This window comes from Curtobacterium sp. YC1 (assembly GCF_016267665.1).
In the GTDB taxonomy this organism is placed as follows: domain Bacteria; phylum Actinomycetota; class Actinomycetes; order Actinomycetales; family Microbacteriaceae; genus Curtobacterium.
Map to the genome: position 1 here is coordinate 1,946,368 of NZ_CP066341.1, position 57,671 is coordinate 2,004,038.

General features: G+C 72.3%; 46 protein-coding genes and 1 other RNA gene (2 of these 47 only partly in view). 25 read left to right on the forward strand and 22 right to left on the reverse strand.

Annotation, left to right across the window (positions count from 1 at the left end):
- Nucleotides 1–932, reverse strand: partial view of an MFS transporter gene (locus tag I8920_RS09140; RefSeq protein WP_198656066.1) — the 5' portion only. Its footprint begins 334 nt before the window's first position; only the first 932 of its 1,266 coding nucleotides appear in the window; its start codon is at nt 930–932; its stop codon lies beyond the left edge, outside the window.
- 409 nt (nt 933–1,341) lie between these two features.
- Between I8920_RS09140 and I8920_RS09145 the strand changes: the two genes are divergently transcribed.
- Nucleotides 1,342–1,851: a hypothetical protein gene (locus I8920_RS09145; RefSeq protein ID WP_198656067.1), complete on the forward strand. Its 510-nt coding sequence runs from the start codon at nt 1,342–1,344 to the stop codon at nt 1,849–1,851.
- 24 nt (nt 1,852–1,875) lie between these two features.
- On the opposite strand, the gene I8920_RS09150 is transcribed toward I8920_RS09145, so the two are convergent.
- Nucleotides 1,876–2,109 (reverse strand): hypothetical protein, encoded by a 234-nt coding sequence (locus I8920_RS09150; RefSeq protein WP_198656068.1) that lies wholly within the window; start codon nt 2,107–2,109, stop codon nt 1,876–1,878.
- 77 nt (nt 2,110–2,186) lie between these two features.
- Here I8920_RS09150 and I8920_RS09155 point away from each other — a divergent pair, with 77 nt between their 5' ends.
- Nucleotides 2,187–2,375 carry a hypothetical protein gene (locus tag I8920_RS09155; protein WP_198656069.1) on the forward strand — a complete coding sequence of 63 codons (189 nt, stop codon included), beginning with the start codon at nt 2,187–2,189 and terminating at the stop codon, nt 2,373–2,375.
- 3 nt (nt 2,376–2,378) lie between these two features.
- On the opposite strand, the gene I8920_RS09160 is transcribed toward I8920_RS09155, so the two are convergent.
- Nucleotides 2,379–2,687, reverse strand: a complete 309-nt coding sequence (locus I8920_RS09160) for a thiamine-binding protein (RefSeq protein WP_198656070.1) — start codon at nt 2,685–2,687, stop codon at nt 2,379–2,381.
- Nucleotides 2,684–3,985 (reverse strand): glycosyltransferase 87 family protein, encoded by a 1,302-nt coding sequence (locus I8920_RS09165; RefSeq protein ID WP_198656071.1) that lies wholly within the window; start codon nt 3,983–3,985, stop codon nt 2,684–2,686. The genes I8920_RS09160 and I8920_RS09165 overlap by 4 nt, the downstream gene beginning before the upstream one ends.
- Before the next feature lie 81 nt (nt 3,986–4,066).
- On the opposite strand from I8920_RS09165, the gene I8920_RS09170 reads away from it, so the two are divergent.
- Nucleotides 4,067–4,777, forward strand: coding sequence for a YceI family protein (locus tag I8920_RS09170; protein WP_198656072.1), 711 nt, complete (start codon nt 4,067–4,069; stop codon nt 4,775–4,777).
- A gap of 256 nt (nt 4,778–5,033) precedes the next feature.
- Here the strand turns inward: I8920_RS09170 and I8920_RS09175 are convergent, their stop codons facing one another.
- A complete protein-coding gene (locus tag I8920_RS09175) occupies nt 5,034–5,894 on the reverse strand; it encodes an ADP-dependent NAD(P)H-hydrate dehydratase (RefSeq protein ID WP_198656073.1) in 861 nt (286 codons plus the stop codon).
- A gap of 24 nt (nt 5,895–5,918) precedes the next feature.
- On the opposite strand from I8920_RS09175, the gene I8920_RS09180 reads away from it, so the two are divergent.
- From I8920_RS09180 to I8920_RS09195, 4 genes are all read left to right on the forward strand, one after another.
- Nucleotides 5,919–6,551, forward strand: coding sequence for an HAD family hydrolase (locus I8920_RS09180; RefSeq protein ID WP_198656074.1), 633 nt, complete (start codon nt 5,919–5,921; stop codon nt 6,549–6,551).
- Nucleotides 6,552–6,560: 9 nt separating this feature from the next.
- Nucleotides 6,561–7,643 carry an NADH:flavin oxidoreductase/NADH oxidase gene (locus I8920_RS09185; RefSeq protein ID WP_198656075.1) on the forward strand — a complete coding sequence of 361 codons (1,083 nt, stop codon included), beginning with the start codon at nt 6,561–6,563 and terminating at the stop codon, nt 7,641–7,643.
- 154 nt (nt 7,644–7,797) lie between these two features.
- Nucleotides 7,798–9,195 (forward strand): hemolysin family protein, encoded by a 1,398-nt coding sequence (locus tag I8920_RS09190; RefSeq protein WP_198656076.1) that lies wholly within the window; start codon nt 7,798–7,800, stop codon nt 9,193–9,195.
- Complete coding sequence (locus I8920_RS09195; protein WP_198656077.1) at nt 9,192–10,229, forward strand: hemolysin family protein; 1,038 nt, start codon at nt 9,192–9,194, stop codon at nt 10,227–10,229. The genes I8920_RS09190 and I8920_RS09195 overlap by 4 nt, the downstream gene beginning before the upstream one ends.
- 97 nt (nt 10,230–10,326) lie before the next feature.
- On the opposite strand, the gene I8920_RS09200 is transcribed toward I8920_RS09195, so the two are convergent.
- Nucleotides 10,327–11,766: a GuaB1 family IMP dehydrogenase-related protein gene (locus I8920_RS09200; protein WP_198656078.1), complete on the reverse strand. Its 1,440-nt coding sequence runs from the start codon at nt 11,764–11,766 to the stop codon at nt 10,327–10,329.
- A gap of 165 nt (nt 11,767–11,931) precedes the next feature.
- Here I8920_RS09200 and I8920_RS09205 point away from each other — a divergent pair, with 165 nt between their 5' ends.
- Nucleotides 11,932–15,690: a multifunctional oxoglutarate decarboxylase/oxoglutarate dehydrogenase thiamine pyrophosphate-binding subunit/dihydrolipoyllysine-residue succinyltransferase subunit gene (locus I8920_RS09205; RefSeq protein ID WP_198656079.1), complete on the forward strand. Its 3,759-nt coding sequence runs from the start codon at nt 11,932–11,934 to the stop codon at nt 15,688–15,690.
- Nucleotides 15,691–15,771: 81 nt separating this feature from the next.
- On the opposite strand, the gene I8920_RS09210 is transcribed toward I8920_RS09205, so the two are convergent.
- Complete coding sequence (locus I8920_RS09210) at nt 15,772–16,212, reverse strand: GNAT family N-acetyltransferase (RefSeq protein ID WP_198656080.1); 441 nt, start codon at nt 16,210–16,212, stop codon at nt 15,772–15,774.
- Between the two features lie 114 nt (nt 16,213–16,326).
- Here I8920_RS09210 and I8920_RS09215 point away from each other — a divergent pair, with 114 nt between their 5' ends.
- Nucleotides 16,327–16,908 carry a hypothetical protein gene (locus I8920_RS09215; RefSeq protein WP_198656081.1) on the forward strand — a complete coding sequence of 194 codons (582 nt, stop codon included), beginning with the start codon at nt 16,327–16,329 and terminating at the stop codon, nt 16,906–16,908.
- 41 nt (nt 16,909–16,949) lie between these two features.
- Entirely contained in the window at nt 16,950–18,353 is a 1,404-nt protein-coding gene (locus I8920_RS09220) for a LamG-like jellyroll fold domain-containing protein (RefSeq protein WP_198656082.1), read from the forward strand.
- A 34-nt stretch (nt 18,354–18,387) separates the two neighbouring features.
- Here the strand turns inward: I8920_RS09220 and I8920_RS09225 are convergent, their stop codons facing one another.
- Together I8920_RS09225 and I8920_RS09230 are read right to left on the reverse strand one after the other, a co-directional pair.
- On the reverse strand, nt 18,388–18,630 hold the full coding sequence (locus I8920_RS09225) for a zf-HC2 domain-containing protein (RefSeq protein WP_198656083.1): 243 nt from the start codon (nt 18,628–18,630) through the stop codon (nt 18,388–18,390).
- A complete protein-coding gene (locus tag I8920_RS09230; protein ID WP_442873584.1) occupies nt 18,627–19,424 on the reverse strand; it encodes a sigma-70 family RNA polymerase sigma factor in 798 nt (265 codons plus the stop codon). Before I8920_RS09230 ends, I8920_RS09225 begins: the two co-directional genes overlap by 4 nt.
- 135 nt (nt 19,425–19,559) lie before the next feature.
- Between I8920_RS09230 and aroA the strand changes: the two genes are divergently transcribed.
- The 4 genes from aroA to I8920_RS09250 all read left to right on the forward strand — a co-directional run bounded on the left by aroA (nt 19,560) and on the right by I8920_RS09250 (nt 24,161).
- Complete coding sequence (gene aroA / locus I8920_RS09235) at nt 19,560–20,933, forward strand: 3-phosphoshikimate 1-carboxyvinyltransferase (protein WP_198656084.1); 1,374 nt, start codon at nt 19,560–19,562, stop codon at nt 20,931–20,933.
- Nucleotides 20,930–21,976, forward strand: a complete 1,047-nt coding sequence (rsgA, locus tag I8920_RS09240; RefSeq protein WP_198656085.1) for a ribosome small subunit-dependent GTPase A — start codon at nt 20,930–20,932, stop codon at nt 21,974–21,976. Before aroA ends, rsgA begins: the two co-directional genes overlap by 4 nt.
- Nucleotides 21,977–22,176: 200 nt before the next feature.
- A complete protein-coding gene (locus tag I8920_RS09245) occupies nt 22,177–23,352 on the forward strand; it encodes a hypothetical protein (protein ID WP_198656086.1) in 1,176 nt (391 codons plus the stop codon).
- A gap of 20 nt (nt 23,353–23,372) precedes the next feature.
- Nucleotides 23,373–24,161 (forward strand): inositol monophosphatase family protein, encoded by a 789-nt coding sequence (locus I8920_RS09250; RefSeq protein ID WP_198656087.1) that lies wholly within the window; start codon nt 23,373–23,375, stop codon nt 24,159–24,161.
- Here the strand turns inward: I8920_RS09250 and I8920_RS09255 are convergent.
- The gene (locus I8920_RS09255; protein WP_198656088.1) at nt 24,158–25,687 is read right to left on the reverse strand and encodes an MFS transporter; all 1,530 of its coding nucleotides are present in this window, start codon (nt 25,685–25,687) and stop codon (nt 24,158–24,160) included. The genes I8920_RS09250 and I8920_RS09255 overlap by 4 nt on opposite strands.
- A gap of 522 nt (nt 25,688–26,209) precedes the next feature.
- Here I8920_RS09255 and I8920_RS09260 point away from each other — a divergent pair.
- The 5 genes from I8920_RS09260 to I8920_RS09280 all read left to right on the forward strand — a co-directional run bounded on the left by I8920_RS09260 (nt 26,210) and on the right by I8920_RS09280 (nt 34,690).
- Nucleotides 26,210–28,909: a helix-turn-helix transcriptional regulator gene (locus I8920_RS09260; RefSeq protein ID WP_198656089.1), complete on the forward strand. Its 2,700-nt coding sequence runs from the start codon at nt 26,210–26,212 to the stop codon at nt 28,907–28,909.
- A 417-nt stretch (nt 28,910–29,326) separates the two neighbouring features.
- Entirely contained in the window at nt 29,327–31,141 is a 1,815-nt protein-coding gene (glmS, locus tag I8920_RS09265; RefSeq protein ID WP_198656090.1) for a glutamine--fructose-6-phosphate transaminase (isomerizing), read from the forward strand.
- 74 nt (nt 31,142–31,215) lie between these two features.
- The gene (locus I8920_RS09270) at nt 31,216–31,929 is read left to right on the forward strand and encodes a M50 family metallopeptidase (RefSeq protein WP_198656091.1); all 714 of its coding nucleotides are present in this window, start codon (nt 31,216–31,218) and stop codon (nt 31,927–31,929) included.
- A 113-nt stretch (nt 31,930–32,042) separates the two neighbouring features.
- Entirely contained in the window at nt 32,043–33,383 is a 1,341-nt protein-coding gene (locus I8920_RS09275; protein ID WP_198656092.1) for an O-acetylhomoserine aminocarboxypropyltransferase/cysteine synthase family protein, read from the forward strand.
- Nucleotides 33,383–34,690 carry an LLM class flavin-dependent oxidoreductase gene (locus I8920_RS09280; RefSeq protein WP_198656093.1) on the forward strand — a complete coding sequence of 436 codons (1,308 nt, stop codon included), beginning with the start codon at nt 33,383–33,385 and terminating at the stop codon, nt 34,688–34,690. Before I8920_RS09275 ends, I8920_RS09280 begins: the two co-directional genes overlap by 1 nt.
- Nucleotides 34,691–34,709: 19 nt before the next feature.
- Here the strand turns inward: I8920_RS09280 and I8920_RS09285 are convergent, their stop codons facing one another.
- From I8920_RS09285 to I8920_RS09320, 8 genes are all read right to left on the reverse strand, one after another.
- Nucleotides 34,710–35,585 (reverse strand): hypothetical protein, encoded by an 876-nt coding sequence (locus I8920_RS09285; RefSeq protein WP_198656094.1) that lies wholly within the window; start codon nt 35,583–35,585, stop codon nt 34,710–34,712.
- Between the two features lie 213 nt (nt 35,586–35,798).
- Nucleotides 35,799–36,175: a transfer-messenger RNA gene (gene ssrA, locus I8920_RS09290) on the reverse strand.
- 96 nt (nt 36,176–36,271) lie between these two features.
- Nucleotides 36,272–36,748, reverse strand: a complete 477-nt coding sequence (gene smpB / locus I8920_RS09295) for an SsrA-binding protein SmpB (RefSeq protein WP_198656095.1) — start codon at nt 36,746–36,748, stop codon at nt 36,272–36,274.
- Nucleotides 36,749–37,013: 265 nt separating this feature from the next.
- Complete coding sequence (ftsX, locus tag I8920_RS09300; RefSeq protein ID WP_198656096.1) at nt 37,014–37,928, reverse strand: permease-like cell division protein FtsX; 915 nt, start codon at nt 37,926–37,928, stop codon at nt 37,014–37,016.
- Nucleotides 37,925–38,680 (reverse strand): cell division ATP-binding protein FtsE, encoded by a 756-nt coding sequence (gene ftsE / locus I8920_RS09305; RefSeq protein ID WP_198656097.1) that lies wholly within the window; start codon nt 38,678–38,680, stop codon nt 37,925–37,927. Before ftsE ends, ftsX begins: the two co-directional genes overlap by 4 nt.
- A 61-nt stretch (nt 38,681–38,741) precedes the next feature.
- On the reverse strand, nt 38,742–39,851 hold the full coding sequence (gene prfB, locus I8920_RS09310; protein ID WP_198656098.1) for a peptide chain release factor 2: 1,110 nt from the start codon (nt 39,849–39,851) through the stop codon (nt 38,742–38,744).
- Nucleotides 39,852–40,016: 165 nt separating this feature from the next.
- On the reverse strand, nt 40,017–40,571 hold the full coding sequence (locus I8920_RS09315) for a putative immunity protein (RefSeq protein WP_198656099.1): 555 nt from the start codon (nt 40,569–40,571) through the stop codon (nt 40,017–40,019).
- Nucleotides 40,572–40,622: 51 nt separating this feature from the next.
- The gene (locus tag I8920_RS09320; protein WP_198656100.1) at nt 40,623–41,444 is read right to left on the reverse strand and encodes a formate/nitrite transporter family protein; all 822 of its coding nucleotides are present in this window, start codon (nt 41,442–41,444) and stop codon (nt 40,623–40,625) included.
- Nucleotides 41,445–41,608: 164 nt separating this feature from the next.
- Here I8920_RS09320 and I8920_RS09325 point away from each other — a divergent pair, with 164 nt between their 5' ends.
- On the forward strand, nt 41,609–43,147 hold the full coding sequence (locus tag I8920_RS09325; RefSeq protein WP_332873156.1) for an MFS transporter: 1,539 nt from the start codon (nt 41,609–41,611) through the stop codon (nt 43,145–43,147).
- Complete coding sequence (locus I8920_RS09330) at nt 43,140–44,123, forward strand: alpha/beta hydrolase (RefSeq protein ID WP_198656101.1); 984 nt, start codon at nt 43,140–43,142, stop codon at nt 44,121–44,123. The genes I8920_RS09325 and I8920_RS09330 overlap by 8 nt, the downstream gene beginning before the upstream one ends.
- Before the next feature lie 40 nt (nt 44,124–44,163).
- Here I8920_RS09330 and I8920_RS09335 read toward each other — a convergent pair whose 3' ends face one another.
- Complete coding sequence (locus I8920_RS09335) at nt 44,164–45,345, reverse strand: cysteine desulfurase family protein (protein ID WP_198656102.1); 1,182 nt, start codon at nt 45,343–45,345, stop codon at nt 44,164–44,166.
- Between the two features lie 60 nt (nt 45,346–45,405).
- Between I8920_RS09335 and I8920_RS09340 the strand changes: the two genes are divergently transcribed.
- From I8920_RS09340 to glgB, 3 genes are all read left to right on the forward strand, one after another.
- Nucleotides 45,406–47,478: a glycogen debranching protein gene (locus I8920_RS09340; RefSeq protein ID WP_198656103.1), complete on the forward strand. Its 2,073-nt coding sequence runs from the start codon at nt 45,406–45,408 to the stop codon at nt 47,476–47,478.
- Between the two features lie 257 nt (nt 47,479–47,735).
- Entirely contained in the window at nt 47,736–49,736 is a 2,001-nt protein-coding gene (locus I8920_RS09345; RefSeq protein WP_198656104.1) for an alpha-1,4-glucan--maltose-1-phosphate maltosyltransferase, read from the forward strand.
- Entirely contained in the window at nt 49,733–52,285 is a 2,553-nt protein-coding gene (gene glgB / locus I8920_RS09350; RefSeq protein ID WP_198656105.1) for a 1,4-alpha-glucan branching protein GlgB, read from the forward strand. The genes I8920_RS09345 and glgB overlap by 4 nt, the downstream gene beginning before the upstream one ends.
- Before the next feature lie 202 nt (nt 52,286–52,487).
- On the opposite strand, the gene I8920_RS09355 is transcribed toward glgB, so the two are convergent.
- On the reverse strand, nt 52,488–53,480 hold the full coding sequence (locus I8920_RS09355) for a tetratricopeptide repeat protein (RefSeq protein ID WP_198656106.1): 993 nt from the start codon (nt 53,478–53,480) through the stop codon (nt 52,488–52,490).
- A complete protein-coding gene (locus tag I8920_RS09360; RefSeq protein ID WP_198656107.1) occupies nt 53,477–55,219 on the reverse strand; it encodes a hypothetical protein in 1,743 nt (580 codons plus the stop codon). Before I8920_RS09360 ends, I8920_RS09355 begins: the two co-directional genes overlap by 4 nt.
- Nucleotides 55,220–55,404: 185 nt before the next feature.
- Here I8920_RS09360 and I8920_RS09365 point away from each other — a divergent pair, with 185 nt between their 5' ends.
- On the forward strand, nt 55,405–57,240 hold the full coding sequence (locus I8920_RS09365) for a hypothetical protein (RefSeq protein ID WP_198656108.1): 1,836 nt from the start codon (nt 55,405–55,407) through the stop codon (nt 57,238–57,240).
- Between the two features lie 83 nt (nt 57,241–57,323).
- On the opposite strand, the gene I8920_RS09370 is transcribed toward I8920_RS09365, so the two are convergent.
- Nucleotides 57,324–57,671, reverse strand: the 3' end of a protein-coding gene (locus I8920_RS09370) for an alpha/beta hydrolase (protein WP_198656109.1). The gene runs 384 nt beyond the window's last position; 348 of the gene's 732 nt are visible here — the last part of the coding sequence; its start codon lies off the right edge, out of view — the gene reads right to left on this strand; its stop codon occupies nt 57,324–57,326.

Genomic DNA, 57,671 nt, shown 5'->3' on the forward strand with positions numbered 1-57,671 from the left:
CCGAGCAGCATGCCCCAGAGCCACTGCGCCGTCAGCACCGTGACGAGCAGGGCGCCGATGAGCGCGAACATGCCGACGTAGATCGTGCGCTTGACGCTGTGGTCGGCCAGGTATCCGCCGAGCACCCCGCCGACGACCATGCCGATGCCCACGACGACGAGCACGATCGGCACGAACGACTCCGGCATGCCGGTGACGTTCTGCACCAGGGGCGAGATGTACGAGTAGACCGCGAAGAAGCCGCCGAAGCCGACGGCGCCCAGGCCCATCACGATCCAGACCTGCGGCACGCGGAAGGCGCGGAGCTCACGGCCGATCGTGGCGTGCTCGTCGCGTGCGCTCCTCGGCACGAAGGCCGCCACGGCCAGGAACGTCAGGGCGAACAGGGCGGCGACGACGCCGTACGCGACCCGCCACCCGGCGACCTGGCCGACCCACGTGATCGCCGGGACACCGACGACGTTGGCGACGGACAGGCCGAGCAGCACCATCGCGATGCCCTTGCCGCGCTTGCCCGGGCCCATCATGTCGCCGGCGACGATCGACGCGATGCCGAAGTACGCGCCGTGCGGCAGTCCCGCGACGAAGCGGGCGACGAACACCAGGCCGAACGAGGGCAGCAGCGCACTCGCGACGGTCGCCAGGACGAACCCGACCAGCAGCACGAGGATCAGGCCCTTGCGCGGGAACCGGGCGGACATCGCCGCGATGGTCGGCGCACCGACGACGACCCCGAGGGCGTAGGCGCTGACGAGCCAGCCGGCCTGCGCGATGCCGGCGTCGGGATCCGCGCCGTACTGCTGTGGCAGCAGGGCCTGCGCGATGTTCGGCAGCAGTCCCATCGCGACGAACTCGGTCGAGCCGATGGCGAACCCGCCGAGGGCGAGCGAGACGAGCGCGAGGGCGCGGCGCGCGGGCGTGAGCTGTGACATGGGGCCTGTTCTGTGCGGGAGGGAGATCGAGGTGTCCGCGGTGCGGGACCACGGCGATCGGGAACGCGGCGACGGCTGCAGCCGGATCGGCAGACCGGTCCGCGCAGCGCGTGTGACGACGGTCGACCACGCCGTCACGACCGGGGGTGCCGGTCCGGGTTCAGCGACGAACGGGACGGTCCGGGCGGAGTCGTGGGCAACTCCCGCGACGACCCGGTCCCAGCAGTGTAGACCGCTCCAAAGGACGAACGGAAGCGCGCTCCGGTACCGTGGCCGGGACGGGCGGCGCTCCCGGCGGGGGCTCCTGGCGAGCACCGGGACGCTGCGGTCGAACGATGCGCACGACACGGACGGGGGCGGTGGACCGGTGACGCGGAGGAACAGCGCGGGGTTCGTCGGAGTCCTGACCGTGAGCGCCCTGCTGCTGGCAGCCTGCTCGTGGGTGCCGGCCACGCCGAGGCCCGGAGACGTCCGGCAGGGATTCGTCGGCACGTGGGCACAGGACGACTGGTCCCAGTCGGTGCTGGTGCTGGACGAGGACGGGACGTTCCGGGCACGGGACTTCCCGGCTTCCCTGGTCTGCGACGACTCGGGGAACGGCGGGTACCAGCTCGACGCCTGCAGGTCCCGCCCGAGCACCGTGTCGGCTGACGGCACGTGGGCCCTGGCCGAAGGGCAGTTCGGCGTGGTCCGGCTCGACAGTGGCGGGAAGTCGTTCGCCACCGCGTACCGGCACTCCACGAGCTTCTTCGGCCACGGCTTCGTCCTCGGGTTCTACACCGGGTCGCTCGAACGGCCGGAGCCGGACTACGTCTTCGAGCGGGTCCAGCAGCGCGCGGAAGGCGTACACAGAGCCCGTCCTGCGGTCGGCAAGCCAGATCGCGCTCGACACCGCGTGCACGAGGCCGTCGAGCGCTGACGGCTCCGGCCCGACCCGTGACGGTCAGGCCGCGCGGCGGTCCTGCCCGGCATGACCGCTCGACGCGCCCTGCAACTCGGGCAGCTCGTCACGGTGCACCCATCCCGTGCCGCACTCCGCGCAGGTCGCCCACGCGTTGTCGCCGTGCTCGTCCGTGTCGATGACGACCGTTCGCAGGTCGCAGTCGGGGCACCAGCCGTCGTGCATCATCACGCGCTCCTCGTCGTCCTCGGGGCCACCGGACGTGGCTCGATGCACACCATGAGACACCCGACCACCGACATCCGAGCGACCCCGGCGGCGTGTCGACGGCACCGCTGATCGATGATGGTGCCGTGCACACCGCCATGACCGTCCTCGCGTCCTGTCCCGCCGGGGCGTCCGCCCGCTGCGAGGACGTGGCGAACCCGCTCGAACTCGTCACGGTCGTGGTGCTCGTGCTCACCGCGATCGCCCTGCTGACGGTCGCCGCTGTGCTCGGCACCGACCCCCGTCGCCGGGACCGTCCGCGCCGGCGCCGCTGAGGGCTACTCGCCGAGCGCCTGCTCGAGCCGCTCGAGCTTGCCGTCGATCTCACCGGTGTGCCCCGGCCGGATGTCCGCCTTCAGCACGAGCGACACCCGCGAGCCGTACGCCCCGACGGCCTCGGTGGCGCGCTTGACGACGTCCATGACCTCGTCCCACTCCCCCTCGACCTCGGTGAACATCGACGAGGTCCGGTTCGGCAACCCGCTCTCGCGCACGACCCGCACGGCGGCGGCGACCGCGTCGTGCACGGACCCGTCCGACTGCGCAGCGGGACCACCGGACGGAGCGACGGAGAAGGCGACGATCATGCGTCCATCCTGCCCCGCTCGGGCACACCGCGCACCGGTTGCGTCGCGCGCCCGGCGTCGCCGCCGAGCAGCCCCATCCGCACCAGCACGACCACGCCCCACACCATCGCAGCGACCACGAGCACGTTCCGCAGCGTCAGCACCACGAGGATCCACGGCTGCACGGCGAGCACCTGGTCGTAGTACCCGGGGTAGATCAGCTGCGTCAGCAGGGCCGTCGGCAGCGCGAGCAGGGCGACGGGGACGAACCGTCGCGCGCTCGGCGACCCGGCGGCGAGCCCCCAGACGATCGGCACCGCGAACCAGCCGATGTACTGCGGTGACCCGACCTTGTTCGTGGCGACGAGCGCGGCGACGAACAGCAGGGCGAGCACGGGGGCGAGTTCGGCCCGTCGGGCACCGCGGTGTGCGGCCCACAGTGCCAGCAGCACCCCGCCGACGACCACGGCGGCCATCAGCGGCGTGGACACCGCGGCGGCGGTCCGGGTGCCGGCACCGGACACCTCGAACGTCAGGATGTCCTGGTTGTAGAAGACCGCCGCGCCCGGGGCCCCGGCGGCCGCTGCCCACATGAAGGGGGTGGCGAGCGGCGACTCGATCTGCAGCGCCCGGCCGGTCTGCTCGCCGACGAAGGACAGCAGGTACGGCGCACCGCCCCACAGCACGTCGACGAGCACGATGAGCGCGCTGAGCACGAGCGCCCCCGCGAGCACGCCGCGGCGCTGCCCCCGCCGCAGCAGCAGCACCGCCACGAGCGCCGCCGGCCACACCTTCGTCCAGGCGCCGGCGGTGAACAGCGCCGAGGCGACCGCGGGCCGTGACGCGACGAACGCCACCCCGACGAGCGCGAGCACCGTGGCGACGGTGTCGATCCGACCGAGCGCGATCGGGCCGAGCGCCAGCAGGAACAGCAGCCACCACCAGACGACCCGCACGCCGTGCACACCGGAGCGACCGGACGACCCGACGCGCGCCCGAAACCGCCACAGGAACGCGCAGGCCACGGCGTCGAGCAGGACCATGAGCAGCAGCCACCCGGTGCCGATCGACGCGACGCCACCGAGCGCCGCGGCCGCCATCGGCACGATCGCCAGGATCGGGTAGACCCACTCCCCGTCGATGCCCACCCAGAACCCCGCGGACCGGCCGGTCTCGATCCAGCGGCTGTAGGTGATCGTCACGTCGCCCAGCGGCAGGTTGGTCGACACCGTCGTGAGCCACCACAGGAACGCGTGCACCGCGGCGAACGCCAGCACGAACCCGACGCGTTCGATCCACCGGTCCGCCGTCCTCTGCACCGGACGAGCGTAGCGGCCGCACGCACGGCTCCCCCGGGAAGTCCCAGCCTCCCCGCAACATGACGTGTCACCGTTCTGCTCGTGACCACCGAAACCCCGCGCAGGCACCGCAAGGCCGTCATCTGGATCTCCGTCGTCGTCGCCGTCGTCGTGCTGGCGGTCGTCGGCGTCGTCGTGGCGACGAACGTCTACTCGAGCAGCGAGAACGCGAAGGCATCGGCCGCACCCTCGGTGGCCGCCACCCGCGAGGCGTCGACGATCGAGACCGACGACCTCTCCGGCACGTGGACCGTCGGCGGCGACTCCGAGGCCGGGTACCGCGTGCACGAGGTCCTCAACGGCTCCGACGTCACCGTCACCGGCCGCACCGACAGCGTCTCGGGCACCGCCACCGTCGACGGCACGAGCATCACCGCGGCGACGATCACCGTGCAGGTCGCCGACATCACCACCGACTCCGACCAGCGTGACGCCTACTTCCGCGACTCCGCGATGGACGCGGCCGCCTTCCCCGAGGCCACGTTCGAGCTCACCGAGCCGATCGCCGACGCGGTCCCGAGCGGATCCGACACGACGACCGTCTCGGCCCCGGGCAAGCTCACCCTGCACGGCGTCACGAAGGACGTCACCGCGGAGCTCCAGGTCGGCCTGAGCGGCGACGGCGTCGACGTCTCCGGCTCGGTCCCGGTCACGTTCTCCGACTACGGCGTGCAGGCCCCGAACCTCGGGTTCGTCAAGGTCGACGACGCCGGCTCCGTGGAGTTCCTGGTGCACGCGACCCCCGTCGGCTGACGTCCGCGACGCGCGTCACGCCCGTCACGTGACCGCAGACGGCCTGGAGGCGCGGTGCCAGCTGGCACCGCGCCTCCCGTCCGCCGTGTCCGGGGCGCACCTGCCATCTGATGCGCGCGCATGTTGCGACCTTCCACCTGGCGAACCCGCGGTGTTCCGTCGCTGGATGCGCACGTACCCATTGCGTGCGCATCCTCCGACAGAACACGCGTCGATCACCTCGTGGATCGTCGGGAGATGCGCGCACATCGACGGACTAGCCGCGCGCGTCCCCGTCCACGACCAGGTCCCGCACGACTCCTGGCAGCTCGGCGATGAGCGTCGTCATGGGGAACGGCCCACCGCCGGACGCCCGGCGTGCCGCGAGCCCGTGCACGACCGCGGCCGACGCTGCCAGGTGCGCGAGGTCCGACGGCGTGAGCGAGGAGTCCGCGGCCTCGGCGGCCCCCTGCCGGGCGGCGACGAGGGCTCCGAGCACCCCGCCGAGCACGTCCCCGGCGCCGGCGGCGGCGAGCCACGGCGTCGCCGAGCACGCGACGAGCCGCACCGAGCCGTCCGGGGTGACCACGTGCGTGCGCTCACCCTTGAGCAGCACGACGCTGCCGGTCTGCTCGGCGGCACGGAGCGCTGCGGCGGCCGGGTCCCGCTCGATCCCGTCCCGGTCCACGCCCAGCACCGAGGCGAGCTCGCCCGCGTGCGGCGTGAGCACGGCGAGCGGCCCGAGGTCGACGAGCGGGATCGCGCCGGCATCGACCACGACGGGGACACCGTCGTCGGATGCGTGCTCGAAGCCGGTCGCCGTCGTCTCGTCGAGCTCGTCGAGGGACCCGGCCGAGATCCCGGACCCGACCAGCCAGGCCTGCACGCGGCCGAGGCCTGAGACGACCTCGGGGCGGCGGGTGAGCACGTGGTCGGTGGCCCGAGCCGGCCCGACGTAGCGGACCATCCCGACACCGGTGTGCACGGCGGCGTCCACCCCCATCACCGCGGCACCGGGGTACTGGTCGGAGCCGGTCGCGACGCCGAGCACCCCGCGGCGGTACTTGGTGGACTCCCCCGTCGGCGCGGTCACCCACGCGGCGGCATCGGACGGTCGGACGGGCACGAAGTCGTTCACCGGCCCCACGTTACGGTGGAGCGCATGAGCCTGTTCCTGCGTGATCGTGTGGTGGTCTTCGACTACGGCGAGGTGATCAGCCGGACGCCGCACGCCTCGCGGGAGGCCCTGGTCGACGCCACGGGTGTGCCGGCCGACGAGCTCTTCCCGGTCTACCAGGAGCTCCGGCACGACCTGGACCGCGGTGACCTGTCCGTCGTGGCGTACTGGCGCGCGATCGCCGAACGGACCGGACGCAGCTGGAGCGTCTCCGACATCCACCGGTTCTGGGCGATCGACTTCACCGGCTGGTTCGAGGTCGAGCCGGAGACGCTCGCGATCGTCGAGGAGCTGCACGACGCCGGCACCCGCGTGGCGCTGCTGTCGAACGCCGGCTTCGACTTCGGCGACCCGTACCGTCGGTCCCCGATGGGGTCGATGTTCGAGACCGTCGTGGTGAGCGCCGAGGAACACGTCCTCAAGCCCGACGCATCCATCTACCGCGACACCTGTGCGCGTCTGGGAATCGAGCCGGGTCAGATGGTGTTCGTGGACAACAGGGCCGAGAACGCCGCCGGTGCAGAAGCGATCGGGGCGGTCGGCCACCACTACACGTCGCCGGCGTCACTGCGGTCGTTCCTGACGGGACTGGCCGAGGCACCGGCCCCCGTCCTCTGAGGAGCCCGCGTGACGCACGCCCTGTTCGACCCGATCACCGTCCGTGACCTGACCGTCCGCAACCGCATCTGGGTCTCCCCGATGTGCCAGTACTCGGTGGACCAGCAGGACGGCGTCCCGACCCCGTGGCACCTCGTGCACCTGGGCGGGTTCGCCAAGGGCGGCGCCGGCGCGGTCGTGGTCGAGGCGACGGGCGTCGTCCCCGAGGGTCGGATCACCCCGCAGGACCTGGGGCTGTGGAACGACCAGCAGCGCGACGCGTTCGTGCCGATCGTCGACTTCCTGCACCAGCAGGGCGCCGCTGCGGGCATCCAGCTCGCACACGCCGGTCGGAAGGCCTCGACGTACCGCCCCTGGGACACCACGCACGGCACCGTCCCCGCCGACCAGGGCGGCTGGAGCACCGTCGCGCCGTCGGCCGTGGCCTTCGACGGCTACGACGTGCCGCGCGAGCTCGCCGTCGAGGACGTCCGCGTGATGGCGCTCGCCTTCGCCCAGGCCGCCCGGCGTGCGGTCGAAGCCGGCTTCGACCTGGTCGAGGTCCACGCCGCGCACGGGTACCTGCTGCACCAGTTCCTGTCCCCGCTGAGCAACCAGCGCACCGACCAGTACGGCGGGGCGCTCGAGAACCGCGCACGGGCGCTGCTCGAGGTCGTCGACGCGGTCCGCGCCGAGGTCGGCGAGGGCTTCCCCGTCGTCGTCCGGTTCTCGGCCACCGACTGGGTCGAGGGCGGGCTCACGCTCGAGGAGACCACGACCGTCGCGCGCTGGGCGGCCGAGCACGGCGCCGACCTGGCCGACGTCTCGACCGGCGGCAACGTCGCGAGCGCACCGATCCCGGTCGGCCCCGGCTACCAGGTGCCGCACGCCGCCGCGGTCAGGCGGGACGCCGGCATCGGCACGATCGCGGTGGGCATGATCTCGAACGCCTTCCAGGCCGAGCAGATCGTCGCGACCGGGCAGGCCGACGTCGTGATGATCGGACGCGAGATGCTCCGCGACCCGTCGTTCGCGCTGCGTGCCGCCGTCGAGCTCGGGGTCTCGGTCGACTACGAGCCGCAGCAGTACCACCGCGCCCGCGTCACCGGGTGACCACGCCGTCGTTCTCGACCGATTCCCGGGGAGCCGCCCCCGCAAGGAGTACGATCGACAGCACTGTGGACGATCCCCCGAATAGTTCTTCGCCTCACTCATCCGCCGCTCACTCGGTGAGCAGCACACCCCTGTGCGCGAACGGGGGTGAATCATGAGTCCGATCGACATCGTCATGCTGATCGGCGGCATCCTGCTGACGCTCGGCACGGGTGTGTTCGTCGCGTCCGAGTTCGCCCTGGTCAACCTCGACCGGGCGGACGTCGAGGCCCGTCGCGACCGCGGTGAGGCCGGGCTCGCACCGGTCATCGGTGCGTTGAAGGTCACCTCGACGCACCTGTCGAGCGCGCAGCTCGGCATCACCCTGACGACGCTCCTCACCGGCTACCTGCTCGAACCGTCGATCGCGACGCTGCTCGAGGCGCCGTTCCTGGCGATGCAGCTGCCCGAGAGCATCGTCGAGACGGTCGGCTCGATCGTGGCGCTCGTCATCGCGACCCTGCTGTCGATGATCCTCGGCGAGCTCGTGCCGAAGAACTTCGCGCTCGCGCTGCCGCTGCAGACCGCCCGGCTGGTCGTGCCGCTGCAGATCGCGTTCACGACGGTCTTCAAGCCGGCCGTCGCGCTGCTGAACGGCACCGCCAACGCGGTGCTCAGGTCGATGGGCATCGAGCCCCAGGAGGAGCTCTCGGGTGCCCGCAGCGCCGAGGAGCTCACCTCGCTGCTGCGCCGCTCGGCGTCCGAGGGGTCGCTCGAACAGGACACCGCGACGCTGCTCGAGCGCACGATCTCGTTCTCCGAGCTGAGCGCCAGTGACGTGATGACCCCGCGCCCGCGGCTGTCCACGATCCGGGTGTCCGAGTCCGCCGAGGACGTCATCGCCCTCGCCCGCAAGACCGGCTTCAGCCGCTTCCCCGTCATCGAGGAGGACGCGGACGACGTCGTCGGCATCGTGCACGTCAAGCAGGCCGTCGCCGTCCCGCGCGAGAAGCGTCCGGAGGTCCCCGTCGGGGCCCTGATGACCGACGCGGAACGCGTGCCCGAGACCATGCCGGGCGACACCCTGCTCGCCGAGGTCCGTGGCCGCGGCTACCAGATGGTCATCGTGGTGGACGAGTACGGCGGCACCGCCGGGGTCGTCACCCTCGAGGACCTCATCGAGGAGATCGTCGGCGAGGTCTCCGACGAGCACGACCGTGCGCGCATCGACGTCGTGCGCTCCCGCGACTGGCTGACCTTCCCCGGACTGCTGCGCCCCGACGAGCTCGAGGACCGCGCCGGCGTGACGGTGCCCGAGGACGGTCCGTACGAGACCGTCGGCGGGTTCGTCATGTCGACGCTCGGCCGTCTGCCCGTCGTCGGCGACGAGGTCCCGCTCGACGGCGGCGTGTTCCGCGTCGAGCGTCTGGACGGCCGGCGGATCGACCGCATCCGCTGGACCCCCACGCCACCGTCCGACGACACCGGAGCAACGGCGATCATCATCCCGTCCACCCGCAGCACCCCCAAGACCACGCCGGCGAAGGCCACGACGAAGGGCGGCACCCGATGAGCTCCGACTGGTGGGGGATCTTCTGGCTCGTCGTGCTGCTGATGGGCAACGCGTACTTCGTCGCCGCCGAGTTCGCCGTCATCTCGGCACGACGGTCGCAGATCGAACCCCGTGCAGAGGCCGGCTCCAAGGCCGCGCAGATGACGCTGTGGGCGATGGAGCACGCCACCCGCATGCTCGCGACCACCCAGCTCGGCATCACCGTGTGCTCGCTGCTCATCCTGAACGTCTCCGAGCCGGCGATCCACCACCTGCTCGAGGTCCCGCTGCACCTGACCGGCTGGAGCGCCGAGGTGATCGGCACCGTGGCCTTCGTGTTCACGCTGCTGCTCGTGTCGTTCCTGCACGTGGTGTTCGGCGAGATGGTGCCGAAGAACATCTCGTTCTCGATGCCGGACCGCGCGGCCCTGCTGCTCGTGCCGACGCTCTGGTACATCGGCCACGGCCTGCACTGGGTGATCGTCGGCCTGAACGAGGTCGCGAACGCCGTGCTGCGCCTGTTCCGCGTCGAGCCGAAGGACGAGGCGGTGAGCGCGTTCACCGTGGAAGAGGTGCAGACCATCGTCGAGCAGTCCCGCCGCGAGGGCACCCTGACCGACGACGGCAAGCTCGCCCTGGCGTTCGAGTTCACCGAGAAGAAGGTCCGTGACGTCGCGGTGCCGATGGCCGAGCTCGTCACCCTGCCCGAGGACGCCACCCCCGGCGACGTCGAGCACGCGGTGGCACAGCGCGGGTTCTCACGCTACGTGCTCGTCGGCGAGGACGGCTCCCCCACGGGCTACGTGCACGTGAAGGACGTCATCGACCTGCGCCCGGACGAGTTCGACGACCCGGTGCCGCCGAAGCGCATCCGCCAGCTCATCTCGCTCTACACCGAGATGGACCTGGAGGACGCGCTCGCAACCATGCGGGCCGCGGGTCGCCACGTCGCGCGGGCGTTCGACGCCGACGGCCAGACGATCGGCGTGCTGTTCCTCGAGGACATCCTCGAAGAACTGGTGGGCGAGGTCGAGGACGCGACCCGGCGCCGGTAGACGCGACCGAACGACGGACGGGAGGCGCGGTGCCAGCTGGCACCGCGCCTCCCGTCCGTCGGTGGTCGCGACCACGGCGTCGCGCGCCCCGTCCGCGCTACCAGCTGACGGGCAGGGGCTTGCCCTCTTCGTACCCGGCGGCGGACTGGATGCCGACCAGGGCGCGCTCGGAGAACTCGGCGAGCGAGGACGCGCCGGCGTAGGTGGCCGAGCTGCGGACACCCGTGGTGATCATGTCGAGCAGGTCCTCGACGCTCGGGCGCTCGGGGTCCAGGTAGATCGTCGACGACGAGATGCCCTCGGCGAAGAGCTCCTTGCGGGCCCGCTCGTAGGGGTCGAGCCGCTCGAAGCGCTCCCGGACGGCCTTGGCCGACGCCATGCCCCAGCTCTCCTTGTAGGCCTTGCCGGCGGCGTCGCGGCGGAGCACGCCGGGCGCCTCGAGCGTGCCGGCGAACCACGAGCCGATCATCACGGCCGAGGCACCGGCGGCCAGGGCGAGCGCGACGTCGCGCGGGTACCGCACGCCGCCGTCCGCCCAGACGTGGGCGCCGAGGGAGCGCGCGGCCGCGGCGGTCTCGAGCACGGCGGAGAACTGCGGACGGCCGACCGCGGTCATCATGCGGGTGGTGCACATCGCGCCCGGGCCGACGCCGACCTTGATGATGTCGGCACCGGCGGCCACCAGGTGGGCGACGGCGTCGGCGGTGACGACGTTGCCGGCGACCAACGGGATGCCGAGGTCGAGCGCGGCGACGGTGCGGAGTGCGCGGAGCATGCCCTCCTGGTGGCCGTGCGCGGTGTCGAGGACCAGGACGTCGACGCCGGCGGCGGCGAGGGCCTTCGCCTTGGCGGCGACGTCGCCGTTGATGCCCAGCGCGGCGGCGACGCGGAGCCGGCCGGAGGCGTCGACGGCGGGCGTGTAGATGTCGGAGCGGATGGCGCTCGTGCGGCTCGTGGTGCCGACCACTCGGCCGTGGCGGACCACCGGCGCGAAGTCGACCTCGGCGGCACTGAGCACGTCGTACACGTGCCGGGGCGTGCCGGCGTCGTCGGCGTCGATGGCGGTCGAGGCACCGTGCAGCAGGTCGCCGAGCGTGGCGTCCGGTCCGGCGTCGCCGAGCCGGCTCGCCGGGACGCACCCGAGGTACTCGCCGTCGGCGTCGCGGACGACCACACCGCGGCCGGCGACCGGGAGCAGCTGCTCGAGGGCCTCGGCGACGGTGGTGTCCGCACCCATGTCGTAGGCGGTGTCGAAGTCGACCGGCTGGTCCTTCACCCAGCGGATCGCGGCGGCGAGGTCCTGCAGGTGCATGTCCTGCGGCAGGACGCCCAGGCCGCCCCGTCGGGCCAGGGTGGCGGCGAGCCGCGGGCCGGTCACGGAGTTCATGTTGGCGCTGACGATCGGGATCGTCGCACCGCTGCCGTCGTTCGCGGCGAGGTCCACGTCGAAGCGACTCGTCACGCCCGAACGGCTCGGGACGAGGAAGACGTCGGAGTAGGTCAGGTCGTGGGTCGGCCGCGTCTCGTAGAACCTCATGCATCCCACTGTACGGCGCTCGTCCGTGCCCCCGCCGCGCGCCGACTCGCGCCACGCTGGCACGGAACGGTCGGGAGCGAACGGCTAGGCTGGGCACCTGTGCGGCGCAGGGTTGCTCCGCACGACACACACGAGCATCTATCGACGGAGAGTGGGCGATCGGCTGTGTCGAGCCATCTGACCGGAACGGACGAGACCGCGGGCGAATTCGGGGCGAACGAGTGGCTCGTCGACGAGCTGTACGAGCAGTTCGTCGCGGACAAGGAGTCGGTCGACAAGTCCTGGTGGCCGGTCCTCGAGAGCTACCACCGCACGCAGGGCGGTGACGCGCCGGCAGCGGCAGCGGGCTCCGGATCCCCCGCCGGGACGACCGGCACCGACGCACCGGCCCCGGCCTCGGCACCGGCTCCCGCGCAGCAGGGTCAGGCTCCTGCGCAGGGCGGTCCGATCCAGGCGAAGACCACGTCGCGCCAGCCGGCACCGCAGCCGATCCCGGCCGAGGCGAACGACGCCGCCGACGACCACGAGGAGACCCACGAGGACGTGGCGACCCCGCTCCGTGGGATGGCGAAGACCCTGGCGTCGAACATGGACGCCTCGCTGTCCGTGCCCGTCGCCACGAGCGTCCGCACGATCCCGGCGAAGCTGATGATCGACAACCGGATCGTCATCAACAACCACCTGCGCCGAGCGCGCGGCGGCAAGATCTCGTTCACGCACCTGATCGGCTGGGCGATGGTGCAGGCGCTCAAGGAGTTTCCGAGCCAGAACGTCTTCTACGAGGAGCGCGACGGCAAGCCGTTCCTGGTCACCCCCGCGCACGTGAACCTCGGGATCGCGATCGACGTGCCCAAGAAGGACGGCACCCGCTCGCTGCTGGTGCCGAGCATCAAGCGCGCCGAGACCCTGACCTTCGGGCAGTTCCTGTCGGCCTACGAGGACCTCGTCAAGCGGGCCCGCGACAACAAGCTCACGCCGGCCGACTTCCAGGGCACGACGATCTCGCTCACCAACCCGGGCGGCATCGGCACCGTGCACTCGGTCCCCCGCCTGACGAAGGGGCAGGGCTCGATCATCGGCGCCGGCGCCCTGGAGTACCCGGCGCAGTTCCAGGGCTCGGCGGCGAAGACCCTGGTCGAGCTCGGCATCGGCAAGACCATCACGCTGACGAGCACCTACGACCACCGCGTCATCCAGGGTGCGGGCTCGGGCGAGTACCTCAAGCACGTGCACGAGCGCCTGATCGGCGAGCACGGCTTCTACGACGGCATCTTCGCCGCGCTCCGGATCCCGTACAAGCCGATCCAGTGGGCGAACGACATCAACGTCGACCTGGCACACCGGGTGAACAAGACCTCCCGCGTGCAGGAGCTCATCAACAGCTTCCGCGTGCGCGGGCACCTGATGGCGGACATCGACCCGCTCGAGTACCGCCAGCGCACCCACCCCGACCTCGAGATCGAGAACCACGGGCTGACCTTCTGGGACCTCGACCGCGAGTTCGTCACGGGCGGCCTCGCCGGCACCACCACCGCGCCGCTGCGGGACGTCCTCGGGATCCTCCGCGACGCCTACTGCCGTACGGTGGGCATCGAGTACATGCACATCCAGGACCCGGAGCAGCGGCGCTGGGTGCAGGAGCACATCGAGGTCCCCTACTCGAAGCCCTCCAAGGAGGAGCAGCTGCGGGTCCTCGGCAAGCTCAACGAGGCCGAGGCGTTCGAGACCTTCCTGCAGACGAAGTACGTCGGACAGAAGCGCTTCTCGCTCGAGGGCGGTGAGTCGACGATCGCGTTCCTCGACACCCTGATCCAGCACGCCGCCGGTGCCGGGCTCGCCGAGGTCGCGATCGGCATGGCCCACCGCGGCCGGCTCAACGTCCTGACGAACATCGCGGGCAAGACCTACGGCCAGATCTTCCGCGAGTTCGAGGGCTCGTCGCTCCCCGGCACCGTGTCCGGCCAGGGCTCGGGCGACGTGAAGTACCACGTCGGCACCGAGGGCGTGTTCCGCACGTCCGACGGGTCGAGCATCCCGGTGACGATCGCCGCGAACCCCTCGCACCTCGAGGCCGTCGACGGCGTGCTCGAGGGCATCGTCCGCGCCAAGCAGGACCGCGAGGCGCCGGGCAGCTTCGGCGTGCTCCCCGTGCTCGTGCACGGCGACGCGGCCATGGCCGGCCAGGGCGTGGTCGTCGAGACGCTGCAGATGTCGCAGCTGCGCGGCTACCGCACCGGCGGCACGGTGCATCTGGTGATCAACAACCAGGTCGGCTTCACCACCCCGCCCGAGTCGGCGCGCAGCTCGGTGTACTCCACCGACGTCGCGAAGACGATCCAGGCACCGATCTTCCACGTGAACGGCGACGACCCCGAGGCTGTCGCCCGGGTGGCGGAGCTGGCCTTCGCCTACCGCGAGCAGTTCCACCGCGACGTCGTGATCGACCTCATCTGCTACCGCCGCCGCGGCCACAACGAGGGCGACGACCCCTCGATGACGCAGCCGCTCATGTACAACCTCATCGAGGCGAAGCGCTCCGTCCGCACCCTGTACACCGAGGCCCTCGTCGGCCGCGGCGACATCACGCAGGAGGAGTACGACGAGGCGCACCGCGACTTCCAGGACCGCCTGGAACGCGCCTTCGCCGAGACGCACGAGGCCCAGACCGGCACCATCCCGGTGATCGAGGTCGACGACGACGGCGCGGTGCAGGGGCTCGAACGCCCGGCTGCGCAGCGCGACGACTCCGAGAACGAGGTGCACGAGACCGCGGTGTCCGACGACCTCGTCCGAGCCATCGGCGACGCCCACAGCAACCCGCCCGCCGGCTTCTCGATCCACCCCAAGCTGCAGCAGCTGCTGACGAAGCGCACCGAGATGACCCGCAGCGGCGGCATCGACTGGGCCATGGCCGAGCTCATGGCCATCGGGTCGCTGCTGGTCGAGGGCAAGCCGGTCCGTCTGGCGGGACAGGACGCCCGCCGCGGCACCTTCGTGCAGCGCCAGTCGGTGTTCCACGACCGGGTCAACGGCCAGGAGTGGCTGCCGCTGTCGAACCTCACCGAGGACCAGGCCCGGTTCTACGTCTACGACTCGCTGCTGAGCGAGTACGCGGCGATGGCGTTCGAGTACGGGTACTCGGTGGAACGCCCCGAGGCGCTCGTGCTCTGGGAGGCCCAGTTCGGTGACTTCGCGAACGGCGCCCAGATCGTCATCGACGAGTTCATCTCGTCCGCCGAGCAGAAGTGGGGGCAGCGCTCCGGTCTCGTCCTGCTGCTGCCGCACGGCTACGAGGGCCAGGGGCCGGACCACTCGTCGGCACGCATCGAGCGCTACCTGCAGCTGTGCGCCGAGGACAACATGATCGTCGCCCGGCCGTCGACCCCGGCGTCGTACTTCCACCTGCTGCGCCGGCAGGCCTGGGCCAAGCCGCAGAAGCCGCTCGTCGTGTTCTCGCCGAAGGCCATGCTCCGGCTGCGCCAGGCGACGAGCTCGGTCGACGCGTTCACGAGCGGCACCTTCGACGAGGTCCTCGACGACGACCGCATCACCGACAAGGGTGCCGTGCGCCGCGTCGTGCTGCACTCCGGCAAGGTGCACCACGACCTGCGCGCCGAGGTCGACAAGCGGGGCGCCACCGACGTCGCGCTCGTCCGCCTGGAGCAGCTCGCGCCGCTCCCCCTCGAGCGCATCCTCGAGGTGCTGTCGGGCTACCCCGACGCCGACGTCGTGTGGGCACAGGAAGAGCCGGAGAACCAGGGCGCCTGGCCGTTCGTCTGCATGAACCTGACGCCGCACCTGGACGGTCGCACCCTGTCGGTGGCCGCCCGCTCGGCGAGTGCCGCCCCGGCCACGGGTTCCTCGAAGCGCTCCGCGCAGGAGGCCGCCGAGGTCATCAGCACCGCATTGAACGTGTCGGCCTAGCCGACGAGGAAGCGCCCCGTCCGGGAGTCCGCAGGGACTCCCGGACGGGGCGCTCCGTCGTTCGCGAGAGGGATGCGGGCGCTACGCGATCTTGGTGTAGCGCACCCCGGCGTCGTGGTACCCGCGCTTCTGGTAGAACCGGTGCGCGCTGTCCGTCGCGGCCGCACTCACGGCGCTCAGGCGACGCGCGCCCTGCTCGACGGCCCACGCTTCGAACGTGTCGATGAGCGCCGAACCGGTGCCGAGCCTCCTGGCCGTCTCGTCCACGACCAGCAGCAGGAGCTGCGCCGTCGGCTCGTCGCTCGCGTAGGCCCAGGTGACCTGCGCGCCCCCGACGGCGACCACGCGGCCGTCGTCGCCGCGGACCACCCAGGTGCGGTGCCCGGCCTCGGGCGTCAGGCGCTCGAGTCGGGCGCGCATCGACGGTTCGTCGACGGCGTGACCGAGCAGGCGGACGAGGGCGGCGACGTCGGCGACGTCCGTGTCGGACCAAGCGGTGATCGACTCGGCGGAGAGGGTCATGCTCGCGACCCTACCGGGCACCCGGGACGTGTTGCGACGAGGTTTCGTCGCAACTGATATTCATATATGCTGCTGGCATATCACCCGCCGGGTGGACCAACCGACAGGACAGCCATGCACATCACCTCTCGCCACGGCCGCACCGCAGCCTGGATCGCGCTCCCGCTCGCCGTCGTCGCCAGCGGCGCACTCATCGCCACCGCGTCGTACGCCGCGTTCTCGAGCAACACCGACAACGCCGGCAACAGCTGGCGGACCGGGGCCGTCGCACTGACCGACGACGACCAGGGCGTCGCGATGTTCGACGTCGACGACCTGGTCCCCGGGTCCTCCGGCACGAACTGCATCACCGTCACCGCCGAGACCACCAACGCCTCGACGGTCAAGTTCTTCGTCGACGAGCAGACCGACACCGACTCGCTCGGGACACACCTCGACGTGCAGGTGGAGCGCGGGTCCCTCGGCACCGCTGGCGACTGCGGCACCTTCACCTCGGCGGCCAGCGTCCACGACGGCAGCCTCGCCGACCTCGCGGCGCACGACTCGTTCGGCACCGGGCTCGACTCCTGGAAGCCCGCCACCGGGACCGCGACCGCCACGTACCGGATCAGCTACACCCTGTCGGAGGACGCCCCGAACACCGTGCAGTCGTCCGAGGCCGGCACGACGTTCGTCTGGGAAGCGCAGACCGACTGATCCTCCCGACCCCGACCGACCACGACCGCGAGGAGCAGCCCGTGTCGACCACCGTCACCCGACGACCCGTCCGCTGCGTCGGAGAGCTGCCCCGGCTGCTCCTCGCGGTCGTGGCGCGCACCGCGCTCTGGACGGTGCTCCTGCTCGCCGTCTGGGCCGCGCTGCCGGCGGCACTCGGCTGGCACCTCACGACCGTGGTGTCGGACTCGATGGCCCCGGGCATCCGCACCGGTGACGTCGTCGCCGCGGTGCCCACCGACGGGGACGCGGTCGAGACCGGGCGCGTCCTGCTGGTCGACGACCCGGACCACGACGACCGGCTGCGGCTGCACCGCCTGGCGCGGATCGAGCAGGACGGCGGCCTCCGGCTCCGTGGCGACGCGAACCCGAGCGCGGACCGGACCACGGTGGCACCGGACGCCGTCCTCGGTGTCGGGGTCCTCCGCTTCCCCGTCGTCGGGCTCCCCGGGGTCTGGATCCGCACCGGCGACTGGGCCGCACTCGTCTCGGTCTGCCTGGGCGTCGGCGCGGCGGTGTTGCTGAGCCGCCTCGACCGGGACCTCCGCGCCGGTCGACCCTGCCCCACCTGTGGTGTCCCGCGCTGGGAGCCGGGAGCGCCGCCGATCGGCGTGGACGTCACGGCCGCACCGCGCGCGGCGCTGCCCGCCCTCGCAGCGGTGGTGCTCATCGCGCTGGTGGGCAGCACCACCGGCGCCACGTTCAGTGGCACAACCGCATCCGGAGCGTCCTTCGGAGCGTCGCTGTTCCCGTGCTTCCACGGGTCCACGAACGGCGCCGTGCTCGCGTGGGACTTCTCCGAGAAGGCCGGCGACGTCGTCGTCGACCGCTCCGGGCACGGGCGGGACGCAGTGCTCCGGCCGAGCGTCGTGCGGGTCGACGGGTCGTGCGGCGCGAACCCCTTCGCGGACTTCCGATCGGGTTCCGCCGACACGGGGGTCGTCCACACCCGCACGGCGCAGGCGGCACCGGAGACGTTCGCCCTGGAACTGTGGTTCAAGACCGCCACGCAGGGACGACTGCTCGGGTTCAGCCAGCGGAGCACAGGTCCGTCCGGGGCGTACGACCGCAACTTCTACGTCGGGCCGGACGGACGCCTGGCGTTCGGCGTCTGGGACGGATCGGTCGCCAAGGTCACGCAGAGCGCCGCACGGGTGGACGACGGGACGTGGCACCACGCGGTCGGGCAGTTCACCAGTGGTCGTCTGGACCTGTGGCTCGACGGCACGCGTGTCGCCGCACGGACGGACGCGGCTTCCGCTGCCGCCTACAGCGGGTACTGGCGAGCCGGTTCGGGCGTCGTCGACCCGACGTGGCCGAACGCCCCGACGAGCACCGTGTTCACCGGCTCGATGGACACGGTCCGTGTCCACGACCAACTGCTCACAGCATCGACGATCCGCGAGCACCACGCAGCCGGCCGCTGACGCCGCCGACACGACGTACTGGCGGCGCTGACCGTCAGTGCGTCGCCTGCTCCACCCGGATGCGGGCGAGGATCTCGGAGCGCAGGTGCTCGGGCGCGGTCTCCTTGCAGGCGCGCTTGACCGTCTCCATGAGCACCACCCCGACCCGGTGTTCGGTCTGGCAGTCCACGCAGTCGTCCATGTGCTCCCGGATGTCCGCGGCGTCCTCACCGCGGAGCTCGTCGTGCAGGAACTCCTCGAGCTCGGCCTTCGCCTTCGAGCAGTCGCAGCCGCTCATCGTGCGTCCTTCCGTCCGGTGCGGCCCGAGGCCGCGCTTGTCGTCGTCTCAGCCGCGCCCCGTCCCCTGCCGCGCATCGTCGCCGTCGACGCTGCGTCCGGGACGATGCCGGTCTCACGGGCGTGGTCCGCCAGCAGCCCTCGCAGGAGCCGGCGGCCACGGTGGAGGCGGCTCATGACCGTCCCCACGGGGGTCTTCATGATGTCGGCGATCTCCTGGTACGAGAAGCCTTCGACATCGGCGAAGTAGACGGCCATCCGGAAGTCCTCCGGGATGGCCTGCAGGGCGTCCTTCACGGCGGAGGACGGCAGGTGGTCGATCGCGTCGGCCTCGGCGGACCGCGCGGAGATCGACTGCGTGACGCTCTCCGCGCCGCCGAGCTGCCAGTCCTCGAGCTCGTCGATGGTGCCCTGGTACGGGTTCCGCTGGTTCTTGCGGTACGTGTTGATGAACGTGTTCGTCAGGATCCGGTACAGCCAGGCCTTCAGGTTCGTGCCCTGCTTGAACTGCCGGAACGCGGCGAACGCCTTGACGAAGGTCTCCTGCACCAGATCGGACGCGTCGGCCGGGTTGCGGGTCATCCGCATCGCGGCGCCGTACAGCTGGTCCATGAACGGCAGGGCCTGGTCCTCGAACAGTGACCGCAGCTCCCCCTCGGAGACGGTCTTCTCGTCCGCGGGCTCCGGCTCGGCCTCGGCGGCGAGCGCGGCGGCCTCGTCGGACACCGCGTCGAGCTGCACCTCGGTCTCCTCGACCAGGTCGTGCGGTACTGCCTGCGGTTCGTCGGTCGTCATCGTCGGCAAGTCTAGGCCGAGCACGCCGAGCGTCGTCGGCGCGGCGGGCAGCACGGTCGCCGTGCCGGTCCGCTCCCGCGCGAGTGTTGCTGTCGCCACTGATCCTCCCGGTGCGTTCAGTACCCTGGTGAACCGATGGCAGACACGACGCATTCCCCGCACGGGACACCGGCCCCGCACGAGCCCTGGACCGCCCCGCTCGCGCACGGTCCGCTGCGCGGTGACGTGGCCCTGCCCGGCTCGAAGTCGCTCACGAACCGGGAGCTCGTGCTCGCCGCCCTCGCCGACGGCCCGTCGGTGATCCGGCTGCCCTTGCACTCCCGCGACTCCGCGCTCATGATCGCGGGACTCCGGCAGCTCGGCGTGGGGATCGAGGAGCTGCCCGGCACCAACCCCTACGGCCCGGACCTCCGGATCACGCCGGCCCCGATGCACGGCGACGTGCGGCTCGACTGCGGGCTCGCCGGCACCGTCATGCGGTTCCTCCCCCCGCTCGCCGCCCTCGCCGTCGGAGCCGTGACCGTCGACGGCGACCCCTACGCCCGCAAGCGCCCGATGCACGCCGTCGTGCAGGCGCTCGTCGACCTCGGCGTCCAGGTCAGCGACGACGGCGGCGGTTCCATGCCCTTCGCGTTCACCGGCACGGGCTCGGTCCGCGGCGGCGCCCTGACGATCGACGCGTCGGCCTCGTCGCAGTTCGTGTCCGGCCTGCTGCTGTCGGCACCGCGCTTCGACGAGGGCCTGCACCTCACCCACGTCGGCGAGCGCCTGCCGAGCATGCCGCACATCGAGATGACCGTCGCCGCGCTCCGTGCCCGCGGCGCGCGGGTCGACGAGCCGGCGGTCGGCGAGTGGGTCGTGCACCCCGGGCCGATCGCCGCGCGCGACGTCACCATCGAGCCGGACCTGTCGAACGCGGCGCCGTTCGCGGTGGCCGCGCTCGTCGCGGGCGGGACGGTGCGCATCCGCACCTGGCCGACCGAGACGACGCAGGTCGGCGCCGACCTCGAGACGCTCCTGCCCCTGTGGGGCGCGACCGTGGCCCGTGACGGCGACGACCTGGTCGTCGACGGCGGCGTCGGGGTCCGGGGTGGGGCCTCCCTGCCGGGGGTCGACCTGGACCTGAGCCGCGGCGGCGAACTCGCACCGGCGCTCGTTGCGCTCGCGGCGCTCGCGGCCGAGCCGAGCGAGATCACCGGGATCGGCCACCTGCGTGGGCACGAGACGGACCGCCTCGCCGCGCTCGCGGCGGACCTCAACCGGTCTGGAGGCACGGTGCACGAACGCGACGAGGGCCTGCGGATCGAGCCGGCCGCGCTCCACGGCAGCGCCTGGGCCGCGTACGACGACCACCGGATGGCGACGGCTGGCGCGATCGTGGGCCTGGTCGTCGACGGCGTCGCCGTCGACGACATCGGGTCGACGGCGAAGACCCTGCCGCAGTTCCCGGAGCTGTGGGCGGCGCTGGTGGCGTCGTCGGCCCAGCAGGAGGGTGAGGTCCGACCGTGAGCTGGTGGGACGACGTCGACGGGGACGACTCCGACGCGGACGAGCCGTACGGCCAGTACGACGAGTCGAGCGTGCGGGTGCGCCCGAACCCGAAGGGCAACCGGCCGCGCACGAAGACGCGGCCGACCTACGACGACGCCCCGGTGGGCTGGGTGACGAACGTCGACCGCGGGCGGTTCGGCGTGCTGGTCGACGACCGCGTCATCACCGCCACGAAGGCCCGCGAGCTCGGCAAGAAGTCCGTCGTCACGGGCGACCACGTGTCGCTCGTCGGTGACGTCTCCGGCGATCCCGGGTCCCTGGCCCGCATCGTGAAGGTCGCGGAGCGGACCACCCTGCTGCGCCGGAGCGCCGACGACTCCGACGAGGTCGAGCGCGTCATCGTGGCGAACGCCGACCAGATGCTCATCGTGGTGGCGGCCGCCGATCCCGAGCCCCGCACACGACTGATCGACCGGTACCTGGTGGCCGCGTTCGACGCCGGCCTCGACCCGATCCTGTGCATCACGAAGACCGACCTGGCCGACCCGACGCCGTTCCTGGCGCACTTCGCGTGCCTGGACCTGCGGATCGTGACGAGCAGGTCCGACGACGTGCCGTTCGACGCGCTGCACGAGCTGCTCGACGACGCGGTGACCGTGACCGTGGGGCACTCCGGCGTCGGCAAGTCCACGCTGGTGAACGCCATCACCGGCTCGAGCCGTGCCACCGGCGTCGTGAACGCGGTGACCGGTCGCGGGCGGCACACCTCGTCGTCGTCGATCGCGCTGCGCGTGCGGGACGGCGGTTGGATCATCGACACCCCGGGGGTTCGGTCGTTCGGCCTGGGGCACGTCGACCCCGCGAACGTGTTCCGGGCCTTCGCGTCGCACGCGGTGCCGGTGCTCCCCGCGCGCGACGGGATCCCCCTGGCGCAGGCGCACGACTGGGAGATCGTCGACCGGGTGCAGGCCGGGGAGCTCGGGCCGACCGGCGTCGAGCGGCTCGACTCGTTCCGGGCGCTGCTGACCGGCATGGGCGCGTCCGACCCCGGTTCCGAGTAGCGCGCGCGGCCGCGCGGCGGGCGTGCGGGCGGGCGGCCTGCCGGGCGACCGGGCTGCCGGGCGTGCGTCCGGGCGCCCGCTGGCCTCGAGGTCGCACTCCAGCCCGCATCGAGGCGAGGGACACCGGCCGGAGTGCGACCTCACCGGCCCGGGTGCTCCCGCGTCGACACGGGTGCGGGGGCGTTGTACAGTTGGGCCACGTGTCTGAAGTTGCAAAGTACAACTTTGCGCCGACCGCAGCAGCAGTCGACGCCCCGTCCACGAGCCCGACGACGACGTCGCACGCGCGCCACTCCCCCACGCACGAGTCCCCACGAGCACCGAAGCCCCAGCGCACCGACAGTGTCCTGCTCCCCGCCGGCCTCGGCCGGGTGCTGCGGACCTTCGCCACGCACATCCTCGTCCCGCTGTTCCTGGCGGCCGGCATGGGCCTGGCGTACCTCGGCGCCTTCCACGCCCCCGCGCCGCACGACCTGCCGGTCGGGGTCGTCGGCCAGAGCGCCGCGACGCAGGTGTTCGCACAGACCGTCACCGACGAGTCCGACGGCGCCCTGGTCGCCCACGTCGTCGCGTCATCCGCCGAGGCCGAACGGCAGGTGCGCGACCGTACGCTCGCGGCTGTGTACGCGCCGACCCCGACGGGCGCCACGCTCTACGTCTCGACGGCCGCGTCGGAGACCACCGCCAGTGCCGCCCAGAAGGTGTTCCTGCCGATCGCGTACGAGCAGCACGTGCCCTTCCGGGTGGTCGACGTCGTCCCGACGGGCGACCAGGACACCACCGGCCAGGGCCTGTTCTTCCTGCTGGTCGCACTGAGCGTCGGCGGGTACGCGTCCGCGATCGCCGTCGCCGCCGTGGCGACGAAGCTGCGGCCGGTGTGGACCGCCGTGGTCGGACTGGCCACCGCGGGGGTCGTCGCGGGCATCGGCACGGTCGTCGCCGGCCCCGTGTACGGCGTGCTCACCACGCACCAGTGGCAGGTGTTCCTGTTCGCCTGGCTGTACGACGCCGTCATCATCGCGCTCGGCATCGGCCTGCACCCGGTGCTCGGCCGCTGGACCACGCCGATCCTGACGATGCTCTTCGTCATGCTCAACTTCACGTCGTCCGGCGGCATCTTCCAGCCGGCGTTCCAGCCGGGCTTCTTCGCCGCGCTGCACACGTTCTGGAGCGGCGCCGCGTGGCTGCAGGCGGCGCAGGACCTGCAGTACTTCCCCGACGCATCGCTCGGGCGGCCCGCACTGGTCCTCGTGCTCTGGTTCGTCGCGGCGGTCCTGCTCGGCGTCGTCGTGCACGGACTCGTCGCCCGGCGCACCCGCATCGCCCGCGAGCGCGAGGTCGGGCCGCTCGAGGAAGAGGAGGTCGTCGCCGCCTGACGACCGGTAGGTTTGCCGACGTGGACCTCAGCGCCGACCTGGACTTCGCCCGCTCCCTCGCCGACACCGCCGACGTGATCAGCCTCGAACGCTTCCGTGCCGCCGACCTGCACGTGTCGAAGAAGGCCGACAGCACGCACGTCACCGACGCCGACCAGGCCGTCGAGCAGGCGCTTCGCCAGCGGATCGCCACCGAGCGGCCCGACGACGCGTTCCTCGGCGAGGAGACGACGGCCGACTCGGGGGCCGAGGCGACAAGTGAAGGCCACCGGCAGTGGGTCGTCGACCCGATCGACGGCACCGCGAACTACCTGCGCGGTGTCCCGGTGTGGGCCACCCTCATCGCCCTGGCGGTCGACGGCCGGCCGGTGCTCGGCGTCGTCAGCGCGCCGGCGCTCGGCAAGCGGTGGTGGGCGGCGGAAGGACTCGGCGCGCACTCGTTCGACGGCCCCCTGCGGGTGTCCGGCGTCGACGAGCTGGCGGACGCGAGCCTGAGCTACAACAGCATCCAGCAGTGGGACGAGGACGACCGGCTCGACGCACTGGTCGCCCTGTCGCGCAAGGTCTGGCGCACCCGCGCGTACGGCGACATGTGGTCGTACATGCTCGTGGCCGAGGGCGTCCTCGACGTGGCGGGCGAACCGGACCTCAAGCCGTGGGACATCGCGGCCCTCGTGCCCATCGTCGAGGAGGCCGGCGGTCGCTTCACCTCGCTCGACGGTGACCCCGGCGCCTGGCACGGCAGCGCCCTGGCCACGAACGGCCTGGTGCACGACGCCGTCGTCGAGCTCATCCGCCGGGCGGACTAGCCCTCGTGCTGCGCGGCCGGGGCTGACGACCCCTCGTGCCCGGGCGCCGATCGGTCCTCGCGCCGCGCCGCCCGTCGTCGCGCCACCAGGTCCGCACCGGCCAGCACCAGGGCGAGGGCCATCAGCGACACCGTGAAGGTCGTCCCGCTGCGGAACGCGTCGTGGTAGGCGTCGAGCTGGTCGCCGCCGCCGGCACCGGCCGCCTCGCTCCGGACGATCCCGTAGAAGATGCTCGTGGCGACGGCGGTCCCGATCGCCGTGCCGACACGCTGCCCGAGCTGCTGCATCGAGCCGGCCACTCCGGACTGTTCGACCGGGATCTCGGCGAGGGTCAGCGTCTGGTTCGGGGACACGACGAACCCACCGCCGAGTCCGCCCACCAGGAACGCGCCCGCCATCGCCCACGGGGTGACCTCCGGCGGGGTGGCGACCGCGGCGACCATGAGCAGCACGAAGCCGACGACCACCATGCCGAGGCCCGCGACGACGAGTGCGCGGCCGACCCGGTCGACGATCCGTCCGCCCACGTACGACCCGACGGCACTCGTGGCGGCGAAGGGGATGCTCACCATCCCGGCGTACAGCGGCGAGAGCCCGAGGCCCTCCTGCAGGTACAGCGTCACCATGAGGAACGAGGCCGGCAACGCCGCGAAGTAGACGGCGACGATCGACAGGCCGTTGCGGTACGACGACAGCCGGAACAGCTCGAAGTGCACCACGGGTGACTTCCCCTGCCGCGTGAAGTGCCGCTCCCACAGCACGAACAGCCCCAGGAACACGACGAAGCCGACGAGCCAGAACCACCGCGCCGGCGACCCGCCACCACCGCTGGTGAGCACGAACGGCAGCATCAGGGTGACGATCGCGGCACCGAGCAGCAGGATCCCGACGATGTCCAGCTCGCGGTCCTGCGCCTTCCCCTGCACCCCCTTGGGCAGGAGCCGGATCGCGAAGAACAACGCGGCGACACCCAGGGGCACGTTCATCCAGAACAGCAGCCGCCAACCCGACTCCTCGCCGCCGATCGCGATGAGCCCGCCGCCGATGGTCGGTCCGAGCGCCGTCGAGATGCCGATCATCGCGCCGAACAAGCCGAACGCCCGGCCGCGCTCCGGGCCGCGGAACAGCTGCTGCACGAGCCCGATGACCTGTGGCATCTGGATGCCCGCGGCGAAGCCCTGCAGGATCCGCGTGACGATGAGCACCTCGATGGTCGGCGCGACGGCGCACAGCAGACTCGATCCGGTGAACGCGGAGAGCCCGACGACGAACAGCACACGACGACTCTTGAGGTCGCCGAGCCGACCGGCCGGCACCAGGGCCAGACCGAAGGCGAGCGCGTACCCCGCCACGATGAGCTGCAGCGACGAGCTGGACGCCCCGAGCGACTGCTCGATCGACGGCAGCCCGACGTTGACCTTGGACAGGTCGAGGATGGTGAGCGCCGCGACGGCCACGCAGACGGCGAAGGCCCGCCACCGCGTGCGGTCGTCGAGGCGGGCGTCGGTCGTTTCGGCTTCGGACATCCCGTCCGTGGTACACCGATGCGCTCGGGCACGGTCCGGACCGAGGTGTACCCCGTTCCGTCCGGTCCCCGCCGGGCGACGTCTCCCGACGCGCCGGCCCCCCTCGTCCGTGGCCCCCCGTACTGGGGGCACCGTTGTGGACAGCGTGGCACTGCGGACGGTCGCGACGGCCGGTCCCTGGGTTATCGTGCTCACGACAGCAGGTCACGTGACGCCGAGGATTCCCTAGATCCGACCGCCGAGCAGACCAGCGTCGTTCGTCCGAAGACCCTAACCCGAGGGGTGATACAGACGATGACATCATCGTTCCCGAGCGGAACCGAGTGCACCCTCACTCGTCGACCGCATTCCGTCCACGACCGTCCCGGCGCGCGTCCGATCGCCGCCACCCGTCCGCACTCCGTCACGGTCACCCGCCGTGCAGCAGTCCGGACCGCCTCCCCGCGACCCGTCGCTGCGAACACCACGTTCTCCGACGACCTCGTCGCCGCATCCACCTCCGGACCCGGAGGCCGGTGAGTCATGGCACTCACCGGTCGACGTCTCGAGGTCGACCGGATCGCGACCCTCGCAGCACTCCCCAGGGAGTCCGCGATGGTCGTGGTCGGCGACCCCGGCTCCGGACGCAGCAGCGTCCTCGACGCGGTCTCGGACCGCGTCCCTCTCCCCGTCGTCCGGGTCGGGGTCAACGGGAGTGAGTCCCGCTGGCCGCTGGCCGGGGTGACCTCCCTGTTCACCGCGCTCGACGACCCCCGCGCCACGGCACACATCGCCCACCTCATCCAGGCGGGCGGCGCGACGACGGCCGAGCACACGGCGGACCTCGCCGCGGCGCACGACTTCCTCGACGCCGTGCACGCGCTGACCCTGCCGCCGACGCTCGTCCTGATCGACGACCTCGACCGGATGGACGTCGAGAGCCAGGAGCTCATCGCCTTCCTCGCCGGTCGGCTGGCCGGGACCGCACTGCGCCTCGTGGCGTCGGTGCGCACCGTCCCGTCGGACGGACCGCTCGCGGCGCTGCCGATGCTGCGCATCGAACCGCTGCCGTCGGACGAGGCACTCGCCCTCGCCCGCGCCATGGCTCCGGACGAGGCGAACGACGGCGTCCTCGCCGTCCTCGCCGAGGAGACCGGCGGCAACCCCGGCGCGCTCCGCGAACAGCTCGCGGTGCTCAGCCGCGAACAGCTCACCGGCGCGGAGCCGATCGTGCTCCCGCTCCGACCGACCCCGACGACCGAGGCCCTCGCGGCACTCGCACTCGGGCGTGCCGCAGGACGCGATCTGGACGTCCTCGCGAAGCTCGCCCTGGTGCCGGTCGCGCGGACGACCGCGTGGGACCGCGACGAACTGGACGACCTGGTCGGCGCCGGGCTCGTGACCGTGCGCGGGCAGAGCGTCACCGTGCGCGATCCGCTCGTGCGGTCGTCGCTCTACTGGCGGATGCCCGCCCGCGAGCGTCGCGCCGCCCACACCGCCCTCGCCAGCTCGAGCGCGGTGTCCGACCCGCGGGCAGCCGCGTGGCACCGCAGCTTCGTCGACGAGGTCCCCGACGTCGTCGCCCTGCTGCAGGCCGCCCGGTCGTACGTCGCCGACGGCGCCGTGCACGCGGCGACCGCCCTCACCGAACGCGCACTGCACGTCGGGAGCGGCACCGAGGACGAGCACGTCGCGCTCCTGGGCGTCGCGGAGTCGATGCTCGGCAACCGCCTGCTCGGCTTCGCGGCGCGCTACCTCGCCGCGCTCCGTCCGTTCCGGACGACGGCGCACGAGGTCCGTCGACTCCGGCTGCAGTACTCGACCGAGTACCTGAGCGGTGACGCGGTGCACGCGGACGAACTCCTCGTCCCCGTCGACACCACCGACCCCGCCGAGATCGACGCCGTCGCGGGCCTGATGGCCATGGTGGCGTGCTTCCGGGCCGAAGCGTGGGAACTCGACCAGGCGAAGGACCTGCTGCAGCGCCTCGAGCCCCTCGTGGCGTCGGCGTCCCCGCACACCCTCGAGATCGCCACGACGGCCCGTGAGCTCATCGCCGCCGTCGACGGGGTCCTGCCACCGGACACCGAGCTGCACGGTGGACTCGCCACGTCCGAACTCGTCGCGCTGTCCGACCCGGCACTGCTGCTCCTCGCGCACGCGCTGAGCATCGGGGAACGGCACCGCAGTGCGCGACGGGTGTTCGCGCTCGTCGTGGCCCGCGGGCAGGAGACGTCCCCGGTGTGGACCGAGGCGGCGCGGTACCTGACGGCGGAGAACGAGGTGCGTGCGGGGAACTTCCGGCAGGCACTCCGCGCGATCGACGTCTGGGAGGCCGGCTCGTCCGTGGTGGAGCGGCTGCGCGAACCGTCCCGCGCGATCGCCGTCGCCTGGCGGCACTTCGCCGAGGGCCGGTCGACGGACGCGCTGGACGCGGTCGACCGGTGCCTCCACCACCGGTCGACGAACCGCCTGTGGGGCGCGACGGCACGGCTGTACGCACTCCGCGGTCGGATCCTGCTGCTCGACGGCCGACTCGACGAGGCGGCGACCGCGCTGGAGGCCGCCGACGCCGTCGGACGGTCGCTGCGGAACCCCGCCGTGCTGCGGCACCTCGGCGACCTCGTCGAGGCCTACGTGCTGCTCGGCCGGGTGGACGACGCGCGGACGGTCACGGCGCGGCTCGCGGCCGACCACCACGCGCGGCCCGGCCGCTGGGGTGCGCTGGTGCTGGCACGCTGCCTGGCGCTCGTCGCGGACGACACCACGCGGGAACCCGCCCGTCGGCGTGCGATCGAGCTGTTCCAGCCGCACGACTCGCAGTTCGAACGTGCCCGGACCTTCGCGGCGCTGGCCGCCGTCGGCACCCCGGCCGAGCGTCCGCGCCTGGGAGCGGCGGCCGCTGCGGCGTACGAGGCGGCGGGGCTCCGGCGACCGCTCGCCACGCCCGCACCGACCGTCGCCATGCCCCGCTCCGGTGCCGGCGCGTCACTCCGGTCCGCTCCGGTCGTGTCGCCGTCGACCCCCGGGACGCCGCGCAGCGCCCCGGACGCGTCGGCAGTGCTCACGTCGCTGACGGCCGAGGAACGCGCCGTGGTGCAGAAGGTCACCGAGGGGTACCGCAACCGCGAGATCGCGTCGTCGCTGTTCATGTCGCAGCGCACGGTGGAGCTGCGGCTCACGCAGATCTACCGCAAGGTGGGAGCGCGGTCGCGCTCGCACCTGGTCGCGCTGCTCACCTAGTCGACGTGACCACGTGACGGACGGGAGGCCCGGTACCAGCTGGTACCGGGCCTCCCGTCCGTCGTGCCGTCGCGTTGCGGGAGTCCGCACGCACCCGCGTGCGCGGTCGGCCGCGCACGCGGGGAACCGCAAGAGCGTCGGACGGGTGTTGCCGTGCGGTCGTGGTCGGGTGAGGCTTCTCCTGCACCGACCGCCGTGCCCCTCCCCCGGGGGCCAGCCCGCAGACCCTGTCCGGTACCCGACCCTCGTGGTCACCGGGACCGACGTCCGTCCTCGCCTGATCCGTGGACGGCCCTCGCGACCGACCCGAGGACCCGGACGCGCGGCAGACCCGACGGCGGTCGGTGCAGCCCCCGCTCCACCTCCCCCGCTCCACCCCGCTCGACCGCTCCACCCGATCCACCGAAGGGACAGCCGATGTGCGGCATCATCGCAGCCCGGGTGTCCGACGACGCGACGCCCTACCTGCTCGACGGGCTCGAGCGTCTCGAGTACCGCGGCTACGACTCCGTCGGCATCGCCGTGCGGACCGCCGACGGGCGCACCGAGAGCGTCCGGTCGGTGTCCCGCGTCGGCGACCTGCGGGCGCTGGTCGCGGCGCGCACCGGTGCGGCGCTGACCGGCGTCGGCATCGGCCACACCCGGTGGGCCACGCACGGAACGGTGCGCGAGGCCAACGCACACCCGCACGGCGACTGCTCCGGCCGGATCGCCATCGTGCACAACGGCATCATCGAGAACGCCGACCGCCTGCGTGCGACGCTGACCGCACAGGGGCACCGGTTCCGGTCCGAGGTCGACTCCGAGGTCGTCGCGCACCTGGTCGAGCGTGCCCTGGCCGTCGACCCCGACCTCATGCTCGCGGTGCAGATCGCGACGGCGCAGCTCGAGGGGTCGTGGGCGATCGTCGTCCTCGACGCACGCGACGGCCGCATGGTGGCGGCGGCGGACCGTTCCCCGCTCGTCGTCGCACGGTCCGGCCGCGGTGACTTCGTGGCGAGCGACGTCGGCGCGATCGCCGAGTGGTGCGAGACCTTCGTGCCGCTCCGCGACGGCGACGTCGTCGAGCTCGGTGAGGCCTGGTCGTGGACCTCCGGCGGCATCGCGGTCCCGGTGCCCTTCCCGACCCCGGCCCCGTTCGCCGCGGCCGCCCTGGACCTCGGCGACCACACCGACCACATGGCCAAGGAGATCGCCGAGCAGGCCGACGTCGTCGCGACGATCCTGGACCGGGTGGCACGCCGGACCGCCGACGGCAGCACCTGGGTCGGCCTCGGGCTGCCCGGGTTCCACCGACTCGCCGTCGTCGCCTGCGGCACGTCGTTGAACGCGGGCCAGGTGATCGCCACCGCGGTCCGCGGGATCGGCGGTGTGCCGACCGACATCGTGGTCGCGAGCGAGGCCGACCAGGCCGTGCTCGGCCCCGGCACCCTGGTCGTCGCGATCAGCCAGTCCGGCGAGACCGCCGACGTGCTCCGTGCCCTCGACCGCTTCGAGGACCGCCACCCGGTGCTCGCCCTGACGAACAACCTGCACTCGTCGCTCGCCCGGCGCGCCGACGCCGTGCTCGACTGCCACGCCGGACCCGAGATCGGCGTCGCCGCGACGAAGACGTTCACGGCGCAGGTCGTCGTGGGGGTCGCCGCGATGATCTCGGCGATGGTGACGTCGGGACGCATCGAGCCGTCCCGCGCCCAGGTGCTCGTCGACGAGCTGCTCGACCTGCCCGCCCGGATCGAGCACGCCGCCCGGGTCTCCGCCGACCGGATGCCGCTGCTGGTGTCGAGCGTCAAGGAGGCGTCCGGGTTCCTGTTCCTCGGCCGCGGCGCCGGCCTGCCGTACGCCGCCGAGGGCGCCCTGAAGCTCAAGGAGCTCAGCTACCGCTGGGCCGAGGCCTACCCCGCCGGCGAGCTGAAGCACGGACCGCTCGCGCTGGTCGACGACGGTACCCCGGTGGTCGTCATCGACCACGGCGCGCCGAAGATCCAGTCGGCGATCGCCGAGGTCCGGGCCCGCGGGGGCTTCGTCATCACGATCGGTGGTGCGTCCGCGGACATCCCCGCACTCGGCCGCCGTGGCACCGGCGACCTGGCGTGGGGCGACGTGACCGCGCCGTGGGGGCCGCTCGAAGCGGTCGTGCCGCTGCAGCTGCTCGCCCGCGAGCTCGCCCTGCAGCTCGGCTGCGACGTGGACAAGCCCCGCAACCTGGCGAAGTCGGTCACGGTCGAGTAGTCGCACGCCCGGCCCGGGGTGCCGGAGCAGCGGTCCTCGGCGGAACGCTCGGGCGGGGGTGCGATGCTGGTGTCTTGACCACCGCAGCCCCGCCCCTCGTGTTCGTCGCCCTCCTGGTGGGCGCCCTCCTGCCGTTCGTGCCCGTCGTCGGTCGGGTCGCCCGCATCGCCGCGACGATCGCGCACGAGGTCGGCCACGCGATCGTGGTCGTCCCGTTCGGCGGCCGCATCCAGCGGATCGAACTGCACCCCGACGGCTCGGGCGAGGCCTGGATGCAGCTCGGGCGGGTGCCGGGCGGCGTGCGGTGGCTCGTCCGGATCCTGAACCTGTACGCCGGGTACAGCGCGCCGCTCTGGGCCGGGGTGCTCCTGGTCACCGGTGTGCTGCACGGGTCACGGTGGCTGCCCGTCGTCGTGCTCGCCGTCGTCGGGCTCGTGGCGCTCGCGTTCGTGCGGAACTGGTTCGGGCTGCTCGTCGTTCTGGGCTTCGACGTGCTCGCGCTCTGGGTGGCGCTCCGCCCGTCCGAGACGACCGTGCTCGTGGTCGCCGCCGTCGGGGCGTTCTTCGTCGTCGACGGCCTGCGCTCGGTGGTGCAGGTCGCACGGTGGCTGCTCACCGGGGCCCGGGTCCGGACGGACTTCCACATCGCGGCCGACGAGATGCGGGTACCGGCGACGCTGTGGTTCGTGCTGTTCGTCGTCGTGAACGGCGTCGCCGTCTGGCTGGCGCGCGGGCCGCTGCTCAAGGTCTGGGACACCGTCGCCGCCGGGGTCCGCGCCCTCGTCTGATCCCGGCGCCGACCCGGTACGGCGCGCTGCGGTCGCGTAACCGGACGCCACACGCCGCACTGCGCGGGTGCGGGCTGCGAGGCTGTCCGGCACACGATCCCCGGAGGTGCCCCATGGCGAACGACGTCCTCGGCTTCACGACCGAACAGGTGCACGGCGGCTTCCTGCCCGACGCGGCCCACGGCGCCCGGGTGCCCGCCGTGCACATGTCCTCCGGGTTCCTGTTCGACGACTTCGACCAGGCCCGCGAACGGTTCGCCGGCACCGACGACGGCTACACGTACACACGCCTCGGCAACCCCACGAACGCCGACGTCGAACGCCGGGTCGCCCTGCTCGAACACGGTGTCGAGGCGATCCTGGTCGGCAGCGGGCAGGCGGCCGCCACCGTCGCGTTCCTCGGGCTGCTGCAGGCCGGTGACCACGTCGTGAGCGCCCGGAGCATCTACGAGGGCACCCGCGGGCTGCTGGTGCAGAACCTGGGCCGGCTCGGCATCGCGGTGGACTTCGTCGCCGACGGGCGCGACCTCGACGCATGGGCCGCAGCGGTCCGCCCGGAGACGAAGGCGTTCTTCGCGGAGACGATCCCGAACCCCAAGAACGACGTGCTCGACATCACCGGGGTCGCCGAGACCGCGCACCGCGCCGGCGTCCCGCTCGTCGTCGACAACACGCTGGCGACGCCGTACTTGGTGCGCCCCGTCGAGCACGGCGCCGACATCGTCGTGCACTCGGCGTCGAAGTTCCTGTCCGGGCACGGCGCCGGTCTGGGCGGGGTGGTCGTCGACGGTGGCCGGTTCGACTGGTCCGCGGCACCCGGCCGGTGGACGCACCTGACCGGTCCGGACCGGGCGCTCGGCGGCGCGAGCTACGTCGAGCGGTTCGGCGACCGGGCCTTCGCGGCCTACGCACGCGACGTCGTCGCAGCGCGGATCGGTCCGACACCGTCGCCGTTCAACGCGTTCCTGCTCCGCCAGGGCATCGAGACGCTGTCGCTGCGGGTGGAGCGCCACAGCGCGAACGCGCTGGCGGTGGCGCAGTGGCTCGAGCACCAGCCGGAGGTGACGAGCGTCGACCACGCGGGGCTCGCCTCCAGTCCGTCCCACGACCTGGCCCAGCGGTACCTGCCGCGCGGAGCCGGGTCCGTCTTCGCCTTCACGCTCGCCGGTGGCGAAGCCGCCGCGCGGGCGTTCATCGACGGCGTCGAGCTCTTCAGTCGGATGACCCACCTGGGCGACGTGCGATCCCTGATCCTGCACCCGGCGAGCACCACGCACGCCGGCCGGACCACGCAGGAGCGCGCCGAACAGGGCATCGACGACGGGTTGATCCGGCTGTCCGTCGGCATCGAGGACGTCGCGGACCTGCTCCGCGACCTGGAGCGCGGGTTCGCCGCCGTGCGGTCCGCGGCGCCCGCCATGCGGACGGACCACGTCGTGGGCGAGGTGCGCTAGTGGCCGAGCTGCAGCACTTCGGGTACTTCTTCTCGCGCGGGTTCGGCCCGCAGGCGTGGGGTCGCTCCGACTGGGACTGGGGGTACGACTGGACGAAGCCGAACCTGTACCAGCAGTCCGTCCGGACCCTCGAGCAGGCCGGCATGGACCTGGTCGTCGCCGAGGACGCCGTGTCCCTCGGCAGCCCCGCCACCCTGGACCTGCGGATCCGACAGGCGTACGGCGGCCCGAAGCACGACCCACTGCTGCTCGCGCCGTACCTGTTCGCCGCCACCAGCCACATCGGCATCGCCCCCACCGTGAACGCCGGCATCACGCCGCCGTACCTGGCCGCACGACAGTTCGCGACCCTGGCGCACCTGTCCTCGGACCGGTTCGGCATCAACGTCGTCACCGACGTCGGCAGTGCCCGGCACGCCGGCCTGCCGCCGCTGCCGCACGACCGGGCGTACGACCGCGCCGAGGAGTGGATCACCCTGATCCGTCGGCTCTGGCACTCGTGGGGGCCTTCCGGGTACATCGGGGAGGCGTCGGACTGGAGGTTCGCCGACGGTGACGCCCTCGACGCGTTCCACCACGAGGGCGACTTCTTCACCGCCGACGGTCCGCTCAACGCGCTGCCGCTCGACTCGGACCCGGTGGTCGTCTCCCCCGGTGGTTCCGGGCGAGGACTGGCCTTCGCCGGGACCCACTCCGACGTGCAGCTCGCGCTCGCGCCGCTGTCCGCCGCAGCCGTGGCGGACCACCGAGCCGGCGTGGTCGCCGCAGCCGAGGCCGCCGGGCGGTCCGCCGCGGACATCCGGGTGCTGTTCGTGCTGAAGCCCGTGGTCGTGGCATCGACCGAGGAAGCCGACCGGCTCGTCGCCGCGTCCGAGCACCCGTCCGACGATGCCCTGCGCGCGGCCGCCGTCGCGTGCTCGAGCGACTCGGAGACCGACCTCCTCGCACTCGACCTCGATGCGCCGGTGCCGGACGGGACCTTCGGCGAGCACGTCTCCGCCGGCACGATCCGCGGGCTGCTCGGCGACACCCCGGACGCCCCTCTGCGTGAACTGCTCACCCGCAAGGCGCGGCTCGGGCGGATCGACTCGCGGTCCGGCCTGGTCGGGACCGCGGACGAGTTCGCCGACTACATCGAGGAGCTCGGCAGCGACGCGGACAACGACGGGTTCCTGTTCTCGGGCGATCTGCACCCGGCGCAGGTGCACCGGATGCTGGGCGACCTGGTGCCCGTGCTCCGGCGCCGTGGGCTCCTGCGGCGGGAGTACGGCGCCGGAGGGGTGCGGGGGAACCTGTTCGACTTCTAGGCGGGTGAGCGGCGGCGGGTCACTGCTTCTTCTTGGCCTGCTTGGCCTTCTTCTTGTCCTGCTTGTCCTGCTTGTCCTTCTTGTCGTGCTTGTCCTGCTTGTCCTTCTTGTCGTGCTTGGGCTTCTTGTCGCGCTTGTCGCCCTTGTCCTTCTTGTCGTGCTTGTCGTGCTTGTCGCGCTTGCCGTGCTTGTCCTTCTCGGGCTTGTCGTGCTTGCCCTGCTCGTCGGGCTGCTCGGTCGTCGGCAGGGGCAGGACGGGGGCAACGATGTCCGCGCCGTCATCCGGCTGCGTGCCGTCGTCCGGCCGCGTCCCGTCGTCCGGCTGTGTCACCGCGTCGGGCGCAGGGGCGCCGTCGCCCGTCCCCACGATCACGGCCGAGCCGCCGTCGAGCTCGACGTCCACCGCCTGCTCCTCGAGCACCGGGGCCAGCGCGTCAGCGACCCGCTCGACCGTGAGCACCGCATCGGCTTCGGCGAGTCGCAGCAGCGCCTGTGCCGTCCGGACCCGGGTGGTGGTCCGTCGGGCGAACACGTCGGCGCGGGCACCCTGCAGGAACGCCCGCAGCGATCGTTCGACGGCGGAGCGCCCTCGGGGTGCCGCGCGGTCCAGCCGGTCGAGCTCTCCGGCGACCCCGGACACGTCGTCGGCGACGTGCTCGTGCCGCACCGCCTCGATCAGCGACGCGATCGCTGCCGCAGCCCGCTCGACGTCGGCGGAGCGCTGGTCCATCACGACGAGCATCTCGACCACGGAGCCGTACGTCGCCGTCTCCAGCCGCACCGGCTCGGCGCCACGGCCCCGGACGACCAGACGAGCCTCGGGCGTCGGCAGCCAGGTGGCGAGGGCGGTCACGGTCGCGACGGACCCGACGAGTCGTTCGTACTCGGCGAGCACCACTCGTTCCTGTGCTCGCAGACGGACTCGGATCGCGATCTCCTGCACCACGTGGTGACCTCTCCTTCGGCTCCGACGCCGAGGGGTCCCTCGGCGCCTGCCCCGGAGCGTAGTCCTCGGACACCGTGGAACAGCGAACGCCCCGACACTGTCCAGGGACGGTGTCGGGGCGTTCGTGTGGCAGAGCGTGACAGCGGTCCGGCGTCCGGCGAATGGTGGAGATGGGGGGAATCGAACCCCCGTCCATCGCTGCAATTCGACGTCTTCTACGGGCGTATCCGGATGATTCGTTCTGCTCGGCCCCGTCCTTTGCTACCGGCTTCTAGGACGACGGGCCCAGTCTCAGTGCAAGTCCCGCACGGCCCTGAGGCGCAACCGTGCAGCAAGTCCTCTGGATGACGCCGGGATCAGGTTAGGGGACGGTCACCTGGCCGACGGACTTCATGTGCTGGGCTGCTTACGCAGCGAGAGCGAAGTCAGTGCGCTTGGAATTGGCACTTGTTGTTTTCCACGGATCGTTCACGAGATGACCGTGGGTCCTCGGCCCGCTTCCCGTCGGCACACAGGCAATGTCGAAACCGATCATCCCCATGCGGGCCGTAACGTGCGAGCCGCTGTCACGCTGTTGAATTGCCAATGCCCCGATCGGAGCAGTCCCTCAGTCTAGCCGAGGTGGTGCGTCGACGCTACTCCCCGACGCGGTTCCGCGTGCGCATGGCCCGTTCGGCCTCACGCTTGTCGGTCTTCTCGCGCAGCGCCTGGCGCTTGTCGAACTCGCGCTTGCCCTTCGCGACCGCGATCTCGATCTTCGCCCGGCCGTCGTGGAAGTAGATCTGCAGCGGCACGAGCGTGTAGCCGCCCTGTGCCGTCTTGTGCGAGATCTTGATGATCTGCTGCTTGTGGAGGAGCAGCTTGCGCTTCCGACGCGGCGAGTGGTTGTTCCAGGTGCCCTCGGTGTACTCGGGGATGTGGACCGCGTCGATCCAGGCTTCCCCGCCGTCGATGAACGCGTACCCGTCGACGAGCGACGCACGCCCCATCCGCAAGGACTTCACCTCGGTGCCGGACAGGACCATGCCGGCCTCGTACGTGTCCTCGATCAGGTAGTCGTGCCGTGCGCGACGGTTCGTCGCGACGATCTTCTCACCGCGTTCCTTCGCCATGTCGACTCCTCTCGATCGCGGGCACTGCGCTGCGCAGCCCTACAGACTACCCAACACGAGCGGCGCCCCGCACGTTCCCGGCGCGCCGGCGTCGATCGTGCACGGTGCCGGGGTCCGAGCCGGCGGGCCGTCGCGCACGGACCCACGCGCTGAGCGACACCTCACGCGTCGATCGCGCCGTGATGTGTCGCCCAGCACGAAACCAAGCCCCCGGCAATCGGCACCCGGCCCCGGCACCCGGCCGAGCGCTGGGCCGGCGGGCGCGTCAGACCTTCAGGTAGCGCCGGATGGCGATCGACGCGGACACCGCCGCCAGCAGCACCCCGATGACGATCACCGCCGGCACCACGACGGCCGCGTCCCCCATGCCGATGAACGCCGTGCCGGTGAACCGCTCGGCCAGGAAGTTCCGGACGAAGAACCACACCACGGCGGTGATCGCACCACCGGCCAGGACGGCTCCGATGGCGGCGGCGATCACCCCCTCGAGCACGAACGGTGTCTGGATGAACCGGTTCGACGCACCCACGAGTCGCATGATGCCGAGTTCGCGCCGTCGACTGAACGCCGACAAGCGGATCGTCGTCGCGATGAGCAGCACCGCCGCCACGAGCATGAGCGCCGCGATGCCGATGGCCGTGTACGACGAGGCGTTGAGCAGGTTGAAGATCGGTTGCAGGTACCCGCGCTGGTCGACGACGCTCTGCACGCCGGCCACCTTCGACAGGCTCTCGACCAGGACGTCGGCCTGCGACGGGTTCTTCAGGTTCACCCAGAAGGTCTCGTTCAGGTACTCGGGCTTGACGAACTCCGTCGCCGCGGAGTCCTTGAACTGCTCCTTGAACCGGGTGAACGCCTGGTCCTGGTTCTCGTAGTACGTCTTCTCGATGTACGGCTTGAGCGTCGACGACTCCAACTGCGCCTGGATCTGTTCGCGCTGGTCCGCGGTGGCCTTGGCGCCGGTGCAGTTGCCGGTGGTGTCGGTGTCGGTGCACAGGTAGACCGCGACCTGCGCCCGGTCGTACCAGTACCCCTTCATCTGGTTGATCTGCATCTGGAGCAGGATCGCGGTGCCGACGAAGGTGAGCGAGATGAAGGTCACGAGGACGACGGACACGACCATCGACGCGTTGCGCCGCAGGCCCGAGCCGACCTCGGACATGACGAGCCCGAGCCTCATCGGATGAGCCCCGGGATCGTCTGGATGCCGGTGGTGTTCGACACGGTGCCCCGTTGGATCGGCACGGCCTGGGTCTGGTACCCGCCGGACTGCTCGTCACGCAGGACGGCGCCGTTCGAGAGCTCGATGACCCGTCGCTGCATCTGGTTCACGATGCTGGCGTCGTGCGTCGCCATGAGCACGGTGGTGCCTCCCTGGTTGATGCGTTCGAGGAGCGCCATGATGCCGGCGGACGTGGTGGGGTCCAGGTTGCCGGTGGGCTCGTCGGCCAGCAGGATCGCCGGCTTGTTCACGACCGCGCGGGCGATGGCCACGCGCTGCTGCTCACCACCGGAGAGCTCGTGCGGCATGCGGGTCGCCTTGCCGGCGAGGCCGACCAGCTTGAGCACGTCGGTGACGGCCTCGCTGATGAAACCCTTGCTCTTGCCGATGACCTGCAGCGAGAACGCGACGTTGTCGAACACGTTCTTGTTCGGCAGCAGCCGGAAGTCCTGGAACACCACGCCGAGGTTGCGGCGGAAGTACGGCACCTTCCGCGACGCCAGCGCCCCGAGGCGCTGCCCGAGCACGTGGATCTGCCCACGCGTGGGCTTCTCCTCCTTGAGCACGAGGCGCAGGAAGCTGGACTTGCCGGAGCCGGACGCGCCCACGAGGAACACGAACTCACCCTTGAGGATCTCGAGGGTGAGGTTGTCGAGCGCCGGACTCGGGTTGCCCGAGTAGACCTTGGTGACCTGGTCGAATTTGATCATGACCGGATCAGGGTAGGTCGCCCCGCTCGGAAAACACGCCAGGCGCGCGGCTCGCGACGCCCTACTCGGCGGCGGATTGCTTGCGCCAGCGGATGCCCGCGTTGATGAACCCGTCGAGATCACCGTCGAACACGGCTGAGGGGTTGTTCACCTCGTGCTCGCTGCGGAGGTCCTTGACCATCTGGTACGGAGCCAGCACGTAGGACCGGATCTGGTCGCCCCAGCTCGCCGTGATGTTGCCGGCGAGCTCCTTCTTCTTCGCGTTCTCCTCTTCCTGCTTGAGGAGCAGGAGCCGCGACTGCAGCACGCGCATGGCGGCTGCACGGTTCTGGATCTGCGACTTCTCGTTCTGCATCGACACGACGGTGCCGGTCGGGATGTGCGTGAGGCGCACCGCGGAGTCGGTCGTGTTGACGGACTGCCCACCGGGGCCGGAGGACCGGAAGACGTCGACGCGGATGTCGTTCTCGGGGATGTCGATGACGGCGGTCTCCGGCATGAGCGGGATGACCTCGACCGCGGCGAACGACGTCTGCCGCTTGCCGGCGGCGCCGAACGGCGACATCCGGACCAGGCGGTGCGTGCCGGCCTCGACCGACAGTGTGCCGAACGCGTGCGGCGCGTCGACCTCGAAGGTGGCGGACTTGATGCCCGCCTCCTCGGCGTAGGACGTGTCCATCACGGTGGTCTTGTAGCCGTGCTGCTCGGCGTACCGCAGGTACATCCGGAGCAGCATCTCGGCGAAGTCGGCAGCGTCGACGCCACCGGCTCCCGCGCGGATCGTGATGACGGCCGGGCGGTCGTCGTACTCGCCGTCCAGGAGCGTCTGCACCTCGAGGTCGCCGATCATCTTCTGGATCGACTTCAGCTCGGCAGCGGCCTCGTCGGCGGACTCCTGGTCGTCGCCCTCGTTCGCCATCTCGACCAGGACCTCGAGGTCGTCGATGCGCTGCTCGGTGTCGGTGATCTTCTTCAGCTCCGACTGCCGGTGCGAGAGCGCGCTCGTCACCTGCTGTGCGTGGTCGACGTCGTCCCAGAGGTCCTGGGCCCCGGCCTGCTCGCTGAGGTCGGCGATCTCGCGCTCGAGACGGTCGACGTCGACCACCGAGCGGATGTTGCCGAAGGTCTCGCGAAGGGCGGAGAGCTGCTCGGTGAAGTCCAGTTCGACCATGGTCACCGATCCTACCGGCGCGACCGACCGGTCGGCGCCGCGGTCATCCGGGAGGCCCGGCGCACGCCCGCCACGTCGGTCGCGGCCGTGCGCCGCGCACCACTCCCCCCACGCCCCGTCGACCGGCCGGGTCGCGTGTCCGGTCGGGACGGTGACGCCGGGCCGTCACCGGGCCGCCGGTGGTCCTCCGTGGCCGAGCGCGTCCTGGAGGCGACGGATGTGTGCGCCGAGGGCACCCGACGCCAGCAGTCCCGGCCCCAGGGGTCCCGAGCGGTCCTGTCCGAGGGGTGGCAGGCGCCGGAGCGCAGCGCGGACCGGGTCGCTCATAGAGTCGAGCTGCCACGCGAGTTCGTCGTCGCCGTCGCCCTCCCCGCCCCCGGGGGCCAGGTCGACTGCGCGGGCGGCGTAGGCGGCCGCACCCAGGGCGTGGGCACCCATGTGCGCGACGCCGGATGCCTGCCCCGCCGCCCGGGCCGCCGCACGGCCCGCCGGGGAGCCCGCCCCACCCGCTGCCCGCCCGGCGACGAAGCGCACGCGGATCTGACCCGCCGCGTCCACCTCGCCAGCTGCGAAAGCCCGGGCGCGGTCGATCCCGTCCCGGGGACGACGGTCGTCGGGGACATCGGCCTCGAACAGGTGCAGGACGCGTTCCGCGCAGTCCGCGGCCCATCCCGCGAGGATCCGGCGGTCCTCCTCGTCGAGCGTCTGTGCCGAGGGCATGTCCGCAGCCTCCCACAGGACCGCCCGGCCGTCCGCTCGTGGTCGTCCGGGTCAGTCCGTGCGCGCCGGCCCGCTCCGTCGTCGGCCCGCGAGCAGGTCGGCCGACCGGATGAGCCGGAGCGAGGTGACGAGGACGACGCCGCCGAGCACGTTGAACAGCAGCGTGTAGCCGAACCAGCCGATCCACTGGCCGTACGTGACGGGTGCGCCGGCCAGGATCGCGCCGAAGACGAGCAGCGAGTCGAGGATCGAGTGGAACAGCTGCAGCCCGGACAGCAGGAACCCGCCGGCCACGGCGGCGACGATCTTCGCGGGGTCCGATTCGGTGCCCTGCTGCATCCGGGTGACGAGGGTGATCGTGCTGCCGCCGAGGACCGCGAGCGCGATCGTCTGCAGCCCGAACGGCGCGTCGACGTAGTGCCGCGCCGACTCCTCGAGCACCGAGTGCCACTGCGGGAACGCCTGGACGACGAACCACATGAACAGCCAGCCGCCGGCGAGGTTGCCGAGCAGGGTCCCGATCCAGAGGCGGAGGAGCTGCCCGACCGTGCCCTCCCGGGCGATCAGCGCGGTGATCGGCAGGAGGAAGTTCTCCGTGAACAGCTCGCTGTGGGCGAGGTAGAGCGCGATCAGGCCGACGCTGAAGGCCAGGCCGGCGAGCAGGTGGTCGTCGGTGGCGTGGAGGACCGCCAGGTAGGCCATGACGCCCACCCCGATCTCGAGCCCACCGGCGAACCCGGTCGTGAGCACGACCCGGGTGGAGCGCTGCAGCCGCTCGGCGCCTTCCTCGACGACGGCGGTGAAGGAGTCGGAGATCTCGTCCTCGACGGGGGCATCGGTCTCGCCGAGTTCGCGGCGCCGGTCATCACTCACCGCTCCGACCGTAGTCCGGGCAGCGTGCGGCGGCGCGGGGTCGGAGCGCGCTCCGGCGGGTGTAGCATCTGGCTCACTGAGGTAAAAGGCGTCGCCGTCCGCGACGCACACGCACGCGGCATCGAACGAGTCGCCACTTCTTCCCGCGAAGGAGTGCGTCCCCTGTGTCCCCCAGTCCCGCTCGTCCCGGCCGTGCTCCGGCCGGCGACCACGTCCCTCGTCTCTCCGACGCCTGGGTGGCCCTGACCGGGCTGTCCGCGGTGTTCCTGTTCGAGATGCTCGACAACTCGGTGCTCAACGTCGCCCTGCCGACGATCGGTCGCGGACTCGCGTCGTCGACGACGGGCCTGCAGTGGGTGTCCGGCGCCTACTCCGTCGCCTTCGGCGGCCTCATGCTGCTCTTCGGCGCCGTCGCCGACCGGTTCGGTCGTCGCCGGGTGATGCTCGCGGGTCTGGTCCTGCTGGCCGTGTCGAGCCTCGCCACCGCGGCGGTCACGTCGACCGGTCAGCTGGTCGCCGTGCGGGTCCTGATGGGTGTCGCCGCGGCCATGACCACACCCGGGTCGATGGCGCTGGCCTTCCGGCTCTTCGACGACGAGGCCGTGCGGGTCCGCGCGCTCACCGTCATCTCGACGGCGGGGCTCGTCGGCCTGGCCGTCGGTCCGACCGTCGGCGGCTTCGTGCTCGCCGTCGCGCCGTGGCAGGTGCTGCTGCTGGCCGACGTGCCCGTCGCGGTGCTCGCGATCGTGGGCATCCGACTCGGTGTCGCCCGGGACGAGCCGACCGGACTCCGCCGCGCCCCGGTCGACGTCGTCGGCGCGCTGCTCGGCACCGCGACCGTCGCCGGCACGCTCGTGACGCCGACCCTCCTGGTCACGTCCGGAGCCGCCTCGCCGTGGGGGTGGGCCGCCCTGGCACTGGCCGTCGCGTGCGCGGTCGCGTTCGTCGCCCGCGAGCGGACGGCACGGCACCCGCTGGTCGACCTGCACCTGCTCGGACGACCGCTGGTCTCGAGCGGCCTCGCGTTCAAGGCCGCCTCCGGCCTCGCCGTGGCCGGGTTGTCGTACCTCGTGACGCTGCAGCTGCAGTTCGCGTGGGGGTGGCCGCCCGCGCTCGCCGCGGTGGGGACGCTGCCGCAGGTCGTGGTGTTGCTCGCCGGGGGCCGGGTCGTCGGACCGTTCGTCCAGCGGGTCGGGCTCGGGCGAGCGGCCGGGATCAGCGCGGCCTCGGTCGTGTCGGGCCTGGTGGTCTTCGGCACCCTGAGCCGGCACGGGTACGTGTGGGTCCTCGTCGCACTCGTGCTCGTCGCGGCCGGCATGCGGGTCGTCGGGGTCGTCGCGGGCGCGTCGGTGCTCACGGGCCTGCCGGCGGACCGCACCTCCCTCGGCGCCGCCGTCGTCGACACCGCTGGCGAGCTCTCCGGCGGCGCGGCCGTCGCCGCGGCGGGGACGATCGTCGCCGCCTTCGTCACCGGCAGCATCACCACGACCACCTGGTCGACCGCGAGACTCGCGGTCCTCCAGGACGCCCTCACCGTCGCCGGCCTGGCGCTCGCGGCGCTCGCCGCGGTGCTCGTCGTGGTCGGCGTGCTCCGTTCCCGATCGGCCGGCCCCGTTCCGACTCCGCCCCAGCCCCAACCCCAGCCCCAGCCCCAGGCCCAGACTTGTTCGACCGACACCTCCGAGGAGACGACCCATGCCTGACACCGCCACCACCGCGCCCCGCCCGCCGTTCGACCCCGAGTTCGTCCCCTTCCTCACCGCGCTGGACGAACGCGGCGGCTTCCACCTGACGACCGAGATGCTGCCGAGGATGCGCGAACTCGGCATGACGGAGGCCCAGCTCGACGAGGGCCTGCGCGCCCGCGGTCTCGAGCGGCGCAGCGTCACCGTCCCGGGACACCTCGGCGACCCGATCACCCTCGCCGTGATCCAGCGCACCGGGCGGACCGGGCCGGCGGCGTGCGCGTACGCGATCCACGGCGGCGGCATGGTGTTCGGCCACCACCTCGGCAACCTCGACTCCTACGACGAGTGGCTGCTCGTGCACGACGTGGTGCTGGTGAGCCCGGACTACCGCCTCGCCCCCGAGCACCCCGACCCCTACCCGGTCGAGGACTGCTACGCCGGGCTGGTCTGGTCCGCCGCGCACGCCGACGAGCTCGGCATCGACCCGGAGCGCATCCTCCTGGTCGGGCAGAGCGCCGGCGGCGGGCTCGCGGCCGGGACCGCCCTGCTGGCCCGCGACCGTGGCGGCCCCGAGGTGATCGGACAGGTGCTCATCAGTCCCATGCTCGACGACCGCGACGTGACCTGCTCGGCGCGGCAGTTCGACGGCGTCGGCGTCGCCGACCGTGCGATGGTCGGGTTCGGCTGGGACGCCTTGCTCGGCGACCGGCGCGGTGGCGACGACGTGTCGGCCGCCGCAGCCCCGGCGCGGGCGAGCGACCTGGGCGGGCTCCCGCCCGCGTACGTCGACTGCGGCAGCGCCGAGGTGTTCCGCGACGAGACCGTCGCCTTCGCGAGCGCCCTCTGGGCGGCCGGCGTGCAGGCGGAACTGCACGTCTGGCCGGGCGCGTTCCACGGATCGTCGAGCATGCTGCCGACGGCGACGCTGTCCCGACGCGCGACACGCGCCGTGCGGGAGTGGACCGGTCGTCTGCTCGGTCCCGACGCCTGACCGGGCGGTACCGCGCTCCCCGCCCGGGCGCGGTGCCGCGCTACCGCCCCAGCAGCGGCTCGCGCGAGGCCATCCCCGCCGCACCGGCCCGTGCGACCGCGTCCGGCAGGGCCGCCAGGAACGCATCGACGTCGGCGTCCGTCGAGGAGTGCCCCAGCGTGATGCGGAGCGCGCCGCGGGCGTCCTGCTCGGACAGGCCCATCGCGAGCAGCACGTGCGAGGCCTCGGGGACGCCGGCCTGGCAGGCCGACCCGGTCGACACGGCGACCCCGGCAGCGTCGAGCAGGAACAGGAGCGAGTCCCCCTCGCACCCGGGGAACGTGAAGTGCGCGTTGCCGGGCAGCCGGTCGGTCGGGTCCCCCATCAGCACCGCCGACGGCACGGCCGCGCGCACGCCGTCGACCAACCGGTCACGCAGGGCGGCGAGCGACGGGTGCGGCAGGGGCTCGGCGACGGCCGCGGTGGCCGCGACGCCGAACGCGGCCGCCGCCGGGGCGTCCTGCGTGCCGCTCCGCACCTGCCGCTGCTGCCCACCGCCGTGGATCAGGGGCTCGACCGTGGCCCGCCGACCGAGCACGAGGGCACCGATGCCGACCGGCCCGCCGATCTTGTGCGCCGAGACGCTCAGCGCGTCGAGGCCGGACGCGGCGAACGACACGGGCACCTGCCCGTAGGCGGCGACGGCGTCGCTGTGCACGGGCACGCCGACGGCGTGCGCGAGGTCCACGATCCGTGACACGGGCTGGACGGTGCCCACCTCGTTGTTCGCCCACAGGAACGTGACCAGGGCGACGTCGTCGGCGGAGGCGAGTCGCGCCTCCAGGCCGGCCAGGTCGACGCGACCGTGCGCGTCCAACGGGACCACGTCGATCACCGCGCCCTCGTGCGTCTCCAACCAGGTGAGGGTGTCGACCGTGGCGTGGTGCTCGCCGCCCGGGACGACGATGCGCGGTCGCGCGCGGTCGCGCTGGCGCGCCCAGAACAGGCCCTTCACGGCGAGGTTGATGCTCTCGGTCCCGCCCGAGGTGAACACCACCTCGACCGGGTCGGCGTCGAGCGAGCGGGCGACGGCTGCGCGGCCGTCCTCGAGCAGCATCTTCGCGCGCTGTCCGGCGCTGTGGATCGACGAGGGGTTGCCGACGGTGCCGAGCGCCTCGGTGAAGGCGGCGAGCGCCTCCGGCAGCATCGGCGTCGTCGCGGCGTGGTCGAGGTAGACCGTCACGTGCACCCCTTCGGATCGAGCGATGTCCAGGATACGCGCCGGTCCTCGTACCCTTGACGCGTGCACGAGACAGCGATCGACCACACGCCGGGGTTCTCCCTCGGAGGGACCGTCCCGCGGTTCACCCTGCGGTCCGCCTCGGCGACGGACGTCGTGCTGGTGGTGCAGGGCGCCGGTGGTCCGCCGGTCCGCCACCCGCTCGACCGTGTCGCCGGGACCGACGTGTGGACCGCCGAGGTCCCCGGGGTCGCGCCGGGCGACCGGTACCACCTGCTCGTCGACGGGCCGTCGGGGCCCCGACACGAGTTCGACCCGGGCCGACCACTGCTCGATCCGTACGCGCGCGGCATCGCGCCGACCGGCTCCGACGAGCACGACGGCCCGCGCTGGACCAGCGTCGTCGTCGACGAGGAGTTCGACTGGGGCGGGGTCACGAAGCCGCAGGTCCCCCGCGACCGGGCCGTGGTCTACGAGGCGAACGTCCGGACCCTGACCGCGGCGAACCCGCACCTGCCGGAGCACCTGCGCGGCACGTACGCCGGGGTCGCCCACGAGAGCACGATCGCGCACCTGCACCGGATCGGCGTCACGACGCTCGAGCTGCTGCCCGTGCACGCGTTCGACACCGAGCGGTGGCTGCGCGACGCCGGTCGGGAGAACGCCTGGGGCTACAACACGCTCGGGTTCTTCGCGCCGCACGCCGCGCACGCCTCGGTACCCGCCCAGCACGAGGGCGCCGGCGCCGTCCTGCGGGAGTTCAAGGGCATGGTCCGGTTGCTGCACGAGGCCGGCATCCAGGTCGTCCTCGACGTCGTCTACAACCACACGGCAGAAGAGGGCCTGGGTGGTCCGACGACGAGCCTGCGGGGCATCGACGGTGCGGACCGCTACCGCTGGGCGCCGACCGACCCGCCACGCCGGGACGCGTACTTCGACACCACCGGGTGCGGGAACACCCTGGACACCTCGGTGGAGGCCACCGCCGACCTGGTCGTCGACAGCCTGGTGTACTGGGCGCGCGAGGTGCAGGTCGACGGGTTCCGCTTCGACCTGATGGCCGCCCTGGCCCGCGACGGCGAGCACCGGTTCGACCCGTCGCACCCGGTGCTCGAACGCATCCGGAACCACCCCGACCTGCAGGACACGCTCGTGATCGCCGAGCCGTGGGACGTCGGCCCGGACGGTTGGAAGACGGGAGCGTTCGGAGCAGCGGGACCCCGCACGAGTGAGTGGAACGACGGGTTCCGCAACACGGTCCGCCAGTTCTGGCTCACCGACATCGCCGAGGAGCGCCGCACCGGGCTGCCCCAGACCGGGATCGGTGCGCTCGCCGGAGCCCTGACCGGGTCGCGTCACGTGTTCGGCGCCGACCGCGGCCCGCTGGCGAGCGTCAACTTCGTGACCGCGCACGACGGCTTCACCCTGCTCGATCTGGTGTCGTACGACGGCAAGCACAACGAGGCCAACGGCGAGGACAACCGGGACGGGTCGAACGACAACCGGTCGTTCAACCACGGCATCGAGGGCGACACCGCCGACCGCGGGGTGCGCGCTGCGCGGGGTCGGTCGATGCGGAACCTCGTGGCGACGCTCGTGCTCTCTGCCGGGGTACCGATGCTCACCGCCGGCGACGAGCGCAGTCGCACCCAGCACGGCAACAACAACGCCTACGTGGTCTCCGACGACCTGACGCCGGTGGACTGGTCCGACGACGAGGACGCCGAGGCCATGACCGAGGCCGTTGCGGCGCTCACCCGGCTGCGGGCCGCGCACCCGGCGCTCCGCCCGACCCGGTTCGGCGTCGACGGGCAGGAGACGCCCGGTGCGTCGCGCATGTCCTGGTACGGGCCGGACGGCCACCCGATGACCGTCGAGGGCTGGGACCAGCCGGTGCACCGCGCCCTGCAGTACTTCGTCGCGTCGACGCCGGAGGACGGACCGTCCGACCGCGTGCTCGTCGTGGTGCACGGCAGCGGCCGCACGCGCGATCTGACCCTGCCGGTGCACGAGGACGTGACCGGGTACCGGCTCGCCTGGTCGAGCGAGAAGCACCGCGACCACGAGCGCCTGCGACCGGCCGGCCAGGTCTTCACGGCGTACGGGCCCGGCATCCACCTGTTCGAGGTGGCGTAGGGCGGGAGTCCGCGCGGGCGCTCGCGCGCTCGTCCTTCGCGTCGCGCCCCGCTGCCGTCGTCGCGCCCCGGAGCGTCGGGGCGCGACGACCGTAGCGGGGCGCAACACGGTCGTGACCGACGGTCGGACGGGAGGCCCGTGGCGGCCCCGTCCCGCGCCTCCCGTCCGTCCCTGCACAGGCACGGGCGGCCGGCGCGCCGTCCACACGACACGCGTTCCGGGGAACGTCCGGGCGGCTTCCGGGTAGCGTCGCCTCCGTGGCCACCGCAGACCGACCCCGCCGCCCGAAGATCGGGCGCATCCCGATCACCGAGCTCGCCCCGAGGACGCCCAACGGCTTCCCCGGCAAGGCATTCGACGGCGAGGTGATCACGTTCGGTGCGACCGTCTTCCGAGAAGGACACGGCATCATCGGCGCCGACCTCGTCCTCGAGCGCCCCGACGGTGGCACCCGCACCGTCCCCCTGACCCTCGGCACGCCCGGGACCGACCGCTACGAGGCGACCGTGCAGGTCGACCACGTCGGCGTCTGGACCTGGCACGTCGAGTCCTACTCCGACGACTGGGCCAGCTGGCTGCACGCCGCGCGCCTGAAGATCGCGGCCGGCGTGGACACCGAGGCCACCCTGCTCGACGGCGCCGTGCTGCTCGACCGCCTGGCCGACGAGACCGGCTCCCCCGCCGCCACCCGTGCGGCAGCGCGCATCCGCGACACCGACCTGGACCCGGCCGAACGGCTCGCAGCCGTCGACGACCCGCGGATCGTCGCCGAGGTCGAGGACGCCCCGCTCACCTCGCTGCGCACGCACTCCGCCACGCAGCTGCTCGACGTCGAACGCACCCGCGCCGGCGTCGGCTCCTGGTACGAGTTCTTCCCCCGGTCCGAGGGCGCGAAGAAGAACCCCGACGGCTCCTGGAAGAGCGGCGACTTCCGCACCGCTGCCCGTCGTCTGCCCGCCGTCGCCCGCATGGGCTTCGACGTGATCTACCTGCCGCCGATCCACCCCATCGGCACGACCGCGCGCAAGGGGCCGAACAACACCCTCACCCCCGGACCGCACGACCCGGGCAGCCCCTGGGCGATCGGCTCCCCCGAGGGCGGCCACGACGCCATCCACCCCGACCTCGGCACCGAGGACGACTTCCGCGACTTCGTCGAGACCGCGAAGAACACCGGCATGGAGGTGGCGCTCGACTTCGCCCTGCAGTGCTCCCCCGACCACCCCTGGGTCACCGAGCACCCGGAGTGGTTCACCCAGCGCGCCGACGGCTCCATCGCGACGGCCGAGAACCCGCCGAAGCGGTACCAGGACATCTACCCGATCCAGTTCGACACCGACCCCGAGGGGCTCGTCGCCGAGGTCGAGCGAGTCCTGCGGCACTGGATCGCGTTCGGCATCCGCATCTTCCGCGTCGACAACCCGCACACCAAGCCGCTGTGGTTCTGGGAGCGGGTCATCCGCGAGATCCGCGACGAGCACCCCGACACGGTGTTCCTCGCCGAGGCGTTCACCCGCCCGGCGATGATGCGCGCCCTCGCCGAGGCCGGGTTCCAGCAGTCGTACTCGTACTTCACCTGGCGGAACACGAAGGAGGAGATCGAGGAGTACTTCACCGAGCTCTCCCACGAGACGAGCGCGTACCTGCGTCCGAACCTCTTCGTGAACACGCCCGACATCCTCACCGAGTACCTGCAGTTCGGCGGCCGTGCCGGCTACAAGGTGCGTGCGGCGCTCGCCGCCACCGGCGCCCCGACCTGGGGCATGTACGCCGGGTACGAGCTCTTCGAGGACGTCGCCCGCCCGGGGTCGGAAGAGAACATCGACAACGAGAAGTACGAGTACAAGCCCCGCGACTTCGCGCTCGCCGAGGCCGAGGGCGCGTCCCTCGCGCCGTACGTCACGATGCTCAACCGCCTCCGCGCCGCGCACCCCGCGCTGCGGCAGCTGCGGAACCTGCACGTGCACGCCGCCGAGGACCCGGCGATCGTCGTCTACTCGAAGCACCTGCCGGGAGCGTTCATCCGGTCGGGCCGCGACGACACCGTGATCGTCGTCGCCAACGTCGACCCGCACTCCGCTCGTGAGACCACCGTGCACCTGGACCTCGCCGCCCTCGGCCTGCCCGCCGACGGCCTGTTCGACGTCCGTGACGTCGTGACCGGCCAGCGCTGGGTCTGGGGCGCGTCGAACTACGTGCGCCTGGACGCGTTCCAGGAGCCCGTGCACCTGCTCGTCGTGGAAGGACCGCACCGATGACCAACGACCCGACCGACCCCACGAAGCGCGGACCGGGCGTGCCCCCGGTGCCGCCTCCGCCGCCGGCCGTGCGCCGCACCGAGCCGCGGGTCTCCGCCCCGCACGAGGACCTGCCGGGCGCCCCGACGCCCGAGCGCGAGGCCCCCGACCGCGGTGTCGACGAGTCCGCCACGCTCGCCGGACACCCGGCCGACGCGACGCACCCGCGGGTGCCGCCCGTCGACGCCGCCCCGACCGCCGGCGCCCCCGGCGTGCAGAGCGTCCCTCCGGGAGGCGCCACCCCGGTCGTCCCGCCGGCCTCCGTCGAGACGCCGGTCGCCACGACGGCCGCGCCCCCGGCTCCTGCAGGTGCCCCCACGGCCCCCCGTCCCGCTCCGATCGAGGACTGGCTGCGCCAGCAGGTCGCCGAGGGCCGCTGGTCGCAGCCGCACGACGTGCTCGGCCCGCACCCCGTCGACGGCGGCACCAGTGTGCGCGTCGTCCGGCACCTCGCCCGCGCGGTGCGGATCGTCCGCCCCGACGGCGATGACGTCGAGCTCACCCACGAGGGCGACGGCCTCTGGGCCGGTGCGACGTCCGACGACCTCGGGCGCTACCGGGTCGAGGCAGACTACGACCGCGACGAGTCGACCGACGACGACGCCACCTGGACCACCGACGACGCGTACCGGTTCGCGCCGACGCTCGGCGAGCTCGACCTGCACCTGTTCGGCGAGGGCCGTGACGAGCAGCTCTGGCACCACCTCGGCGCCCACGTCCGCACGGTCGACGGCGTGGACGGCGTGGCCTTCGCCGTGTGGGCGCCCCGCGCCACCGCGGTCCGCGTGATCGGCGACTTCGAGGGCTGGGCGGGCCGCACGACCGCGATGCGCCGCCTGAGCGACCTGGGCGTCTGGGAGCTGTTCTGGCCCGGAGCCGTCGCCGGACAGCGCTACAAGTTCCAGATCCTCACCGACTCGGGCTGGGTCGAGCGTGCGGACCCCTTCGCCCGCGAAGCCGAGATCGCCCCCGCGACCGCGTCCGTCATCACGGAGTCCACCTACGCGTGGTCCGAGGGCGACCGGGCGTGGATGGAGCAGCGCGCCCAGAGCACCACGCACGACAAGCCCATGAGCGTCTACGAGGTCCACCTCGGCTCGTGGCGTCCCGGCCTGTCGTACCGCGAGGTCGCCGACCAGCTCATCGGCCACGTGCAGTACACCGGCTTCACCCACGTCGAGTTCCTGCCGCTCGCCGAGCACCCCTTCGGCGGCTCGTGGGGCTACCAGGTCACCGGGTACTACGCGCCGACCGCGCGGTACGGCTCCCCGGACGACCTGCGCTACCTGATCGACCGCCTGCACTCTGCCGGCATCGGCGTGATCATGGACTGGGTCCCCGGACACTTCCCCAAGGACGAGTGGGCGCTCGGTCGCTTCGACGGACACGCGCTGTTCGAGCACCCGGACCCCCGCCGCGGCGAACAGCTCGACTGGGGCACCTACGTGTTCGACTTCGGGCAGCCGCAGGTGCGGAACTTCCTGGTCGCCAACGCCCTGTACTGGCTCGAGGAGTTCCACATCGACGGCCTGCGGGTCGACGCCGTCGCCTCGATCCTGTACCTCGACTACTCCCGCACCGACTGGCTGCCGAACATCCACGGCGGCCGCGAGAACCTGGACGCCGTCGCGTTCCTGCAGGAGACCAACGCCACGGCCTACAAGCGCTACCCCGGCATCGTCATGATCGCCGAGGAGAGCACCTCGTGGCCGGGCGTCACCCAGCCGACGAGCGCGGGTGGCCTCGGGTTCGGTCAGAAGTGGAACATGGGCTGGATGCACGACACGCTCGAGTACGTGCAGCGCGACCCGGCGTACCGCAGCTACCACCACGACGAGATCACGTTCTCGTTCGTCTACGCCTTCAGCGAGCAGTTCACCCTGCCGATCAGCCACGACGAGGTCGTGCACGGCAAGGGTTCGCTGTACGGCAAGATGCCCGGCGACGAGTGGCAGAAGCTCGCGAACGTGCGCGCCTACCTGGCGTTCATGTGGGCGCACCCCGGCAAGCAGCTGCTCTTCATGGGCCAGGAGTTCGCCCAGCCCTCCGAGTGGTCCGAGGCCAAGGGGCTCGACTGGTGGCTCCTCGACCAGCCTGGGCACCGCGGCGTGCAGGACCTGGTCGCCGAGCTCAACCGCGTGTACAAGGACTCCCCCGCGCTCTGGACGCACGACGCGACGGCCGAGGGCTTCGAGTGGATCGAGGGCGGCGACGCGCCGCACTCGACGCTCGGGTTCCTGCGGAAGGACGGCGACGACCGTGTCGCGGTGTTCGTGAACTTCTCGGGGGTGCCCGTGGAGCGCCGGTTCGGTCTGCCGGCTGCCGGCGAGTGGCACGAGGTGCTCAACTCGGACGCCACGGAGTACGGCGGCTCCGGTGTCGGCAACTACGGCGTCGTCACCGCGGACGAGACCCCGTGGGCGGGCCGACCGGCCTCGGCGAACCTGGTGGTGCCGCCGCTCGGCGCCGTCTGGCTGAAGCTGGCGCAGGAGCCCGACGCGCGTTCCTGACCCGACCACCTGACGGACGGGAGGCCCGGTGCCAGCTGGCACCGGGCCTCCCGTCCGTCCACGCACGACGCGGCAGTGAGTGGCGCGTGCGCGCGACGCCGTCGTGTCATCGAGACGCCCCGGACGTGACGAGACGCCGCCGGATCCGGCGGCGTCTCGTCACGACGACGGCGTCATGTTCGCCGCGCGGTGTCCCCCGGGCCTAGTACAGGGCGCTCGCGAGCCGCCGACGAGCCGCGACCACGCGCGGGTCGTCGCTGCCGATGAGCTCGAAGTACTCGACGAGCCGGACCCGCAGAGCCTCGCGGTCCTCACCGAACACCGTCGGCACCAGGTCGAGCAGCCGCCCGAAGGCATCCTCGACGTGCCCGCCGGAGATGTCGAGGTCGGCGACCGCGAGCTGGGCCGGCACGTCCCGAGGGCCTGCCGCCGCAGCGGCACGGACCTCGTCGGCCGTCCGACCGTTCAGCCGGTCGAGCAGCGACACCTGCGCGAGTCCGGCCACGGCCATCTGGTCGTGCGGGTCCTGCGCGATGGCCGTCTTGTACTCCTGGATCGCCGTGGCGTAGTCGCCCTGCTCGATCGCGTCGTACGCGGCCTGGTGGTGCGGCGGCAGGGGCTCCGGCTCGGGCTCGCCCTGCTCGGCGGCCTCGACCGGGGCGGCCCCGTCGACGGTGACCCGACCGGAGACGCCGTTCTGCTCGGCCGCCTGGAGCACCTGCTCGTAGACGTCGCGGACCTGCGCCTCGGGGAGCGCCCCGACGAAGAGCCCGAGGGGACGTCCGCCGATGAGCGCGGCCACGGTCGGGATCGACTGCGCCTGGAACGCCTGGACGAGCTGCGGGTTCGTGTCGGCGTCGACCTTGGCGAGCACCACACGGCCGTCGTACTCGGCGGTGAGCTGCTCCAGGATCGGCGACAGCTGCTTGCACGGACCGCACCACTCGGCCCAGATGTCCACGATGACCGGCACGACGGTCGACAGCTGCAGGACGTCCTGGAACGACTGGTCGGTGACGTCCATCACGAGCGACGGAACGGTCAGGTCACCGCCGGCATCGGGGCCGGGTGCCACCGCACCGTCCGGAGCGGGGGCTCCGGTGGGCGGCTGCGGCGGACGCTGTGCGCGGTCGACCAGGGACGACAGGTCGACGGCGCCACGGAGTCCGGACGGGGTCGGGGGGATGTTGCTCATTGCACCTCACTCGCTGCGGTCAGGCCCTGCGTGAACCCGAGCAGGACCACTTTGTCATCCGAGGCGACCGGCGGCACGTAGAACAGCAGCTGGACGCTGTACGTGGCGCTGATCCCCTTCTTGCTGGTGTCGACACCGGACAGGGCCTTGACGGCGCCCTCGGTGTTCACCTCGGCACCCGAGGCGGTCGGGGTCACCTTCTCGACCTCGTTGAGGTCGGCGGACACGAGCGCACCGGCGTCGTCGGTCGCGATGGCGACGGCGGAGTCGGCCGGCACCTCGGACGAGTACTCGATCTCCGCCGTGTCCGGCAGCGCCTTCGCCTTCTTGTCCTTGTAGGCCTTGCCGATGGTCGTGCGCAGGCCGTCGCCCTCGGTGGCGAACAGGTCGGCGTACTCGCTGCCGGTGTCCTTCGACAGGACGTCGCCGTAGGCGGTGGCCACCTGGTCCGGTGCGATCGTCAGCAACTTCGACTGCGGCGCGAGCAGCGCGGCACCGACGCTGGTCGGGGCGAGGCTCGGGATCGTCGCGTCCGCCTCGAGCGAGACGTCGTACGCGACCTTGTACGGGTCGCGCGCGGAGTCCTGCACGAGCGTCAGGGCCTGCGGAGCCGACTTCGCGTCGCAGTCCTCGGCGACGATGGTGAACACGGTGCGCGGCCAGGTGTCGGTCTGCTGCGGCAGTGCCACGCACACCTGGGCCGCCGAGATCGCCGGCGGCGCCTTGACGTCCGAGTCCTTGCCGCGGATCGAGTAGTTGGCCTGGCGCAGCTCGAGCGCGGCACCGGTGAAGCGGGTCTCGGCGAGCTCGCCGTCCCGCGCCCCGTCGGCCTGCTTCGCGACCGCTGCGATGCGCTGCACGACGCGCGTGATCTGCTGCTTCGTCGCCGCGGTCGGCTCGGTCGTCTCGGGTGCACCCGTCGCCGTCGCGGTCGGGGTCGGGGTGGCGAGCGAGGCGTCCCCGCCCTGCGGCCAGTAGTCCGAGGAACAGCCGGCCAGGGTCAGGGCGCCGGTCAGCAGCACCGGCACGGCGACGAACGCGCGGGAGCCACGACGACCGCGGCGCGGCACCTGTGCCCCGGCGGCGGCGGCACGGCGCGAGGCACGCACGCGCGGCGGACGGGAGCCGCCGCTCCGACGGCGAGGTCCGCGGCCGCGACGCTGGTGCAGGAACGCGAGGACGAGCAGCACGAGGCCTCCCAGGACGAACACGCCACCGGCGACGAGCAGCGGGCCGACGGACGGGGTCGCCGTGTCGCGGGGCCACGTGACCGAGATGTCGGCCGGTGCCGCCGACTTGCCGTCGCTGACGACGAGGACGGAGACGTCCTGCGGCAGCCGCACGGTGAACTGCCCGGCGCCGTCGTACTCCTGGTACCAGAGGTCGCTCCCCTCCGGCGACGGCACGCTCGTTCCGGAACCGGTCGTCGACCCGACCAGGGCGCCCTTCTCGGCGTCGAACCGGAGCGTTGTGTGGGCGGCGTCGCCGACCCACGCGTCGACGTCGGCCGACCGGCCGTAGGCGGCGAAGACCTTGCCGGACCCGGACACGTTGATCCGCTGGTAGCCGGGGTTGGCGTTCAGCGTCGAGCCCGGGATCACCGTGACCGGTGCCGAGCTCGTGGTCGCGTTCTCGGCGACGAGCGAGGGCGGCGGCGCGAACACGGTGCGCTGTCCCACCGCCAGCGCGACGAGCAGCAGGCCGATGACGAAACTGACGATCGCCAGGACGAATCGCACGAACTCTCTCCCTACCGCGCCGGGGTGGGGATGTCGGCGCGCGAATCAGCGACTCAGGATAGCGAGCAACGCTGGACGGCGCATCAATCCGCGCTGTCGTCGGTCTCAGACGACCCGCTCCGGCCCCCACTACACTCGACCGCGGGCCTTTCCTGAGCCCTCCGCCGACCACCCAGGAGCGACACGTGGCGAACGACGAGGCCGAGTTCGGGACCGAACTGCGCGGGTACCGCCGCGACGAGGTGGACCGTTCACTGAACGACCTGCGTCGCGAGCTCATCAAGTCGAACAACGACCGCGCCGACGCCGCCAAGGAGATCCGGCTGCTGCAGGCCCGCGTGTCCGAGCTGCAGGGCGAGCTCGACGAGGCCGGCACCCCGACCTACAGCGGTCTCGGCACCCGGCTCGAGTCGACCCTGCGCGTCGCCGAGGAGCAGTCGACCCGACTCATCAGCCAGGCGGACATCGACGCCCAGCGGCTCCGCGCCTCGAGCCGTGCCGAGGCCGAGCGGACCGTCCGCGAGGCCCGCGAGGAAGCGCGCGACACCCTCGAGGACGCCCGCACCCGCGCCACCGCCGAACTGAGCCGCGCCCGCGCCGAGGCGTCGGACACCGTCGAGCGTGCCCGCGCCGAGGCCGGCCTGCTCACGCAGGACGCCCGCAACGAGGCCGCCGCGGTCCGTGGCGCCGCGGTGACCGAGGCCGCCGAGGTGCGGTCGATCGCGATCCGCGAGACCGACGCGTTACGCGCCCAGGTCGCGCACGAGGTCGCCGAGCTGCGCGAGACCGTGCAGCGCGAGTCCGCCGACGCCCGCACGGCAGCCGCCGAGCTCGACCGCGACACCGAGCACCGCCGCTCGGTCTTCGAGGCCGACCACGCCCGGCGCACCGCCGACCTCGACCGCGAGGAGACCGCCCGACGCGAGGCCCTCGAGCGCGAGGTGCGCGAGGGCCGCGCCGCCTGGCACCGCGAACGCGACGAGGAGCAGCAGGCACACGCCGCGGCCCTGGAAGCCGGCCGAGCCGGACTCGACGCCGAGGTCGCGCGCCGCCGTGCCGAGCTCGACAGCGAGCTCGCCGACCGCCGCCGTGTCCTGGACGAGGACCTCGCCGCCGCCCGTGCCGAGTGGGACCGCGAACTCGCCGCGGCCCGCGTCGCACTGGCGCAGGAGGTCGAGGCGGCGCGCGCCCAGCTCCGCGTCGACGAGGAGCAGACCCGGGTCGAGAACGAGCGCCTGGTGCAGGAGACCGCCTCGCGCATCGCCCGCGAGCTCGAGGAGCACGACGCGCGCCTCGCCGAGGAGCGTGCCGAGGCCGACGCCGCGGCCGAACGCGCCGTCCGGGAGCACGAACAGGCCCTGGCCGCCCGGCGCGAGCGTGAGCACGCCGAGGTCGACACCGAGATCGCCGACCGCCGGGCCGAAGAGCTCGGCACGCTCGAGGCCGAGCGGTCGGCACTCCGCCAGGAGATCGACACCGCCCGCGCGGACCTGGCGAAGGAGCGCGACGAGGTCCGGACCGAGATCGCCCGCGAGCGCGACGAAGCCCGCACCGCCCTGGAGTCCGAGCTCGCGGCACGCCGGGACGACGCCGAGCAGGAGTACCTGCAGAAGCACCACGAGACGGTCACCGAGACCCAGAAGTACCTGGACGAGGCGAACCTGCAGCTCGCCGAGGCCACCCGTCGCGCGACCGAGGCCCGACAGCGCGCCGAACGCCTGCAGCAGGAGGCCGACGACCTCGAGCGCACCAGCACCGCCGAGGCGCAGGAGCACGCCCGCACCATCGTCGCCGACGCGCAGGACCGGGTGCACCGGATGGTCGCCGACGCCGAGGAGCGCACCGCCGGGGTGATCGCCGAGGCCGAGGACCGCCTGGCTGCCATCCGCACCGAGCGCGAAGCGGTGGCCGGCTACCTCGAGAACCTCCGCGGCGTCCTCACGAACGCCACCGGACTGCTCGTCGACGCTCCGGTCGACGCGAAGGACGCGAGCGACGACCGGGACGCCACCGACCGCTGACGGGACCCGGTCTGGAGGCGCGTGGTGCGCCTCCAGACCGGGTCACCCGGGCGGTCGGCACGGTCCACGGCGACCGCCGTTCGTCAGACCGGCCAGTGCGTGGGCAGCGGCGCGGCGCCGGGGACGACGAGGTCCGCGACCGCGTCGAGCACGATGCGGACGTACCGCTCCCCCACCCAGAGGTGCTTCGCACCCGCGACCGGGACCACCCGGACGTTCGGGGCGACGGCGAAGCGCTCAGCGGCCGCATCGGGCTGCAGGAAGTCGTCGTGCTCCGGGACGAGTGCGACCACGGGCACGTCGACGGCGGCCCAGCGCGCCAGTTCGTCGTCCGACGTGCGGTGCAGCGGCGGCGACAGCAGGACGACCCCGGCGACCGTACCGGCCTCGACGTGTTCCAGCGCGTGCTTGAGGGTCACCTCGGTCCCGAA

Coding starts and splice junctions, on each gene's coding strand:
- I8920_RS09260 (WP_198656089.1), top strand. CDS start 26,210: ATGGCACTCACCGGTCGACGTCTCGAGGTCGACCGGATCGCGACCCTC.
- I8920_RS09230 (WP_442873584.1), bottom strand. CDS start 19,424: ATGACGACCGACGAACCGCAGGCAGTACCGCACGACCTGGTCGAGGAG.
- I8920_RS09190 (WP_198656076.1), top strand. CDS start 7,798: ATGAGTCCGATCGACATCGTCATGCTGATCGGCGGCATCCTGCTGACG.
- I8920_RS09195 (WP_198656077.1), top strand. CDS start 9,192: ATGAGCTCCGACTGGTGGGGGATCTTCTGGCTCGTCGTGCTGCTGATG.
- aroA (WP_198656084.1), top strand. CDS start 19,560: ATGGCAGACACGACGCATTCCCCGCACGGGACACCGGCCCCGCACGAG.
- I8920_RS09315 (WP_198656099.1), bottom strand. CDS start 40,571: ATGCCCTCGGCACAGACGCTCGACGAGGAGGACCGCCGGATCCTCGCG.
- prfB (WP_198656098.1), bottom strand. CDS start 39,851: ATGGTCGAACTGGACTTCACCGAGCAGCTCTCCGCCCTTCGCGAGACC.
- I8920_RS09355 (WP_198656106.1), bottom strand. CDS start 53,480: ATGAGCAACATCCCCCCGACCCCGTCCGGACTCCGTGGCGCCGTCGAC.
- ftsX (WP_198656096.1), bottom strand. CDS start 37,928: ATGAGGCTCGGGCTCGTCATGTCCGAGGTCGGCTCGGGCCTGCGGCGC.
- I8920_RS09330 (WP_198656101.1), top strand. CDS start 43,140: ATGCCTGACACCGCCACCACCGCGCCCCGCCCGCCGTTCGACCCCGAG.
- I8920_RS09200 (WP_198656078.1), bottom strand. CDS start 11,766: ATGAGGTTCTACGAGACGCGGCCGACCCACGACCTGACCTACTCCGAC.
- I8920_RS09180 (WP_198656074.1), top strand. CDS start 5,919: ATGAGCCTGTTCCTGCGTGATCGTGTGGTGGTCTTCGACTACGGCGAG.
- I8920_RS09275 (WP_198656092.1), top strand. CDS start 32,043: ATGGCGAACGACGTCCTCGGCTTCACGACCGAACAGGTGCACGGCGGC.
- I8920_RS09210 (WP_198656080.1), bottom strand. CDS start 16,212: ATGACCCTCTCCGCCGAGTCGATCACCGCTTGGTCCGACACGGACGTC.
- smpB (WP_198656095.1), bottom strand. CDS start 36,748: ATGGCGAAGGAACGCGGTGAGAAGATCGTCGCGACGAACCGTCGCGCA.
- I8920_RS09225 (WP_198656083.1), bottom strand. CDS start 18,630: ATGAGCGGCTGCGACTGCTCGAAGGCGAAGGCCGAGCTCGAGGAGTTC.
- I8920_RS09215 (WP_198656081.1), top strand. CDS start 16,327: ATGCACATCACCTCTCGCCACGGCCGCACCGCAGCCTGGATCGCGCTC.
- glgB (WP_198656105.1), top strand. CDS start 49,733: ATGACCAACGACCCGACCGACCCCACGAAGCGCGGACCGGGCGTGCCC.
- I8920_RS09160 (WP_198656070.1), bottom strand. CDS start 2,687: ATGATCGTCGCCTTCTCCGTCGCTCCGTCCGGTGGTCCCGCTGCGCAG.
- I8920_RS09255 (WP_198656088.1), bottom strand. CDS start 25,687: ATGTCCGAAGCCGAAACGACCGACGCCCGCCTCGACGACCGCACGCGG.
- ftsE (WP_198656097.1), bottom strand. CDS start 38,680: ATGATCAAATTCGACCAGGTCACCAAGGTCTACTCGGGCAACCCGAGT.
- glmS (WP_198656090.1), top strand. CDS start 29,327: ATGTGCGGCATCATCGCAGCCCGGGTGTCCGACGACGCGACGCCCTAC.